Source organism: Oribacterium asaccharolyticum ACB7, assembly GCF_000238075.1.
GTDB classification, from domain to species: domain Bacteria; phylum Bacillota; class Clostridia; order Lachnospirales; family Lachnospiraceae; genus Oribacterium; species Oribacterium asaccharolyticum.
Genome location: NZ_JH414505.1, coordinates 332,534 through 390,204, shown reverse-complemented (window position 1 = coordinate 390,204; position 57,671 = coordinate 332,534). Strand labels below are relative to the sequence as shown.

The following is a 57,671-nucleotide window of genomic DNA, read 5'->3' as shown; positions in this document are numbered from 1 at the left end:
TTCCCGGTGGAACCGTTATGGCTTCCTTGGGACTGATCACCGGTGTGCTTGGCTTTGATGAGACCGGAACCGCTTTGATGCTGACCATCTTCGCATTGCAGGATTCCTTCGGAACCGCTTGTAACGTAACCGGAGATGGTGCATTGGCACTGATTCTTACCGGATATGCAGAGAAGCACGGGATTCATCCCCAGAAGTTGGAGTCTGTACTGTAAGGGCTCTGTACTTTGGATGCGTGTTTGAGGCAAGAAAAAGTATCTAAAGAATCCTATGAACCATGATAGAAAATAAAAAATCTATCTATGGATATGGGGAAAATGCTAGAAAGTATGATGTAATAGTGATAGCGAAGTATATGGAAAAGAGACAGTTTAGGCTGTCTCTTTTTGCTATTCGGAGATAAACTTTTAGTAATTAGAAAGTTTTTCCGTATAGATAAGTAAATAATCTATAATTTATGGAAGTTTTTCCATGTGCCTGTGATATAATACGAAATGATAGAATAAAGGAAAATGATAGAAAAACCCAAGTTGAAAGAATTGCATAGGAATAGTTTAGAAAAAGTATGGGTAAATAAAGTAAACAAAGGAGTTAAGGATAGTATGGAAAAACAAAATAGAATTGAACGCCCTCAATATTTACAGGAGCTGGGCAAATATCGAGATACTCCCTTGGTAAAGATTTTGGCAGGAATTCGGCGTTGTGGGAAATCCACCATCTTAGAAATGCTAAAGGAAGAGCTTCTGGAAAGTGGAATTTCGACAGATCATATCCTTAGCTTTCGCTATACTTCGGAAGCACTGGAAGAGAATATGAGCAGTAAGGAAATGTACCTAGGAATCAAAATGCAGATGAAAGATAATGAACGTTATTATCTTCTGCTGGATGAGGTGCAGGAAGTGAGCGGATGGGAAAAGGCTATAAACAGCCTTTTGGAGGAGGAGAATACAGATATTTATGTTACCGGCTCAAATTCAAAACTGATGTCCGGCGAAATTTCCAGCTATTTAACAGGACGTTATATTATGATTCCTGTATACACCCTGTCTTTTTCTGAATATTTGCGTTTTAAGCAGGGAGACTCCCATTCTAAAAAAGATCTTTTATTAGAGTATATTCGCATGGGCGGTTTTCCGATTGTTGCTCGAAGCAACTTTGACGAAAGTTCTGCATATCAGATTGTTGAAGGCATATATAACTCCGTGGTTAATAGTGATATTACAAGAAGATACAATATTCAAAACCTGGATTTGTTTCATCGTGTTGTCAAATTTGTGGTGGAAAATGTGGGGAAAACCTTTTCCGCCAACGCCATCGCAAAGTTTTTAAAAAGTGAAGGGCGCTCCTTATCCATTGAATCTATATATAACTACTTAAGCTATTTGGAAAAAGCCTTCGTGATCTACCGTTGTCCAAGATATGACTTACAGGGAAAGTCTGTGCTAAAAACACAGGAAAAGTTTTATCTGGCAGATCCTTCTCTCAAATACTCTATTATGGGCTTCAATCCTAAGTCTATTGCTTCCATGTTGGAAAACTTAGTATATTTTGAGCTTAGAAGAAGAGGATATGATGTCTATATAGGAAAAAAAGAGACAAAGGAGATAGACTTTGTAGCAGTTCGTCGAGATGAGCAAATGTATGTGCAGGTTTGTCGCAACTTGCCGGAGGATTCGGATCGAGAACTGGCCAATCTTTTGGAACTTAAGGACCATTACCCCAAGTACATAGTGACTCTGGATGACTTGGCAGGGGGAAATGTTAATGGGGTTAAGATTGTTCATATGGCGGATTTTTTGCTGAGTGAGGAATACTAAATAAAGAATATAGCGAATGGTAAAGAAAAAAATCAAGGAGGATTATCCATGAATTGCAAGAAAAATAATATAAAATATCTTCGGCCCCTTATTGTTGCTATAGTAGCTATTCCTATCTTAGGTGTAATATTTGACATCGGGATTAGGTTCAAACTGCCTATACTCATTAAAATGGAGAACATTAGCGAATTTTCTTTAGCATTAATACAAATACAAGCTACCATCGCCACATTAATGCTCAGCATTATTGGTATTCTTTCAGGTGTCTTGTCAGATCAGTATATGGGGGTTTCGGTTAGCTATTATTTTTTAGAGATAAAACCACGTCCTTTAACTCATAAAAACATAATTTATGCAGAGTTTATATTATTGGTACTTAGCCTCATAGGCTATGTGTTTTTGTTATATAATTTTTTATTTTCTATATTTATATCTTCTTTGATTCTTATAGTTGTTTCTATAGAAGAGATATATGAAGTTTTTAAAGGGAAAGAATATGTTGAAGACAATATTAAAGAGTATATTAATAGTGAATTTAAAATTATAGAAGATACAAAGGTTAAAGAAGAGAAAGAAGTTAAAGAAAACATAGAAGATACAGAAGAAATAAAAAAAGGTGTAGAGATTGCTGGACAGTTTGTAGAACATTGGAAATCTATTGCATCATCACAAACAACAAAGGAATTTGAACAGTGTTCTATGATTTTTTGGAAAATTTTTACATTTCTTCTCCATAATAAAAAAATTGATAAGATTAATTCCTATACTGAGAGTATGGCATTATCTTTACTACAAGGTGAATCTCAATCTTGCAAATTAAGAGGATTATTGTTTGTGAATGATGTTTATAGAAAAGCAAGAGAATGGATTGAGAAGAAAGTAGAAGAAGAAAAGAAAGAATATATAAATCAACCAATAGATTTAATTGATAAAGTTTATGATTCTTGGTACTTTGCCTTGTGTTCAATAGATGCTGAAATCACAAAACAAACATTTATAGAGAGTTTTGGGGAATACGCTCATGATAAATATAATCCGCCTAAGTATCGTACTTTAAAGAAAAATAACTTGAATGTTAATTTTTATCATTGGTTTGATTTTTTCTCTAGAAATGTTTTATATATAAATTTATTCGTAAAACATAGGCATGATATTTTGCAGGAAAGAATCAATTTTCTAGCAAAAATATTGGGAAACTATGTAACAGAGCAAAGTCGAAAGCTATACTATTTTGATTTTGAATATTGGCAGAAATTAATTACTGATAATTTAAATATATATGGAGATGAATTATTTTATAAAATGAAAATTAATGTCTCAGAGGAAAAAAAAGACTCTTATTACGATTCTATAGTAGAAAGAAATTTTTATATTTGTGTTGGATATATTTTAAATGGCCTAACTAAATTAGTAATACAAGGATGGTTTCCAGAGGAAAAAATAGATAAAGTTTGTCGATATAATTTATTACATTGTATGTCCATTCATTTTTTTATGTATTATATAATTAAAAATCGTATTAATGAAGCTGAAATAGAGCAAATTGACGGGGTTATTACAGAAAAAAATTCATCAAAAGTCTCATTAACTTTTATGATGTTCATACTTGTATTGGTTTGGAGAATAAACTTTTGTTGGATATACAAATGGAAAAGGAGCTAGAAAAGATACCATATAGATTTTCTGAACTTTATCCTACAGTCGAAGATGAAGATAAGTTAATTGTTTGGAGCTATTTTTTATATGTTGCTGTAACAATTGATATGAAACAACACAATTCTAAAAATATATTAGCGGATTTGACTCAAACTCATGATTTTAAGAATATAAATAAAAAATTAAATAAAAAATTAAATAAAAAATTAAATGAAGAAATATATTTAAAACAAGAATTTACTCATCTTCACAAATACTTATCTGAAAATGAATTAAGCGATAGTGAAGCTCAGGACTTAACTAATAGGATGATCGCATATTTAGATGCTGCTAAAAAATCCAAAGAAAAATAATGTAGGCAAAGTTTTCAGAAAACCCCTTGACAAAAAGCTGGACATGATGTTTGATGGTGGCGTAATTCGAACTAATTCCCACGAATAAATCACGAGAGAAAGTGTATCTAGGGTTCCGGTCAAGCTGGTCCGAGCGATACACATACTGCACGGCAGTATGACACCTTAGGGATAAAAGCCCCGGAGGCAGGTTTCACTTGAAGCCTGCTTCCGAGGCTTCATTTATTTCTGGAGAACCATTTCAGTGAGTTTAAGGAGGAATTTATGCAGAAGATTTACACCGGAAAAACGAAAGATGTTTTTAAACTGGAAGACGGGAATCTGGTTTTAAAGTTTAAAGACGATGTCACCGGAGAGAACGGCGTTTTTGATCCGGGGGCAAATGCCGTTGCCCTGACCATCGAGGGGGTTGGAAAAGAGGATTTAAAGTGCAGTAAGTACTTTTTTGAGCTCTTAAGAAAGAACGGCGTGAAGACACATTATGTGGATGCAAACGTAGCGGAAAATACCATGACCGTGCTGCCCTGTGAGGTCTTTGGAAAGGGGCTGGAAGTGATTGCCCGCTTTATTGCAACAGGCTCTTTCATCCGCAGGTACGGGGCATACATTCAGGACAAAACCGTGCTTCCCGGGACTTTCGTAGAAGTCACCTTAAAGGATGATCAAAGAAACGACCCGCCGATTTCTGAGGATGCTTTGGATATGCTCGGGATTCTTACGAAGGAAGAATACAAAGAGCTGAAAGAAAAGACCAAAGAGATTACCGGAATCATTAAAGAGGATCTGGCAAAGAAGGGGCTGACGCTCTACGACATTAAGCTGGAATTCGGACGGCATAATGGAGAAGTGATTTTAATCGATGAACTATCCGGCGGAAATATGCGTGTTTTTGACGGAGACAGCTATGTAGAGCCCTTAAAGATATATTCGTATTTAGATAAAGGAACTGTATAAAAGAGGAAATGAAGGAACAGTTTTCCCCTGTACAGGTCAATATCGGGAGTCCTTCCCGAGAAGGCCTGTACAAAGGACTGTCCTAGCCCTCTTTTTACAGTTCTTTTCTTGTTTCTAAAGAGTATTATTCCTGATGAGTTTAGCCGGCAAGGCGCGGGGGAGCTCGCTCTGAACCGGTGCTGTATGCGAATCTGTAGATATCTTATTTATGAAAGTGATCGTGTAATTGTGTTCGCTAATCCCTTTTGAAAGGAGAAGTATGAAAGTTGCTTTGATTATGGGAAGTATTTCCGATGAGGAAATTGTAAAAAAGTCTGCCGCTGTTTTGAAGGATTTTTCCGTGGAATATGACTGCCGTGTGATTTCAGCCCATCGTTCTTTGAATCTTGTTTTGGATTACGTAGAGAGCATGGAGCAGAATAAGATTGATATTATCATTGCCTTTGCCGGAAAGGCGGCACACCTTGCCGGCGTACTGGCCGGACTATCTATCAAACCGGTAATCGGGGTACCTGTGCAGTCCTCCTGCCTGGACGGTATGGATGCGTTACTTAGTACGGTACAGATGCCGAAAGGCGTTCCGGTTGCCACCGTTGCCATCAATGGGGCGGAAAATGCAGCCATTCTTGCTATAGAGATGCTGGCGTTGTCCAATCCGGATTTAAAAGAGAAGCTTAGACAATACAAGGAAAAAATGAAGCAGTCCGTTCAGGAGATGAATGAGCGGATCTCTCTCTAGGAGGTGCGATGTGAGCGGACTGTGCGGCATTTTTTCTTTTGATAAAAAGAACGATATTACCGACCTTCTGGAGGTGGGACTCTATGCATTGCAGCATAGGGGACAGGAGGGGTTCGGCATCACTACCATGGAGGGGCAAAGAGTCTGTGAATTAAAGCGGAAGGGCATGCTTTCAGAAGTACTAAACCAACAGATTATCGAGGATATCTGCGGATCGGCCGGTATCGGTTTTGTGAAATATCTTTTTTCCCACAATACCAAATATGAGCCGATGATGCCCTTCGTTTACCAGACAGACCATGGCAACTCCATGATTGCCCTGGACGGCACCATCTTAAATCGAAATTTTAATTTCTGCGAGCTTGTGAATAAGATAAACGGCCCCTTAGAGAGCTTTCAGGACTATATGGAAAGCTTAAAGGGAACCTATAATCTCATTTACATTGATGAGGGGAAAATGCTGATTGCCAGAGATCCTTACGGCATAAAACCGATGTGTTTCGGGAAGTTACAGGATACCTTTATTGCCGTTTCCGAAAGCTGTGCCTTGGATGCGATGAATGGGGAGTTTCTACAGGATGTAGAACCGGGAACAATAGTTCTTGTAGAAAATGGGGATTATTCCGTTCATCATTTTTCTAAGAAGCCCCACCATCTCTGCCTCTTTGAGATGATTTATATTGCACGCCATGATTCCATTATCGACGGGGTGAGCGTTTATCAGGCGCGCTATAAGACGGGAGAGCGGCTCTATGAGGAGTGCCCCACAGAGGCGGATATCGTCATCGGCTCTCCCGATTCCGGTTTGATTGCCGCGAAAGGCTATGCGAAGGCATCAGGCATTCCCTTCGTGGACGGAATTTTGAAGAATCGATACATTCAAAGAACCTTCATAAAACCCACACAGGAAGAAAGAGTCAGCAGTGTCAATATCAAGTTAAATGCGATTAAAGAAAACCTGCAGGATAAACGGGTGATTCTGGTAGATGATTCCATCGTCCGGGGGACGACCATGAAGAGAATCATTAAGATTTTAAAGGATGCCGGGGCAAAGGAAGTCCATATCCGGGTTGCCAGCCCCAAGGTGGTTTCCAACGATATCTATGCGATTGATATTCCGAAAAACGAGCAGCTGATTGGCTACAACAAGACGGTAGAAGAGGTTCGGGACTATATCGGCTGTGACAGCCTCTATTATCTGAGTCTGGAGGGACTGGAAGATTGCTGCGGTAACAAGGGCTATTATGAAAAATATTTTACAGGAGTGGATATTTTCCAAGAGGAGGCGGTATGGCACTAAGCTATAAGGAGGCGGGAGTCGACAAAGAGCAGGGTTATAAAGAGGTGGGACTGATTAAGAAGTTTATCAAAGAGACCTATACTCCCGGTGTTTTATCGGATTTGGGGGGCTTTTCAGGTCTGTTTTCCTTGGAAGAGGAGAAGCTTTCCCATCCTGTTCTGGTATCCGGTACAGACGGTGTGGGAACAAAAGTGGTACTGGCGCAGAAGCTGGATAGACACAAGACCATCGGCATTGACTGTGTGGCAATGTGCGTGAACGACATTCTCTGTCAGGGAGCAAAACCCTTATTTTTCTTAGATTATATTGCCTGCGGAAAACTCCACGCAGAGAAGATGGCAGGGATTGTGGAAGGGGTTGCGGAAGGTTGTAAAAGAGCAGGAGCGGCGTTAATCGGAGGAGAGACCGCGGAGATGCCTGGGGTGTATCGGGAGGAGGACTATGACCTTGCCGGATTTGCTGTGGGGATTGTTGACCGGGAGAAGATTATTGACGGCAAGCAGAAAGTGAAGGAAGGGGATCTTATCCTGGCACTTCCCTCTTCCGGAATCCACAGCAACGGTTTTTCTCTGGTTCGGAAAATCATTTTTGACAAGATGCACTTGGATTTGGAAAAGGAGCAGATTTCCGGAAAAAGCCTGGCAGATATTTTATTGGAACCGACTCGCATCTATGTTCGGGAAGTGCTTCCGGTGCTCAATACGGTAGATGTACACGCCATGGCCCACATTACCGGAGGAGGATTCCCGGAGAATCTGCCCCGGGTTTTACCGGAAGGACTTTCGGTGCTAATCGACGAAAGCGCTTTGCCCCGTCTTCCTATTTTCAGCAAATTGCAGGAGTGGGGAGAATTAAGTCGGGAGGAAATGTTTGGCACCTTCAATATGGGGGTAGGCTTTACCCTTTTTGTAAGGAAAGAGGACGAGAAGAAAGTTTTATCCATGCTCCCGGAGGCAAGGCGAATCGGAGAAGTTGTTCGGGGAAAGGGAGAAGTGACCATTCAGTAGCCGCCGTAGAAGTGAGCATTTAGTAGCCGCAGGAAAAGTGAACATTCGGTAGGCACCGAAGAAGTGACAATTGAATAGACGCCGGAGGATTTCCGGTAATTAATATGTGGGAAAAGGTGGACTATGGATAAACGTATTTTTGTGCGAAAGAGAGAGCAGTACCGGCAGGAAGAGGAAAAACTGGTAGAGGAATTGTTCCGCAGCCTTTCTATCCCTGTGAAAAGCGCAGCCATTTATCAGATTTATGACGTGTATTCTATTGAAGAAGAAGTATTGAAACGGGCGGAGCAGTCCGTGTTTTCCGAGGTAATGGTGAACGAAGTTTTCGAAGAGCTGCCGCTTCAGGAAGGCTTTTATTTTGCTTATGAAACCTTGCCGGCACAATTTGACCAGCGGGCAGACAGTGCGATGCAGTGTATTCGACTCCTGGATGCGGAAAGTAAGGCATTTGTGCGCTCCGGAACCTTGCTTGTTTTTGACCGGGTTCTTAATCCCTCGGAATTGGAGAAGATTTCTAAATATCTGGTGAATCCCATTGAGTCCCAAGAGAAGGACATGTCCCTTCTTTCTTTCTCGCCGGATGCAGAGAGAAAAGAAATGCGGGATATGAGCGGTTTCCGTAGGCTCGGAAGAGAAGAACTTGCTGCTTTAAAGACAGAGATGAATCTTTCCCTTTTGATGGAAGACCTTCTCTTTATTCAGGAATTTTTCAGGGTAGAAGAAAGAGACCCAAGCGAAACGGAGCTTTACGTATTGGATTGCTACTGGAGTGACCACTGTCGGCATACTACCTTTGAGACGGAGCTGGATAAGATTTCCGTGGAGTCTAAGCATTTTCAGAAGGAAATGGAAGAGGCCATGCAGGAATACCTGAGCCTTCGAAAGGAACTGGGGACGGAGAAACCGATTACTCTTATGGATATGGCGACCATTGTGGGAAAGTATCATCGGCTCATTCTAAAGGATCAGACCGTGGAAGTCAGTTCCGAGAACAATGCCTGTTCCTTCTTTACGACCGTAGAGCATGATGGGAAGGAAGAGCAGTGGCTCATTCAGTTTAAAAATGAAACCCACAATCATCCGACGGAAATTGAGCCCTTCGGGGGAGCCAGTACCTGTATCGGCGGAGCGATTCGAGACCCCTTATCCGGACGGAGCTTCGTTTATCAGGCGATGCGGATCAGCGGAGCGGGAAATGTGCTGGAAGGGCGGGAAAAGACCCTTTCCAATAAGCTTCCTCAGGCGGAGATTTCGAAGAAAGCCATGCAGGGCTATTCCTCTTACGGAAATCAAATCGGCCTGGCCACGAGTTTCGTCCGGGAATTGTACGATGATTCCTATGTGGCAAAGCACATGGAGGTGGGCGCGGTAGTGGGGGCAAGTCCGGTTGAAAATGTGCGAAGAGAGCTTCCCGCGCCGGGGGATATTGTGGTTTTAATCGGCGGTCGAACCGGTCGGGACGGCATCCAGGGTGCATCCGGCTCCAGTGTGGTGCATACCAGTGCCTCTCTTCACACCATGGCTTCCCAGGTACAGAAGGGAAATGCGCCGGAAGAGCGGAAGATACAAAGACTTTTCCGTCGTCCGGAAGTCTCCCGCCTGATTAAAAAATGTAATGATTTCGGTGCCGGCGGGGTTGCCGTTGCTATTGGAGAAATCAGTCCCGGAATGGAGATTCATCTGGACAAGGTGCTTCTCAAGTATCAGGGCTTAAATGCCACGGAAATTGCCATTAGTGAATCCCAGGAAAGAATGGCGGTGGTGGTTTCGGAAAAGGACTACACTTCTTTCGTAAAAGCCTGTGAAGAGGAAAATATCGAATATGCCCATGTGGCGACGGTAACCGATCGAAATCGACTGGAAATGTTTATGGGAAAGGAAAAGGTGGTGGATTTAAAGGCCTCTTTCCTGGAGACCTCCGGGGTACGGCAGCATAGAGAGGCTGTTTTAATAGATCACCCTGAGGAGAATCCATTCCTCCATCATGGCTTTCATAAAGACGACGCTGTAAAAGAACTTTCAGAGAAAAATGTGGCGTCTCAGAAGGGGCTTGCTACGAACTTTGACAGCAGTATCGGGGCAACAACGGTGCTGATGCCCTTTACGGGAAAGGAAGAATTAACGCCGGTGCAGGCTTCCGTACAGGCGCTTCCCACTCTTGGATTTGATAGTGATGTGGCGACCGTTTTAACTTACGGCTTTATTCCGAAGATTTCCCACTATTCTCCCTTTTTATCCGCGCTTTATTCGGTTCTTCTCTCCGTGGCAAAGGTCTATGCGGTAGGAGGAGACAGAAAGACCCTCTATCTTTCCTGTCAGGAGTACTTCGAGAAGCTGGGAACAGATAGCAAGAAGTGGGGCATGGCGACGGAAGCGTTACTGGGCGCATTGCACGCCGAGAGAGCCTTGGGAATCTCCGCTATCGGGGGAAAGGACAGTATGTCCGGTACCTTTAATGATCTCCATGTGGTAGAAACTTTGATTTCCTTTGCTTGCAGTACGGTGAAAATAGAAGAGGTGCTTACACCGGAGCTGAAAAACTGCGGAAACACCCTTTATTTCTTGCCGCTCGTTAAGGACGAGAGAGGCTTTCCGAATATAGCGGAGACGGTAGCGCAGTATGATCTCCTGCACCGCTACATTACAGAAAAGAAGGTCTGCTCCGTCTATGTTTTAGAGGAAGGTTCCGCCTTTTCCGCCCTTTACAAGATGGCAGTAGGAAATGATTTAGGTTTTCACGTCACGATGGAAGACCTTGCAGACTTTCAGCCGGGCTCCATGGTTATTGAGGCGAGTGCTTCCGACCTGCCTTTCCGTAAGATCGGAACGGTGGAAGAGGACATTCTTGCGAATGGTGAGCCATTGGATAAGAAGACTTTGCGGAGAGCCTATACCGGCACCTTTGAAAAGCTTTATCCGGAGTATGTGAATTTGGAGAAGGGAAATTGTGAGAACCTGTCCAAAGAGACGGAAAGAGAGTTTTTCTCTCCGGAAAAGGTGGAGCAGGTGAAAGTCCTGATTCCTGTCTTTCCGGGAACGAATTGCGAGTATGACAGCGCCCGCGCCTTCCAAAAGGAGGGAGCAGAGGTGGAGACGGTCATTATCCGGAATAAAAGAGAGCAGGATTTAAAGGAAAGCATGGAAGAGTTTGTGGAGAAGCTGGATAGCGCTCATATCCTGATGCTTGTGGGCGGCTTTTCCAGCGGAGATGAGCCGGACGGCTCTGCCAAGTTTATTGTGAATTTCCTGAGAAATGAGAAGGTGAAAGAGGCGGTTCATAGCCATTTAAAGAAAAAGCGCCTCATTCTTGGAATCTGTAACGGCTTCCAGGCCCTCTTAAAATCCGGCTTACTTCCCTATGGAGAGATTCGGGATCTCAGTGAGGAGGATTTAACGCTGTACCATAATGATTGCATGCACCATGTATCCACTACCGCCTTTACCAGGGTGTCCAATACGAACAGTGCGTGGACACGGCATTTCCGTATAGGAGAGATGCATGACGTGGTCTTTTCTCATGGCGAAGGGAAGCTTGTAGGAAAATCCATTGAGAAGTGGAAGCATCTTGCGGCGTTCCAGTATGCGGACTTTGACGGAAATGCAAGTCTGAACGGAAAGTTCAACCCGAACGGCTCTTTGTACGGTATCGAGGGCATGGTTTCGGAAGACGGCTTGATCCTCGGGAAAATGGGACACAGCGAACGCTATGGCGAGGGACTGTATCGGAATCGTCGAATTCCGAATCCCCAGAATCTGTTTTACAGCGGAGTACAGTATTTTAAGGGAGCAAAATGAAGAAAATAGCAGTATTTATTTCGGGAGGAGGAACGGATCTACAGTCCCTTATCGATTCGGTGCATGAAAAGAGCGGCATAATCCGCCTTGTGGTTTCCAGTCGGGGGGATGCCTATGGACTGGAAAGAGCGAAGAGGAAGGGGATAGAGACTATGGTGCTTCCGAAAGGGGACTATGACAGCGCGCTTTTGGAAGAGTTGAAAAAGAGAGAAGTGGAGTGGATTGTGCTCGCCGGCTTTTTAAAGATTCTATCTCCGGAGCTAATCCGCCATTTTCCCCGGCATATTGTAAATATTCATCCTTCTCTGATTCCTGCCTTCTCCGGCCCCGGGTTTTACGGGATGCGGGTGCATGAGGCGGTGTATCGCGCCGGAGTGAAATGGACCGGTGCGACGGTGCATTTTGTCAGTGAGGTAGTGGACGGCGGGGCAATCCTACTACAGGAGGTGGTTCCCGTTTTGGAAGCAGAGGGTCCGGAAGAGATTGCCGGAAAGGTCTTGGAAGTGGAGCATCGCATTCTACCGTCTGCTGTGAGAGCGTGTTTGGAAGATCGGGTGTTTTGGCAGGGAGAACGTGCCTTTATTCGGGAGGAAAAAGTATGAAAACTGCATTAATCAGTGTGTTTGACAAGAGTGGCATTGTGGAATTTTGTAAAGGCTTAAAGGATCTGGGCTTTCAGCTGATTTCCACGGGGGGAACCTATCAATTATTGAAAAAAGAAGTGGAAGTGAAAGAGGTTTCCGAACTGACCGGTTTTCCGGAAATTTTGGATGGGAGGGTGAAGACGCTGCATCCCCGCATCCATGCCGGAATCCTGTATCGAAGAGAAAGCGCATTGCATCAAAAAACCGTGGAAGAACTGGGAATCGACTCCATTGACCTTGTGGTAAACAATCTTTATCCCTTTGAAAAGGTACTTAAGAGGGAAGGGGTAAGTGAGGAAGAGCAGGTGGAAAATATCGATATCGGCGGACCTTCCATGATTCGCGCCGCGGCAAAGAACTTTCGGGATGTTCTTGTGGTGACCGATGCAGGAGATTATGAAGAGGTGCTTCTTCGCCTTCGGGAGGGAAAAAATGACCTCTCTTATCGGGAGCAAATGGCGGCAAAGGCCTTCCGTTATACCGCCTATTATGATGCTTTGATTGCAGAGTACTTTAATAATCGGCTTTCTGTATCCGCTCCGGAGTACCTGAGCATGAGCTATCGCTTGGGCACAAGCCTAAGATATGGGGAGAATCCCCACCAGAATGCCGCATTTTACGAGAAGGTATACGAGGAGAATCCGGCAGAGTGGAAGCAGCTTCACGGAAAGGAGCTGTCCTACAATAATTATACGGATATGTATAATGCGGTTCGCTTTGTAAAGGAATTTTCCGAGCCGGCAGTGGTGGGCACCAAGCATAACAATCCTGCCGGAATAGGAATCGGGGAAACGATTGATGAAGCCTTCGATAAGGCCTATGCCTGTGATGCAACTTCTCTCTTCGGAGGAATTTTCGCCTTGAATCGACCGGTGACCAAGCATATTGCAGAAGTCTTACATTCCTTCTTTATGGAAATTGTGATTGCACCGGCTTATGAGGAAGAGGCCCTTGCCATTTTGGAAGAAAAGAAAAATCTTCGGGTGATTGTGATGCCGAACTTGTCCACCTTCTCCCTTCCAAAGAAGACAGTGAAAGAAGTGCTGGGAGGCATTCTGGTACAGGATTATGACAATGCGGATCTTTCGGAAGAAATGGAAGTGGTCAGTGCGCGGAAGCCCACAGAAGAGGAAATGCGGGATTTGCTTTTTGGATTTAAGGCGGTAAAAATGGTTGCTTCCAATGGTGCGGTACTGGTGAAAGACGGCGCGACTCTCGGAATCGGTCAGGGCCAGGTACGACGCACCTGGGCAGTGGAGGATGCCCTTTCCCATGGAGAAGGCAAACACTCCGGGGCGGTTCTTGCCTCCGACGGCTTCTTCTTTGCCGATACGGTGGAGCTTTTGCAGAAACACGGCATCCGTGCGGCAATCCAGCCAGGAGGCTCCGTGAAGGATCCGGAAGTGATTGCACTCTGCGATCAGTACGGGATTGCTTTGGTGATGACTCATATTCGGCATTTCAGACACTAAGAGAAAAGAAGAATTGGAGGAATGTGGATTCCATGGGATTCTGATGTCAAGGAACGCAGATTTCAAGGGAATAAGTTTTGAGGTATTCAGGTTTTCAGGAATCAAGATTCCATGACTTAACAATGGGAGGTAGACCATGCGCGTATTGGTTGTGGGAAATGGCGGTCGGGAGGATGCGCTCTGTAAAAAGTTGCAGGAAAGTCCGCTCTGCGAAAAGCTGTATTGCTGTCCGGGAAATGCGGGGACAGCCCGCTATGCAGAGAATCTTTCCCTTGGGAACAACGAGGAAATAGTAAGATTTGCAAAGGAGCACGTGGACTTTGTTGTTGTCGGCCCGGAAAAGCCCTTGTGCGAAGGCCTTGTGGATGAACTGGAAGGGGTAGGCGTAAAAGCATTCGGCCCGAAAAAAAAGGCTGCGCAATTGGAGGGAAGCAAAGATTTTACGAAGCGTTTCCTGGAGAAATATGACTTACCCACTGCCCGGTACAAAACGGTATTTTCTTATGAAGAAGCGGTGGAGGCGTTGCAGGACTTTTCCTATCCCCTTGTGATTAAGGCGGACGGCCTCTGCGCCGGAAAGGGTGTGGGGATTTTTCAGGAGCTAGCGCAAGCAAGGCAGTATTTAGAGGATCTTTTTGTGAAAAAGATTTTCGGAGAAGAAGCGAAGAAGGTGGTCATAGAGGAATTTCTGGATGGAAAAGAGGCATCCCTTCTTTGCGTGGTATCCGGAAATCAGCTATTTCCTTTGGAATCGGCGAGGGACTATAAACGAATCTATGACGGAGACCTGGGGGACAATACCGGCGGGGTAGGCTGTTATTCTCCCAACGAGCTGTTTAATGCGGAATTAAAGGAGAAGATTGGAAAGGTTCTTAAGAAGATATCCTATGGACTGGAGCAGGAGGGGCTTCAGTACAGCGGCATTCTTTTTATCGGATTTATGATAATGGGGGGAGAGCCGAAGATTCTGGAATTTAACGTCCGTTTTGGAGATCCGGAGACAGAGGTAATCTTGCCAAGGCTCAAGAGTGATTTACTGCTTCTTATGGATAAGGTGATTTCCGGTAGTCTCCGTAGGGAAGACTTTCAGTGGTCGGAGGAAGCTTGTATGACGGTGGTGATGACCTCCAAGGGCTATCCTCACGCCTATGAAAAGCATAAGCAGATTACGGGAGAAATTACCGAGCCGACTATCTTTGTTTACCATAACAATACTGTCCTGGAAGAGGGTGCAGCCTATTCCGACGGAGGAAGAGTGCTCTCCGTCACCACCATGGGAGACAGCCTTTCCGCCTGCCGGGAGAAGATTTATGCCCATATCGGAGAAATCCATTTCGAAGGAGCAACATACAGAAAGGATATCGGGATTCCGGTGGAATAGGACAAGGACAAAGGGCTGTAAAAAAATTAAAATAATGAAGAGAATTTCAGACCTATATTGCTTAGAAACTCTTTTGATTTTTTACAGTCCCTACTCTTTTCCTTCTTTGGCTTTACATCTTAAAAAGGATATGATAATTTTTATTCGGAAGTAACCGAATCGGAGGTGACCGAATAAAATGAAATTTATCGGAAGAGAGGAAGAAGTACGGAAAATCAAAGGCTTGTATCAGTCTCCCGGCCTGGAAGTTCTTCTGTTATACGGAAGAAGGCGCATTGGAAAAAGCGAGCTGATGAAACATTCCATGCAGTTCTTTGAGGGGAAAAGGATTTATTACGAGTGTAAGCAGACTTCGGAAATGAACAATGTAGAAAGCTTGGCGACTTTACTTTCGGAAGAGTTTGGCTATCCTAGAATTTCCTTTTCCGGCCTGGAGGAAGTGCTGGATTTTCTTTTAAAAAAAGCGACGGAAGAGAATATTCTTTTGATTTTGGATGAATATTCTTATCTTAGTGATGTGCTGAAGGGCATGGACAGTGTTTTGCAGGCACTGATTGATAAATATCGAAACCGGAGTAAATTGAAATTGGCCTTGTGCGGTTCCTTTGTGGACACCATGCAGAAACTGATAGAAAAAGAGAATCCCTTATTTGGGCGTTTTGATTTGGTTTTAAAGTTAAAGCCCATGGATTACTATGATTCAGCACAGTTTTATCCCCATTTTTCCGACGAGGATAAGGTGAGGCTTTATAGCGTTTTTGGCGGAATTCCCTATTATAATCGTTTGATTCAGGAAGACAGGTCTGTAAAGGAGAATATTATAGAGTTGATTGCTTCTCCCGGTGCAAGACTGGAAAATGAAGTACTGATGTACCTTAAGTCGGAAATTGCGAAAATTGTGAATGCCAATGAAGTCTTTGAGGCTATGGCAAAGGGATTTTCTCGTTTTAACGATATCCTGTCTCAGTCCCATGTTTCCAGCGGTCCTACTTTGGTGGATGTGCTGGATAAGCTGATTCGTATGGAGCTTGTGGAGAAGGCGGCGCCCATCAATGATGAAAATAACCGAAAGAAGTCCGGATATTATATCAGTGACCCCATGTCCTTGTTTTATTATCAATATATTTTCCGTTACAGCTCTCAGTTAAACGTGATGAATTCGGATATTTTCTATCAGCGATATATTCAGGAGGACTTTGAAAATGCCTATGTGCCGAAGCGTTTTGAGACGATAGGAAAACAATATTTAATTCGGCAGAATCGGGCAGGACTTATGGAGGAGCCCTTTGAAAAAATAGGCAGGTACTACTACGACATTCCGAAAGAACGGCGAAACGGGGAGTTCGACATTGTCACCTACGATCCTAAGGGTTATATTTTTTATGAAGTAAAGTTTCAAGATAAGCCTCTTAGCAAGGCGGAAATAGAAAAAGAGATAGCACAGGTGCAGGAATGCGGCTTGCAATGCTATCGTTACGGCTTCCTTTCCAAAAGCGGATTTGAAGCAATTTCCCGGGATGACGTGGCTTTGATTTCCTTAGAAAGCCTGTATGCGTAATTTTCCATGGCCGGTTTTAGGATAAAAATATTTCCTTCTCAAATCAGAGAAAATCACTTCGGAGGCTTTTTTAGCCTCCTTTTTTACGTTATGCTAGTCCCCCCTTTTTAGACCTATATTTGCATATAATCAACTTATTCTCTTGCTATTTAGAGCCCCTTTCCCTATATCATATCGGAAGCCTTCGATAGTCCTTTGTAGGGATATGAGGTGAAATGGAAATTACAAAGTGGTGTGAAATAAGCCATGTGAATTATCTTGTGGATAAAAATTATTTTTGATAAAATGTAAACAGTTTTTTTAGGTGGAACTTGACCTGTGATAGAGTGGGGTGTCTCTTCTTTTGGAGGGAAAGATATGAAATATACCGAAGTAATTCAGCAAATGACTTTGACGGAGAAATGCGCCATTTTAAGCGGAAAGGACGAGTGGAGCACAAGAGAGGTAAAGCGGCTCAATATTCCGTCCATGACCTGTTCGGATGGCCCCCACGGTATTCGTAGACAGGCAGGAGCGGGAGATCATTTGGGATTAAACGCCTCTCTTCCGGCAACCTGTTTTCCCACAGCGGCATCTATCGCCAACAGCTGGGACGTGAATTTGGGAGAAGCGGTCGGAAAGGCTCTTGGGGAAGAAGCCAAGGTGCAGGACGTAAATGTGCTTCTTGGCCCGGGCTTAAATATCAAGAGAAGTCCTCTTTGCGGAAGAAATTTTGAGTATTTTTCGGAAGACCCTTACCTTGCCGGAAAGATGGCGGCTTCCTATGCCAGAGGAATCCAGAGTGAGGGAGTCTATTCCTGCGTGAAGCACTTTGCCGTGAACAGCCAGGAGACCAGAAGAATGGCCATGAGCGCGGTTTTGGATGAGCGAACCCTTCGGGAAATCTATCTCACCGGCTTTGAGATTGCGGTAAAAGAGGGAAAAGCCAAGGCGATTATGACCAGCTATAATCGGGTGAACGGCATTTATGCCAATGAAAACGAACATCTCTTAAAGGACATTTTAAGGGGAGATTGGGAATTTCCGGGCATCGTGATTACGGACTGGGGCGGATCCAACGATCACACCGCGGGAGTAAAGGCCGGATCCAATCTGGAAATGCCGAATCCCGGACTGGACTCTGCAAGAATCCTTCTTCGTGCCGTGAAGGAGGGAGAAAGCACGGAAGCGGAGATTGATGAGAGGGTAGACGAACTGCTTTCCGCAATTTTTGAGACTCAAGAGTCTGCAAAGGATAAGAAGGCGGAATTTGATATCGAAGCACATCATAGCCTGGCCAGAAAGGCGGCTTTGGAAACGGCAGTGCTTTTAAAGAATGAAGAAAATACCCTTCCCTTGAAAAAAGGAGCTAAGGTCGCCATTATCGGAGACTTTGCCTTTACCCCAAGATACCAAGGGGCAGGATCCTCCGTGGTGAATACCACAAAGCTTGAGATTGCTGCTGAACTGCATGCAGAATATCCGGAAATTGAGGTGGTAGGCATGGCCAAGGGCTTCCTCCGCCATGGGGGCGAGGACCTTGCGCTGGAAAAAGAAGCTCTGGAGCTTGCGAAAAATGCTGAACTTGTCTTGTTCTTCTTCGGCTTGGATGAAATGAGCGAATCGGAGGGCTTAGACAGAGAGCACATGGAAATCAACAATAACCAGATTGCTCTTCTTTCCCGTTTGCAGACCGTGAACCCCAATATTGTGGGAATTTTAAGTGCCGGTGCCGCCGTAACCATGGGACACAGCGTCCATTTGAAGGCATTGTTGCATAGTTACTTAGGGGGACAGGCAGGAGCAGGTGCTATTTTTGACCTTTTAACAGGAAGGGAAAACCCCTCCGGAAAGCTTGCAGAAACCTATCCGATTCGGGGAGAAGACGGGCCGGAATATCGTTATTATCCGGCAAAGGAGAAAGCTTCCGAATATCGGGAAGGCATCTTTGTGGGCTATCGCTATTACGATACCACGGATACCAAGGTGCATTTCCCCTTCGGCTATGGACTTTCCTATACGGAATTTCAGTACAGTGACCTGGAAGTAACGGAAGATGGGGTTCGTTTTCAGATTAAGAATACCGGAGAGCGGGACGGAGCGGAAATCGCACAGCTTTATATCGGCCTTCCGGATTCCAAGATTTTCCGGGCAAAAAAGGAGTTAAAGGGCTTTAGCAAGGTTTTCCTGAAAGCCGGAGAGACGAAGGCGGTGGAGATTCCCTTTGATGATAAGAGCTTCCGCTACTGGAACAATGTAACGAAGCGCTTTGAAGTAGAGGGGGGAGTATACCGGATTATGGTAGGGGCCTCTCTTACGGATATCCGTTTGGAAGGAAGTATCGAAAAGGCAGCCACTACGGACAAGCTTCCCTATCAGGAAGGGGGCTTGGAGCCCTACTTTAGCGGAAAAGTCACCGAGATTTCCGATGCATGTTTCGAAAAGCTCTTGGGATATCCGATTCCGGACAGCAGCTGGAGCGGAGAATTGGATGAAAATGATGCCATTTGCCAGATGTATTATGCAAAGAGCGGATTGGCAAGGCTCTTGTTTAAATTTTTAGAGGGAAAAAAGAAAGAGGCGGAGCGTAAAGGCAAGCCGGATTTAAATATTCTTTTCATTTACAATATGCCCTTCCGTGCCATTGCCAAAATGAGCGCCGGAAATGTCAGCATGGAGATGGCAAGGGCAATGCTTAAGGTGGTAAACGGCCATTTCTTTAAAGGAATCGGCGGACTTATCGGCGGATGGTTTAGAAACCGCAAGGAGAATAAGGCCTATGAACAAGCCTTGGAAGGAGGAAAAGAATGGACGCCATAAAAAAATGGATTGCGGCACATCCGAATCTTTGGGAATTTATCCTCTTTAACCTGCTTTCCAACTGCGCTACCGTGACCAATTTCATCATGATGTGGCTGTGCACGGGGGTGATTTTTACAGCTTGGAAGACGACGCCCTTTCGCTTTCTCGTCTTCGATTACACCAGCCCGGAGAGCTTGATGCTTTGCGGATTTTTAAGCTTTCTCTTGGCAACGGCATTGGCCCAGACGGTAAACTTCTTCGTGCAGAAGAATCTGGTCTTTAAGTCCGATGCAGCCTTCGAAAAGGCCATCCCGAAGTATGTGATTTTTGCTGTTTTCCTTGTGCTGGTTTCTGCGGCACTGCCGGGTTACAGCCAAAGCCTTTTCATCAAGATGGGGATTTCGGCTGCCCTTGCGCCGACTTTAGCCAATATCGTGAATATTGTTGTGCAGGTACTTTTAAGTTATCCTACGATGAAGTTCTGGATTATGCCAAAAGGAAAATGAGAATCGTAGCCGATAGAATCAAAAGAAATCTAAACTATCTTACGTGCAGACTTTGTTTTGAAGATGCAATTCGTCAGATAGTGAAAGATAGTATCTCTTATGCTGGACTTCTGCATAAGTTAAAGGGTAGAAAGGAGTATGAATGGTTGATTTTCTCTTAAAAACAGTAGGGCCGTTTTTCTTCGGTCTGGGGGTCAGCGAGGCGGATTTAAAGTCTTACATTACCACCCTGCAGGGCTATATCTTAGCGGTTTTGATTGCCCTTATTTTAATGCTTGTAATATTGATTTTTGCAAGCATCATCAAAAAACAGCATAAGCGTTTTGTGCGTTTTCAGGCAGTGTTGAATTTCTTCCTGGTGCTGGTGTTCGTGGGGAATCTTATTGCCTATGGTCCGATGCACAGCAATGTCTCCGGATTTTTAAATGCCTCCAAGGTGACGATTCCGGAAGAAACAAGGAATCACAGTAAAGAAGTGGTAAAGAAGGTGGGAGAAGAGGGATTTGTGCTTCTGAAAAATGATGACTCCCTGCTTCCTCTCCAAGACGAAAAGAAGTTAAATGTCTTCGGCTGGGCATCCACCGCACCGATTTACGGCGGAACAGGTTCCGGTTCTTCCGATACCACGAACAATGAAGGAATCTTGGATTCTCTTAAGAATGCAGGCTATGAATTAAATTCCGACCTTACGGAGATGTATAAGAAGTATCAGGACGGCAGAGTTTCTAAGGGTCTGAACATGAAAGAGCAGGATTGGAGTCTTCCCGAACCGACAGCGGATTACTATACGGATGATCTGATGAATAAGGCGAAGAGCTTTTCCGATGTGGCCGTTGTAGTATTGGGCAGATCCGGCGGAGAGGGTGCAGACCTTCCCATGGATATGCGTGCCATTATTGACGGTAAGTACAATATTGCGAAGGAAGTATCGGTAAATCCGGATAAGTACGGTTACTTCGGTGCCTCCTATAAGAACAACGGTTCCACACCGGACTTTGAGGAAGGACAGTCCTATCTGGAGCTTTCCAAGCCGGAAAAGGATATGCTGGATACGGTTTGTAAAAATTTCGATAAGGTAGTTTTAATTGTCAATGCCAATAACCCCATGGAGCTTGGCTTTGCGGATGATTATAAGCAGATTAAGTCCATGATTTGGGCTCCCGGTGCGGGGGTAACAGGATTTTCCGCTCTGGGTGAGATTTTGAAGGGAGAGGTAAACCCTTCCGGAAGAACTGTGGATACCTTTGTGAAGGATTTGCAGCAGACTCCCTACATTAATAACATCGGAAACCATGCTTATTCCAATGTGGACGATTTAAAGAAGGCGATTGTGGCGGCAGACGAATCTGCGGAAGGAAACATTTCCTTCGTAAACTATGCGGAAGGCATTTACACCGGTTACAAGTTCTATGAAACTGCAGCAGAAGAAGGTTTCCTGAATTACGAAGATACTGTGCAGTACCCCTTCGGCTACGGTCTTTCCTACACGAGCTTTACCCAGTCCATGGAGAACTTTAAGGATAACGGAAATCAGCTGAGCTTTGATGTAGAGGTGAAAAATACCGGTAAGGTAGCCGGAAAAGATGTGGTAGAGGTTTATTTTACCCCTCCGTACTATAACGGCGGCATCGAGAAATCCACAGTCAATTTTATTGATTTCGGAAAAACGAAGCTGCTTAATCCCGGTGAGTCGGAAAAATTGTCCTTTACCATTAACAAAGAAGACCTTGCCTCCTATGATTCGGAGGGTATCAAGGTAAAGGGCGGCGGATATATTCTGGAAGCGGGAGACTATAAGATTTCTATTCGGGAAAATTCCCACAAGGAAATCGCATCGGAAAGCTTCACGGTAGCGGCGGATATCGACTACTCGAAAAATAAGAGAGAAAGCGACAAGGTAGCGGCAGTCAATCATTTTGAAGACTACACCAGAGGAAAGTTCACCGTTCTTTCCCGTAAGGATCATTTTGCCAATTACAAAGAGGCCTGCGGTCCTCTTTCCGAGGATGCCTATGTGATGGACGATGCTACCCGTAAGGCAGTGGAAGAGCAGTCCTTTGCTTACTATGATCCGACAAAGTATGACAATGCAACGGACACCATGCCGAATATGGAGCAAAAGAACGGCTTAAAGCTCTATGACCTTGTAGGCGCCTCCTACGATGACGAAAAGTGGGACAAGCTTTTGGATCAGATGAGCTTTGACGATATGGCTACCTTAATCAATGTGGGCGGCTGGCAGACTGCGGCCATTAAGTCCATCAGTAAGCCGGCAACGGTGGAGTGTGACGGTCCTGCAGGATTGAACAACTTCATTACCCAGGTTTACGGTACCTCCTTCCCGGGAGAAATCCTGATGGCGCAGAGCTTTAATAGAGAGCTTTTGGGCGAGATAGGAGAAGCCATTGCGGCAGAATTTAAGGCGGCAGGCTACTACGGCTGGTACGGCCCTGCGGCAAATACCCACAGAAGTGCCTTTGCCGGACGAAATTTTGAGTATTACTCCGAAGACGGCGTACTGTCCGGAAACCTTGCGGCAGCGGAAATGAACGGGGCGATTAAGTATAAGGTGTACCCGTATTTGAAGCATTTTGCCTTGAACGATCAGGAAACCAACCGTTGTGCTTTCCTTTTGACTTTCGCAACGGAGCAGACGATTCGTGAGAATTATCTGAAGGGCTTTGAAATCGGATTGAAGAAGTACGAAGGCAATATTCAGGCCATGATGTCCTCCTTCAACTTCATTGGAACCGTTGCATGCAGTGCGAACCCCAATCTTTTAAACGATGTGCTTCGTACAGAGTGGGGCTTCCAAGGTATGGTCATTACCGACTATGACGGTTCCTACGGCTATATGATTTCCGATAAGTCCGTACGAAACGGAAATGACCTGATGCTGGGCTTTGCTATGGCAGACTCCAACAAGTTTACAGACAAGAGCGCAACTGCCGCTCTTGCTATGAGAAAGGCATGTAAGAACATTCTTTATACGGTAGCCAACAGCGGCGTCTATGACAACGGAGATCCTACCGGCAAGATGAGTAATATGGATAAGATTTTCTTAAGTGTTGACATTCTTTTTGCGTTACTTTACCTCCTTTGCCAGTTCCTCCTCTTTAAAGGCTGGAAAAAGAAGAAGGAAGCGCTAAAGCTTGCAGCAGCAAATCCGGAAGGCGGTAAGCCGGAAGTCATCACCAGGGAAATTATCAGGACGGAAGTCATTAAAGAAGAAATCAAGCCGGATGAGCCGAAAGAATAAAGGCTTACACTAAAATATAAAACTGAGGCTGTAAAAATCAAAATAATTTTCTAAGCAATATAGGTCTGAATTAGGGGCACGCTCTCGCTAGCTTCGCCTCATAGCAGTACTAACTTCAAGCTTCGCTCTACTCGCTTTCAGTAAGTACTGATGGGCTCAGACTACCCCTGCATTCAGACCTATATTGCCGAAAATTGCTTTTATTTTGATTTACAGCCTCATTTTTTGTATGAGGAATAGAGCAGGGATTCACTACGTCCCTGATTCTTTCGGCAATATTGAATATAAAGTAAAAAAGGAGTAAAAAATAGAAATTTTTTATTGTTAAGAGGTAAAAACTTATGGAAACAAGAACATTTTTCTGCATTGTTGTGGTATAATATCAGTTAAAAGAAAGTCTTATAAGGAGCTGAGAACGGTATGGAAGAGCGGAATAGAATAGATCGTCCTGAATATTTGCAGACACTTAAGCAGTACAGGGATATGCCTTTGGTAAAAATTCTGGCGGGAATTCGGCGATGCGGAAAATCCACCATTTTGGAAATGTTCAAGGAAGAGCTGATTCGGAGCAGAATTTCGGAAGATCATATCATTAGCCTGCGTTATACCTCGGAAGAGTTGGAAGAGGGCATGAGCAGTAAGGAGATGTATCAGGGGATAAAGCGGTTAATGCGGGATAATGATCGCTATTATCTTCTGCTGGATGAGGTGCAGGAAGTGACGGGCTGGGAAAAGGCGATAAACAGTCTTTTGGAGGACGCAAACACCGACATTTATGTGACGGGCTCCAATTCCAAGCTGATGTCCGGAGAGATTTCCGACTATTTAACAGGGCGGTATATTTCTATTCCGGTTTACACCCTGTCTTTTTCCGAGTATTTACGTTTTAAGGAAGGAGATTCCCGTTCTAAAAAGGAGCTCTTGCAGGACTATATTCGTATGGGAGGCTTTCCCATCGTGGCCCGCAGCAATTTTGAAGAACACTCCGCCTATCAGATTGTAGAAGGAATCTATAACTCCGTCATTAACAGTGACATTACTAGGCGATACAAGATTGTAAACCTGGATTTATTTCAGCGTGTGGTTAAATTTGTGGTGGAAAATGTAGGAAAAACCTTTTCCGCCAATGCCATCGCCAAGTTTCTAAAAAGTGAGGGGCGTTCCCTTTCCATTGAATCCATTTACAACTACTTAAGCTATCTGGAAAAAGCCTTCGTGATTTACCGCTGTCCCCGATATGATTTACAGGGAAAATCTGTCCTGAAAACACAGGAAAAATTTTACCTGGCGGACTCTTCCTTAAAGTACTGTATGATGGGTTTTAATCCCAAGTCCGTTGATTCCATGCTGGAAAACCTGGTGTACTTTGAACTGAAACGAAGAGGCTATGAGGTTTATATCGGGAAAAATGAGACGAAGGAAATTGATTTTGTAGCGGTTCGGCGGGATGAGCGAATCTATGTACAGGTCTGCCGGAATCTGCCGGAGGATTCGGATCGGGAACTAACGAATCTTTTGGAACTTAAGGACCATTATCCGAAGTACGTGGTGACACTGGATGACTTGGCAGGGGGAAATGTGAATGGGGTAAAGATGGTTCACATGGCGGATTTTCTGCTGAGTCACGAGTATTAAGATGTCGCAAAACGTGAATGTTGAAGAAAATTTCACCTTCCGGTCTTTCCGGGTTTAAGAATATTGTTTTTCCAAAAAGCCTATGCTATAGTACTGAAAAAATATTTTTCTGTGGGTTCATCTGGCTAAAGAAAAGAGGCGAAATATGGCAAAAATCATTGGAGAAGGTATTACATTTGATGATGTACTTCTGGTTCCGCATTATTCCGATATTATTCCGAATGAGGTGGACTTAAGCACCAATTTGACCAAGAATATCCGATTGAATATTCCTTTTATCTCGGCGGGAATGGATACCGTAACAGAGCATCATATGGCGATTGCGATGGCCAGATGCGGAGGAATCGGAATCATCCATAAGAATATGTCTATTTCCGAACAGGCGGAAGAGGTAGATATGGTAAAGCGTTCGGAAAATGGCGTAATTACCGACCCCTTTTCCCTTACCAAGGATCACAGTCTGAAGGATGCCAATGATTTAATGGCAAAGTTTAGGATTTCCGGCGTTCCCATTACGGAAGGCAAGAAGTTGATCGGAATCATCACCAATCGTGATTTGGTGTTTGAAGAAGACTATAATCGTCCGATTTCCGCCTGCATGACCTCTGAAAATCTGGTTACGGCAAAGGAAGGCACAACCTTGGAGGAGGCAAAGTCCATACTGGCCCGTGCCAAGGTGGAAAAGCTCCCCATTGTGGATGAGGAAGGAAATTTAAAGGGCTTAATCACCATAAAAGATATTGAAAAGCAGATAAAATACCCCAATGCGGCAAAGGATAAGCAGGGAAGACTTCTCTGCGGCGCGGCTATCGGGATTACCATGGACGTCTTGGACAGAGCACAAGAGCTCATTAATGCGCATGTGGATGTTATTGTACTGGATTCGGCCCATGGCCATTCCAAAAATGTCATTACCTGCGTTCGCAGTTTGAAGGAAAAATTCCCGGATCTTCCGGTGATTGCCGGAAATGTGGCAACTAAAGAGGCAACCAAGGCATTGATTGAAGCCGGTGCGGATTGTATTAAAATCGGTATCGGACCGGGTTCCATCTGTACAACCAGAGTGGTTGCCGGCATCGGTGTACCGCAGATTTCCGCAGTAATGGACGCCTATGCCGTTGCCAAGGAATACGGAATTCCCATTATTGCAGATGGCGGAATTCAGTATTCCGGAGATGTGACGAAGGCCCTTGCTGCCGGAGGCTCCTCGGTTATGATGGGCTCTGTATTTGCAGGCTGCGATGAAGCACCCGGTGAGTTCGAACTTTTCCAAGGCAGAAAATATAAGGTTTACCGCGGAATGGGATCCATTGGCGCCATGAAGCAGAAAAACGGTTCTTCTGACCGTTACTTCCAGGCCGGAGCGAAGAAGCTGGTTCCGGAAGGCGTGGAAGGAAGAGTAGCCTATAAGGGCAAGGTGGAGGATACTATTTTCCAGTATGTCGGAGGACTACGCGCCGGTATGGGCTACTGCGGAGCAAAGGACATTCCGACCTTGCAGGAAACTTCCGAGTTTGTAAAGATTTCCTCCGCGTCCTTGAAGGAATCTCACCCGCACGATATTCATATCACGAAAGAGGCACCGAACTATTCTTCGGATTCCATCTAACTAAGGCGGAAACAAGAAGATATCTTTTCGCAAAAAAAGTAAGAACTTAAAAGTCAAGAGAAAAATACCGTTTTAGGAAAGAGAATAGGAAAACATGTTTTAGGAAAGAGAATAGGAAAACAGCTCTTGCGCCTTTCTCTTTTCTGTGGTATCGTATCTTGGCTAAAGCGGATTTTGCTTTATGAAAACCAAGTAATCCGATTGCGGATAGACGAATGCGCATGATTGGAAACCATGCAGAAAGAGGGAAAAAATGAGAGAAGACATTCATCCAAGCTACTACCAGGCAACCGTAACCTGCAACTGTGGAAACACCTTCGTGACAGGTTCCACAAAGCCGGAAATTCACGTGGAAATTTGTTCCAAGTGTCATCCGTTCTACACAGGAAACCAGAAGGCAGCAGCTGCTAAGGGTAGAATTGATAAGTTCAATAAGCGTTTTGGAATTCAGCAGTAAGATGAAAAGAGCAGAGCTTTGGCTCTGCTTTTTTTGTTCACTTCTTTTTCATAAAAGAGTTATAGTATTATTTTGACTCTATAGTAACTTTGCTTTCTTAAAATGCTTGTGCGGTATCGAATTTGCCCGCAAAAGGCACTATAATAATTGTCAGGAGATTAGTCATATCTAACCCAAGAATTAAGAACACAATCTCTCAAAACAAGGAGAGCACAATGCAGGAATTAAAATATTTGATAGATAAGGAAATAATAAGGCGAGAGGAAGCCTTCATTACGGACATCATTTATCCTATGAAGAACGGAAGGGCGGATATTCATTTGTATGATGTGTTTCCCGGTGTTCAACTGATGATAACAACTTTTGAAAGTGAAACCTGTTATCAGGATGGTATGGAGCAGGATGTCATCAGCATAAACCATTGCTTCAAAGGGCGGTTTGAATGTGTTTTTGACAACAGAAACTGTGCGTATATGGGTGAAGGCGATATTGCAATCAATAATGTTTTACATTCTCCCATTGCCTCATCCTTCCCTTTGAATTATTACTCCGGTTCCACCATAATTCTTTATCCACGGCTATGCAAAACAGTACCGGAATTGAACAGCTTCGGCATAGATACAGATATTTTGACCAGAAAATATTCCCTGGATACTCGTTGTATGGTGTTTCGACGTAATGAGAATGTGGAACATATATACAGAGAATTGTATCGCAGCCTTACTCAACCGGAGTTGCCATATTTGCGCCTGAAAATATTGGAGCTGCTGTATCATTTCCAGGCCAGGCAGACTGTTCTGGAAGAAAATCACGAATATATGGCGAAACCATTGACTGAAAAGATTAAACATGTCAGGAACCATCTGATTGAAGATTTGGAACATTCTGTCAGCCTCAAGGAGCTGGCGGCAGAGCATGAAATCAGCCTGACGCAACTGAAAACCAGCTTCAAACAGGTTTATGGCGAAACCCCTTATGTCTATTTGAAAAGATATAAGATGCACATAGCTGCAAAATTGCTGTTGGAAACAAAGCAGCGTGTAATCGAAATTGCGGCGGCAATGGGGTATCAGAATCCAAGTAAGTTTACAGAGGCGTTTTTCTCCGTCATGGGAAAGAGACCTTTGGAATATCGAAAACAGAATGAAGAACAATAGATTGGAGTGTCATGTATGGCACTCCATTTTCTTTGACCTTTTGGATTATTTTTGTATTGCTGCGACTGTTCGGGGTAGATGAAGCAGTCGTATCTCGTTTAAAATGTGTTGTGGTTAGGAGATGCTAACTGCATACTGCATACTACATAAAAATGAAATGGCTTGGAATCTCCTGCCATTTTCAAGAAAGCGAAGGTGTCGTTATGAAAATAAAACTTACTACAAAAGACTTAATTTCCGCAGGTGCATTCGGAGCAATCTACCTTGTCCTGCTCACTGTATTATCGTCAATGATACTGCCTATCGTTCCAATACTCTATCTGGCAACACCGCTGATTGCCGGCATTATATTAGGCTCGGTGTATATGCTGTATGCATTGAAAGTCCCCCGCACCGGCTCTATTTTTATTCTCGCTGTGCTTGTAGGACTGATTACCTCTATGGCTACATTTTATCCGCTGATTGCCGCTATCGTATGGGGCGTGATTGCAGAACTTATCGTAGCCGGAAAACGCCGCAATTCTGCCAAAGCTCTTATCGCAAGCTACTGTGTGTTTAACCTGACCTCGATGGGCCCGTTCTTTGCAATTTTGATTGCGAAAGATGCGTTTCTTTCCATCTGCACTACATATTATGGGGCTGAGTATGCTGCTACACTCGATTCTCTGACTCCGAATTGGATTATTGTAGTATTCATTGCACTGGCTCTGTTGGGCGGACTTCTGGGCGGTCTGTTCGGTAAGCGTATTCTGAGCAAGCATTTTGTGAAAGCCGGTATTGTTGCGTAATGACGCAGAAAAATTCAAGAACTGTGTTAGATCCGAGAAGCAAGCTGGCGGTATTTGTCGCTGCTTGCTTCTCGACTTTTTCAGGTATGACGTATATTCAGGAGATTGCCCTGCTTCTGTTTTGCGGTATTACAATGCTGATTTGTAAAAAGTGGCAGTGGGCGTTGAATGTTTCCATTACATTTGCAGTTATGTTCTTATGTGACTTGTTTGTGGTGGGAAGATTGTCCGGCCCGCCCCAATATGTAGCCCTGTTGTTGTGCCATGTGCTTCGGTTTTTGCTTCCTCTGTTTGGCGCCTTTTATATTGTCACGAAAACCTCAACCGTGGGACAATATATCAGCGCGTTTATGGCGATGCACCTGCCAAATGTGGTCATTATTCCCATAGCGGTCATGTTTCGTTTTGTGCCCACGCTGACAGAGGAATGGCAGGTCATCACACAGGCAATGCGTCTGCGTGGAATGGCTCTGTCCATAAAAAATGTACTGCGTCGCCCTCTGTATATGCTGGAAAATATGTTAGTGCCGTTTCTTTTGCAAAGTTCGGCGATTGTGGATGAAATGTCCGCAGCAGTTATGGCTCGTGGATTTGATAAAGACCATCCCCGAAGCAGTTTCCTTGAAGTGAAGATGAAGGCGCTGGATTGGATATTTGTTGCAGTTTCCGTCATTGTCCTTGTATGGAATCTGCTTTGGTGAGAGGGGAGGATTTTTATGGTAACATTTGAAAATGTATCATTTTCCTATCAGACGGGTATGGAAACGCCTGCTTCCTCTGTAGTATTAAAAGATGTGAATCTGCACATCAAAAAGGGCGAATGTATTGTCCTGTGCGGAAAAAGCGGCTGTGGAAAAACCACAATGCTGCGTCTTGTCAATGGGCTTGCACCACATTTTTACGCTGGAAACCTACAGGGAGCTGTAAGGGTACATGGCATGGACATCCCCTCGTCTGATCTGCCGAAAATCTCAAGATTTGTGGGAAGTGTTTTTCAAAATCCACGGACTCAGTTTTTTCACATGGATACCACAGGGGAAATGGCATTTAATCTGGAAAATCAAAATATGCCAAGGGAGAAAATGAAAAAGCGGCTTGAGGAAGTCGCTTATCATCTGCATTTGGAGGAACTGCTGGAACGGGACATTTTTGAACTGTCCGGCGGGGAAAAACAGCAGATTGCCTGTGGCTCTGTCTATGCGTCCTTGCCAGAGGTGGTGGTATTGGATGAGCCTTCGTCCAATCTGGACATGGAAAGCATACAAAAGCTGCAAAAGCTGATTCGCACCATGAAAGAGGACGGAAAGACAATTTTAATGTCCGAACATCGCCTATGGTATCTTAGCGGAATGACTGACCGATATATCTTAATGGATAACGGACGAATTATCAGGGAATACGAGCCGATAGAAATAAACGCACTGACACAGCAGGAAAGGACTGCTTTGGGGCTTCGTGCAGTCAATCCGCAGCAGCTTCATATCATGCCCGAAACCGCGAATCGAAATTTGAATCAGGAACCGGCAATCGAAATCCACGGTCTGACCTTTAACCGTGGGCAGCGCCAGGTATTGGATATTCGCCACCTGGCAATTCCAAAAGGAGCGATTGTTGCGGTCATTGGCGAGAACGGTGCAGGTAAGTCCACGCTGAGTTTATGCCTTGCGGGGCTTCTCAGGCATAACGGAACGATTATGATAGAAAGAAAAACAGTTCCGAACAAAAAACTGCCGGAAACAGCTTTCCTTGTCATGCAGGAGGCCGGACACCAGCTTTTTAGCGACAGTGTAATGGGTGAGCTTACGCTAAACAATCCTTCTTTAACAGAGGAACAGGCACAGGCGGTACTCCGTGAGTTAGGGTTGGCGGGATTGGAAAACAGACACCCCGGTTCTCTTTCCGGCGGACAGCAGCAGCGGCTTGCTCTTGCAACAGCGATCTGTAACCGACGTCCGGTCATGCTGTATGATGAGCCAACCAGCGGACAGGATGGGGACAATCTGCTTCGCACCGTAGAAATCATACGAAAAGCGAACGAGAATGCCGTATGCTCTCTTATCGTATCCCATGACCCGGAGCTGATTGCCCGCTGTGCCACACATATTTTACATATTCATGCAGGAGAAGTAAAAAAGCTCCTGCCATTAGATGAAAGGGGGAACATCTATATGTGGAAAGTATTTAGAGAAGATGCACAGATAAGAAAACCGCAAAAAACCGGTATTCCAAGATTGTTGGAATTTACGGCTCCATTTGGTTCCATGCTCTTTCTCTCCCAGCTTCTTGCCGGAGCGAGTGCATTATTGCTGTTAGCGCCGTTTCTTTGTGTTTATTTTGCCGCAAGGGAGCTTTTGGATTTCCTGCTTGGCGGCAGCATAGATGCGTCTGCGTTGGCGTATTGGGGGCTTTGGGCGCTTGGGTTTGAACTGGCAGGCTTGATTGTCAATTTTATTGCCCTGCTTTTGTCTCACAAAGCTGCTTTTCATACGGAACAGAATTTGAAAATGGCAGTATTGGAACATCTGTCAAGGCTGCCTCTGGGATATTTTGAAGAAAACAGTAGCGGAAAACTGCGGAAAATCATAGATGAAAACAGTAAACAGACAGAAAGCTATCTGGCACATCAGCTTCCTGACCTCGTAGGGGCACAGGTGTCTATGGTTGCTGCGGCGCTTCTCATGCTTGCGGTTGACTGGCGGATTGGACTTCCTGTGCTGGTGCTTATGATGATCGGTTTTGCGTTTCAAATGTCTATGATGGGTGAAGAAACCATGAATTTTATGAAACGCTATCAGGATGCGCAAGAGGACATGAGCCATGAAGCGGTGGAGTACGTCAGAGGAATTTCCGTCATTAAAATCTTTGGTCAGTCCGTTCATTCGCTGCGCCGTTTCAAAGAAGCCATCCATGCCTACCGGGATGACGCCTTAGCCTATACGATGGCCTGCAAGCCGGGGTATGTGGCGTTTAATACTGTGGTAAACTCTTCGTTTCTTGCCTTGATCCCGGCAGCCTTGATTGGTATGGCAGCCGCGGCAGATTTGGAAACATTTGCACAAAACTTTTTATTCTATTTGATTTTTGCACCTGCCTGTGCAGCTATGCTGAACAAATTGATGTATATGACCAACTACAAGATGCAGGCTGTGGAATCCATGCGGCGCATTGATGAAATCCTGCTGACAAGGGAGCAGGCAGAGCCAAGAGAGTTCAAACTGCCGCAGGGTAATGATGTAAGATTCGACCATGTGACCTTTACTTATCCTACAGGCGAGGGCCCTGCCATTTCCGATGTCAGCTTCCTTGCGAAAGGCGGAACCGTGACTGCTTTGGTGGGACATTCCGGCTCAGGCAAAAGTACCATAGGCTCTTTAATTCCACGGTTTTATGATATTCAGGAGGGGTGCATTTCCATCGGAGGCGTAGCACTTTCTTCCATGAACAGGAAGGCGTTGATGGAAAGAGTTGCCTTTGTATTTCAAAATCCAAAGCTGCTGAAAGCAAGCATTGAAGAAAATGTCCGGGGCGGGAAAAAGAACGCAGCCGCAGAGGATATTTTGAATGCTCTGCATTTAGCTGGATGTGATGATATTCTCGAAAAACTCCCCGATGGAATCCATACGATGATTGGAGGAAAAGGTGTATATCTTTCCGGTGGCGAAATACAGCGGCTCGCTATTGCGAGAGCAATATTGAAGGATGCCCCTATCATCGTTTTGGACGAGGCCACCGCTTTTGCAGACCCGGAAAATGAAGCACAGATTCAACAGGCATTGAAAGAACTGACAAAAAACAAAACGGTAATTATGATTGCGCACCGTCTCTCTACTATTACCGATGCAGACCAAATCATCGTGATGAAGGGCGGACAGATAGCGGAGTACGGCAGACATGAGGAATTAGCTGCAAGACAGGGCGAATATGCCCGTATGTGGACAGAATATCAGAAGTCAATTCGCTGGCAGATGGATAACGTAGGAAACACCGCAGGGGTGCACCATGATGCCCTGAAAAGCGGGCAGGAACAGGAGGCTGCATCATGCTGAAGAATTTACTCGGATTGAGCGATGACGGAGTGCGTGAACTGAAAAGGGGTATCGCTGCCACAGCGATTTCCAATTTAGCGATTATGGCTCCCGTTTCGCTTTTAATGATGGTAACGATGGCGCTTTTAGATAAAATATGTGGCGGCGAAGGTTTTACCCTCCGGTCAGATGTCATTTTGCTGATGGCAATAGGGCTTTGTGGAATTATCTTTTTAACACAATGGGTGCAGTACCATCTTACCTATACGGTTGCCTATCGGGAAAGCGCAAACCGGCGAATTACTCTGGCCGAAAAGCTGCGGCGGCTTCCGCTCTCTTTCTTTGGGCAGCGTGACCTTTCCGACCTGACGTCCACGATGATGGGTGACTGCTCAAAACTGGAACGGATATTCTCAAATGCAGTTCCGGGGCTGTTTGGAACAATCGTGATGTTCCTTGTGGTTTCCGCCTGCCTGCTCTGTGTCGATTGGCGTATGGGACTTTGCATTGTTCTTCCCGTTCCTGTTGCCGGTGTGATTGTATTTGCCGGAAGAAGGATGCAGCAGAATGCGGAGGAAAAGAATTACGATGCCTATCGTGCCGCTTATGACGGTGTGCAGGAGTATCTTGATGTAGTTTCTGAACTTCGTTCTTCTGGAACGGAGCAGGAATATTTAGCCGGAGTAAGAAAAAAACTGGACAATGTAATTGCGTGTGCATTTCGCAATGAGCTTGTTCCCGGTACAGTAGTTACGCTTGCACAGTTTGTCCTTCGCTTCGGCCTGGTGACGGTGTTGCTTGTAGGCGGGGTTTTAATGACACAGGGAAGCCTCTCTGTTAATATGTTCCTGCTTTATCTGCTGATAGCAGGCAGGATTTATGAGCCGTTTGGCTCCTGCTTCATGCTGATGGCTGAAATGTTCTCCGCACTGGTCAGTATCCGCCGGACAAAAGAAATGGAGGCTACTCCGGAACAGACCGGTGCGAATGTCTGCAATAATCAAGGCTTTGATATTGAATTTTCCAATGTGGAATTTTCCTATAAGGATACCCCTGTGTTGAAAGGCGTTTCCTTTGTAGCAAAGCAGGGGGAAATTACTGCGCTTGTAGGACATTCCGGCAGTGGAAAATCAACCGTATCCCGATTGGCAGCCCGCTTTTGGGATGCAGATAAGGGAAAGGTTCTGCTCGGCGGCGTGGATGTAACGACCATAGAGCCGGAGGTGTTGTATCGAAACTACTCCATTGTTTTTCAAGATGTTACCCTGTTTGACAATACCGTAATGGAAAATATCCGGCTTGGTCGGCAAAACGCCACGGATGAGGGAGTGATAAAAGCTGCCAAAGCAGCAAGGTGTGAGGAATTTGTCTCCCGCTTGCCGGAGGGGTATCAAAGCAGAATCGGAGAAAACGGCTGTACCCTTTCCGGTGGCGAACGCCAGCGAATTTCCATCGCCCGTGCGATTTTGAAGGATGCGCCGGTCATTATTCTGGATGAAGCTACCGCATCTATGGATGTAGAAAATGAAAGCATGGTGCAGGAGGCGTTATCTGAACTTCTGCGCGACAAAACTGTACTCGTGATTGCCCACCGTATGCGTACTGTGGCAGGGGCAGACAAAATCGTGGTGCTGGAAGATGGCAAGGTTGCAGAACAGGGTAGACCGGAAGAGTTGATGAAGCATGGTGGTATTTTCAGCAATATGGTAAGGCTGCAGGCGGGAAGCTAATAAGATCATCTGTCATATGTTATTGGTTAAAGGACAAGGCAGCACCCTTTTTGCGTGCACTGCCTTGTCCTTTACTATTGATTTTTGGGAGAAAACTTTTTATAGTTATGGATGCTTTTTCTGTAGGATATTTTTCACTTTTGGACAAGAAAAAATAGTAAACCTTTTTGATTTACTGTTTCTGTGTTAGTTTTTATTAAAAAATTGTTTTTTACAAAAGCTAGGATTTTTAGTTATCCCCAATGTGGAATAATCAATTGAAATATAAATGCAACTATAACGGATATTCCTAATTCTAAAACAAATTCTTTTGGCTTTCTATACAAGATTAGAACACCTATTATCCATGTTATAACCTCCATAAGGTCATACATATAAAAGCCTTGTAGGGGATTAAGATTGAAAGCCTGAGCAAATAACACTCCAATAATTGTTCCAGAAAGAACAGTTGCAAAAACCCCTTTTCCTTTTGCATACCAGCACATGTATGCCATAAAAAAGGATACACAAGCAATCACTACCCATATCATCATATAAGTTTTCGGCAGAAAACCTAAAACATAATTGCAATATAAATAATACCCCATCAGCATACTAATCAAGAACGAAAATATGTTAATAGATGCTCTCAAAGGAGATTTAGAATAAACTGATATTATTGTTCCAAGCAAAATCCATATAGATAATCTGCCAAAATAATTTACAACATTAAGTTGTTGAAAAATCATTGGGAAATAATTGCTTGCTGTACCATCAATCCATTTCTGAAATACTCCAAGTGCAAACCCAAATAACATGAACCCTACCGTTGCCAATATATATTTTGAAGTAACACCTTTTTGAGGTATTCTTATTTTTTCAAGAAATACTTTCATTTTCTATTCTCCGCCAAATTCAAATTTTGTTTATATTAAATCTTTATAGCATTTTTTCACTTAGTATTATAGTTCTAACTCGTTTTTCTTTACTGTGATAGTCGCTTTTCTTGTTGCAGTAACTGCTCTATACAAGTCTTAACTTTTTCTGCTTATTCTACTTCTTCTCGTATCTCTAATATTTGATTGTATAAGCTCTTTTTCTCTTTCTTCAAATTGGCAACTTCTGATTTCCATTTACTGATGGCTAATGTCTTGCTTTCCCCTAATTGCTCTTTCAGATATTTCTTGGCACTTTCAAATAAAATAAGTTCTGCTGTATGCTCGTTATAAAAATCTTCCTGTTCACGTTTCTTTAATTTTGTATAGGCTTTGTAGATGTCCTTGTACTTCAAATATTTTTCTGATTGATCTACAAGTTGTGTTCTATCATCAATCTTCTTCTCGGTATCTTTTAAGGCTCTTGTAGTCTTATAATTCTTATCTCGTAAATCGGTAATGCTCTCTTTTAATTGATTGATACTTGTAATGTTTTTCTCTTTGAGTAGCTGATAACTTTCAATATATTTCTCTAAGTCTGCATTATTCTTATCTGCGTTTTTACGGATAAGATTTTCCAAAACTGATAACAGATTTTCTTTGGTTGGGAGTGTAGACTTTATATTTTCATTTTCTACTTTTTCTTCTTTTCCTATTCCTCTTATCCAATTTAACAAGGCTTTTATTCTTCTTGAGATTTCTCTTAAAATCATATTTTGATGTTTGATTTCTCGGTTGATATTCCCTTTATCTGTAGCTATGCCTTTCTTCTCCATTTGGGTTGCTGACACTCCTAAATGAATGGTCGGTATTTGTTCTATGCCTTGTCTTTGATAAGAACGATGATCCACTTTGTCCTGTATGCTGTTTTCTTCAAGATATTTGTTTGTAATGTCTGCCTATGCTTTTCGCCACTCTTCCGCTTTGTCTTACTCGTTCCAGTCTGTTGTATTTATTTTTCTTGTTTTGTAATTACCATTTTTGAGTTTTACCTTTTCTCCGTTTTTATCAAGGATATATTCCTTTTTTGATTTTGCTCTCCATGTTGTATCTTCGTTTAGTGGTCGCATAGTAAGTAAGATATGGCAATGTGGGTTTCCATCATTTTTATCATGTAGAGCAATATCAGCACACATTGGAAATTCGTGTGACAGAACTTAAAGCTCTGATTGCTACCGAAAAGGAAAGCAGTAATGTGGACGGCTTTAAGATACAGCGCATCCGGATAGTGTGGAACTGCATTGGAGAGGTTGTACTTCCCCATAAGGAAAAATCCCTTAGTAGCACCGGCTTTGGCTCTGCTTTTTTTGTTCGATTTTTTCTTGCGTCGATTCTTTCTTTGTTCACTTCTTTTTCATAAAATAGAGATAGTATGGCTTGACTCTATTGTATGAAGGAAGAAGTATCATTAGAATGATAGGAACAGATAGAACCAAATGCATAAGAATTTGTACAGCATACCCGTTGCTTACAGAGTATAGGTAGAACTATAAAGTAAATAGATTTATAAAAGTGTAAGTAGAACAGGAAAGAGGAAAAGATTGAGTAAACAGGTATATAGCGGAATAGGCGGTCAGGCTGTAATAGAAGGAATCATGATGAAAAACGGAGAGAAATACTCCGTTGCGGTTCGGAAGCCAAGCGGAGAAATCGACGTTATGGAAAGCGAGTACCTTTCCCTTACGGACAAATATCCTTTTTTGAAGCTCCCCTTTTTAAGAGGAATCATTTCTTTTTACGACTCCATGGCTTTGGGAATGAAATGCTTAAGTCACAGTGCAAGTTTTTATGAGGATGATGAAGGCTCTGAGCCGGGAGCTATTGAAAAAGCAATGGGTAAAATCTTTGGCGATAAGCTTGAGCAGGTCTTATCGGCTCTTGTGATGGTCTTCTCCTTTGCTGCTGCAATTTTTATTTTTGTAGCACTCCCGACCATATTGCTGAATTTCTTAAAGACAATCCTCCCGATTGCACCGATGCTCGCCTTTTTGGAGGGACTGCTTCGTATCCTCATATTTATTATTTATATCAAGTTGATTTCTCGGGCGAAGGATATCCGAAGGACCTTTGAGTATCACGGGGCGGAGCACAAGTGTATAAACTGTGTGGAGCATGGTCTTGATTTAACCGTGGAAAATGTTCTTCTTTCCTCCAAAGAGCATAAACGTTGTGGAACGAGTTTCATCGTTTATGTGATGATGATTTCCATTTTTCTCTTTATGTTCTTGCAATTTGACAGTCTGTGGATGAAGGTTTTGGCGCGTCTTCTTCTTATTCCCGTGATTGCCGGCATCAGCTATGAAGTACTTCGCCTTGTGGGTATGGTGGACAATGCCTTAACTCGCATTCTCTTTATCCCCGGTATGTGGATGCAGGGCCTGACGACGAAAGAGCCTGATGCCGAAGAGGTGGAAGTAGCCATTGCTGCTGTGGAAAAGGTCTTTGATTGGAGGGCATTTCAGAGGGAACATTTTTCGGAAAAGCCATAAAGGAAATACAAGTTTTTGATGATAAAAGTGGATGAAACTTGATAAAAGTAGGTGAAAAATATAGGGCTTGGGCAATACTCGATACAGAAATTGCCGGAGAGAAGGACAGGGTTTGAGAGAAGACGGGAAAGAAAAAAAGATGGCAAATAGTCTGAAAGAAGAGTTTTTAAGGAGTCAAGATGAGAAAGGGAAAAGCACTGCCTTTTCTTTTCTTGATTTGGAAAGATATGCTCTTCCGCTCCTGAAAGAAGCCGGTGTAGAAGAGGCAGAGTTGGACTTAAGACTTCTTTTACAGGAAGCCTTTTCTTTGGATACAAAGGACTATCTTTTTGGAAAAAGAGAGGCGGTTTTTACCCTATATAGGAAAAGAGCAGAAGAGAAGCCGGCACTTTCGTCTTCGCGAGTTACCGGAGATTTAGCGCTTTCTTCTTCTGCTGATGAAGAGCCGGATTCTGCTCTTAACCGTTTTTTCTCTTTTCTCGAAAAGCGACTTCATCGTATTCCGCTCTCTCAAATTCTCGGTAGACAAGAGTTCTTCGGCCTTTCTTTCTTGGTCAACGAAAATGTGCTTAGCCCAAGGCAAGATACGGAGTGCATTGTGGAGCGCATTTTGGAGGAAGAAGAAAAATGGAAAAGTCTCGGAGCGCAAGATAAGAGAAGCGGTAAGAAAATAGAATTAATAGACGAAAGTGTAGGAGTTGCCGGATGCGAAGCACTTAGTATCCTGGACCTCTGCACCGGCTCGGGCTGTATCGGCCTCACTCTGGCAAAAAATCTGCACTGCAAAACTGTGCTGCTTCTCGATAAGTCGGATAAAGCGCTGGAAGTCGCAAAAGAAAACTACAGGAGGCTTTTTTTAGAACAGGAAAGTGCCAAAGAAGAATGGAAATGCTCCATGCTTTCTAGCGGAAGAGAACCGGATCCTAATCGAATAAGAGAGCAAGGGCTTAATCCTTCCCTGCATTTTCTGGAATCGGACCTTTTTGATGCGCTTCCATCTTTTATGGAAGAAAAAGGTATTTCCGCTTTTGACATTTTGGTTTCCAATCCACCCTATATAAGGAGTGATGTAATAGAAACACTCGATGCGGAAGTTGCTCTTCATGAGCCTGTTTTAGCTCTGGACGGAGGGGGGGACGGCCTTGATTTTTATCGTAGAATTGCGAAGGAGGGGAAGCGTTTTCTACTTCCGGGAGGAAGGGTCTATCTGGAAATCGGCTATGACCAAGGGACTAGCGTGAAAGACATTTTCCAAAAAGAAGGTTATCGGGAAGTGGAGGTTTTTCAGGATTATGAAGGTCGAGACAGAGGGCTTTATGCCGTCAGTCCAACTTGACACAAATAAGACAATCCATTACTATTAGGAAGGTTATTTTATGCTGTAGAGGAAGTGTTTCTCTAAGGCATAGAGACAGGCTTTTTAAGGTGTAAGTACCTTAAAATAAAAGGACAATGTGTTTTATGCAAAGGATTTGCATAAGAAAGAGAGGGTATAATGAGCTACTTAGAGATTGAAAAGGTCCTTGGAAGAGAAATTATTGACTCCAGAGGAAATCCGACTGTTGAGGCAGAAGTAATTTTGTCCGATGGAACAGTGGGAAGAGGAACAGCACCTTCCGGCGCATCCACAGGAGAATTTGAAGCATTAGAGTTAAGAGATGGGGACAAGTCTCGCTACGGCGGAAAGGGCGTTTCCCAGGCTGTTGAAAATATTAACACCGTAATCAATGACATTTTAATCGGTATGGATCCGATGGATATCTATGCAGTGGATCGCGCTATGATCGAGGCTGACGGAACGAAGGATAAGTCCAAGCTCGGTGCCAACGCAATCCTTGCTGTTTCCATTGCTACCTGCAAAGCTGCAGCAAATGCCTTAGATATCCCTCTTTATCGTTTCCTCGGCGGGGTAAACGGAAATCGTCTTCCGGTTCCGATGATGAACATCTTAAACGGCGGTGCACACGCTACGAACTCTGTAGATACACAGGAGTTTATGATTATGCCTGCCGGCGCTCCTTCCTTCCGCGAGGGTCTTCGCTGGTGTACTGAGGTATTCCATGCACTCCAGAAGATTTTAAAGGATGAAGGCAATACTACTGCAGTAGGAGATGAGGGCGGTTTCGCACCGAACTTGGCTTCCGATGAGGATACCATTGAGCACATCTTAAAGGCGATCAAGGCAGCAGGGTATGAGCCGGGTAAGGACTTTGTTCTGGCTATGGATGCCGCTTCCTCCGAGTGGAAGAGCGAAAAAGGAAAGGGCTTCTATCATCAGCCGAAGTCCGGTAAGGACTTTACTTCCGATGAGCTTATTGCACACTGGAAGTCTCTGATTGAGAAGTATCCGATTTACTCTATCGAGGATGGACTCGATGAGGAAGACTGGGAAGGCTGGGAGAAGATGACCAAGGAGCTTGGCGACAAAGTGCAGCTCGTTGGGGATGACCTCTTCGTAACCAACACTGAGCGTCTTTCCAAGGGAATCAAGCTGGGATGCGGAAATTCCATTCTTATTAAGTTAAACCAGATCGGTTCCGTTTCCGAGACCTTAGAGGCAATCAAGATGGCGCACAAGGCCGGTTATACCGCAATCGCATCCCACCGTTCCGGTGAGACGGAGGATACCACCATTGCCGACCTGGCTGTCGCTTTAAATACCTGCCAGATTAAGACCGGCGCTCCTTCCCGTTCCGAGAGAGTGGCAAAGTACAACCAGCTTCTTCGTATCGAGGAAGAGCTTGGCGAGGCGGCTTACTATCCGGGATTTGGCGCATTCAACAGAAAGTAGTTTGCCTGAGTGTGCTTTGGAAGGAACTGTCCTTGGATATTTGCTTTCAGAGCGCCATATGAAAGGGAAATGAAAAAGATAGAAAAGCCTGCATGGAGTTTGAGAGAACTCTGTGCAGACTTTTTTCATTCTTGACGAGATATTGCTCGCAGAGCGTGTGATGTCTCGTTATGAACAAGTGACACAGGCGAAGCCTGAGACATCTCGTTAATGAAGGTTTTCCCAAAGCCCAAAGAGAGGACGAATAGTTCAGATAGGTGTTCGGATTAAAAATATTTCATTAAATATTTAATATTTCTACATGGACTTAATAGAAATATAGCGTAAAATACAAAGATGGATTTAAATACTTCGAGAAAGTATTTTACAGGCTTGCAGGAGGTGCAGATGAAAAGAAGCAGAATGGTATTTGCGGCATGTATGGGACTTGTGCTCTCTTTCTTGGCAGGGAGGATGAGCGCTTATGCGGGAGAAGAAGGTACGGAACTTCAAACCAGTTCTTCCAATATTGTGTCAACGCACGGAACTCAATTTTTTTCTGCCGGAGCGGCCTATGGATATGGTGCGAATCGGCAGACGGAGCAGATTATCATTGATCAGATTGCGCTTCGTGAGCCTTTAAAAGATGTAATTCTTAATGTTCCAAGAGATAGGATGAGGGTGCAGGAAGTTGACCTTAGAGGGAAGAATCCAAAACTGAAGATACATCGGAGAGGGGATGCTCCGGACAAGTTCATCAATGTAGACGATATCTATATTTCTTCTCCTATTTATTATAGGAAACCTGATGGGACGGGAGAGTCTCCGAAGTACATGGAGAGAGAATTCACTCCCGGAGATTATCATTACGGATTAGAGCTGACCACGACAAATCCAAATTACTATTTTGAGGCTTCTTTAGTGAATTCTTTTACCTTGGAAATGAGTAATAGGGAAACCCCAAAGAGCCGAACTACATCGACTTATCATTTTCTCATTGTGGGAGAAAATGAAGAAGGAAATAACTTTGTTTTGCATCTTTCTGAGAAAAATAGTTATCATGTAGAAGAAGACTATCCGTTTAAAGAAATCAGGATGTTTCTTCCGGAGAAAGATTTACAGTATGGAAAATTGGGAGACGAGGTACCCCATACCACATGGAGTAAAATGGGGGATGGACTGCTTGATAGAAATGGAGAGGAAGCATGGCTGGAGGTGTCCATTCCGCATAAGGGTGAAAATAAAGTAAACTGTGAGTATGCGTTAGAGGATGTTTCGAGGGGCGGATACTACGAAAGCGGATCGAAAATCACAAGGCCGGGTACCTATCGCCGTGTGCTTCGCAACTTTACACTGAAGATGAATTCAATCAGTCATTATCGACTCACCTTCGGCGGTTTGGATGGCAGTCTTGTAACCAAGTTTTACATCAATGATAAAGAATGGCGGATCGATCCGAGGACAAGTTCTTTGGATTCGATTGATCCGGTGACAGGGAGTCTGAAAGTCACCTTGTATGACCCGGACTACATCACTTTAACGGGCGCAGGTGGAAGTACCGGCGGCTCCTCTCATAGCGGCGGTTCCGGCAGCTCCTCCGGCGGTAGCGGTGGTAGCGGCAGTTCCTCGGGCGGCGGCTCATATAGTGGCGGCGGCAGTTCCTCAGGTGGAGGGGCATTCAGTAGCGGCTCAGGCGGAGGCTCTTCTGCAATCTTAAGCGGAAATCCTGCCGGACAGGTTTTAGGTGCGGATCGTTCTCTTTCCAATGGGGAATGGGTGAAAGATGAAAAAGGCTGGTGGTATAAGAGACAGGACGGAAGCTATCCGAAGAGTACCTGGGGATATGAAGCCTACAATGGAAAGTCCTATTGGTATTATTTCTTAGATAGCGGCTATATGGCAACAGGCTGGGTAGACTTGAATGGCAGTAAGTACTATCTCTTCCCGGGCTCCGACGGTTGGATGGGAAGAATGCTGACCGGATGGCAGTGGATTGACGGTTATTGCTATTACTTCGGAACGGACAGCGGAAACAACGAGGGGCATCTCTATCGAAATGAAAAGACGCCGGATGGCTATCAAGTGGACAATGAAGGCAGATGGATAGAGAACAGTGTGGTACAAGTAAAGAAATAGAATTGTGTTTGCCTTGTAAAAATGATAAAATGAGAAAAATAATGTAAAAGGAGGCGGATTATGGGATTTTTTGATGAACTGGGAAAGAAGATTTCAGACGCAAGTCAGGATGTTATGCAGAAGGGGAAGGAAATGGCAGATACTGCCAAGTTCAACTCCATGATTCATGATGAAGAGAAGAAAATCACAGCGGTTTACAGTAAAATCGGTAAGAAGTACTTTGAAGATTTTAAGAACGCGCCTGCTGAGGGTTTTAAGGAATTTGTGGATGAAATTCATGCCGCTCAGGCTAAGATTGCAGAAATTCAGGAGAAGTTGAATGCCTTAAAGAATGAAGGCAAGGCTGCCGCTGAAGCTGTGGCTACAGAAGCAAAAGAAGCTGTAAGCAATGCTGCCAATACTGCTGCAAACGTTGCGGAAGGCGCTGCCGATGCTGCCGCTAAGGCGGTAAACAATGTACAAAATGCTGCGGAAGGCGCTGCTGATGCTACTGCTCAGGCGGTAAACAAAGCGGAAACTGCGGTAGAAAATGCAGTAAATGAGAATCAGTCCACAGGACAGTAAGACAGCTTGGTAAGGGGGAATGAAAAGATGAAAACAAAATTAGGAGTATCTGCCGTTTTAGTTGCTGCAGGAGTTTATATTCTTGCGATAGTGGGAAACTATACCGCAATATTGTTGGCGGCCGGTTATATTTTTCTTGTGGAAGACAATGATTGGCTTAAGAAGTCTGCATTGAAGGCTGTAGCAACCATGCTGTTTTTCAGCTTCCTGCTGAGCGTGCTCGGTCTGGTTCCGGATGTTGTAAAATGGATAGGAACTTGCTTTACCGTAATCAGCCTTGATGTGAGCACCTATGCGTTTACTTCATTTTGGTCTTTGATTACCCAGGCTATAGAAATTTTCAGAACCTGTCTTTTCCTTGCTCTGGCATTTAAGGCATTGAATCAGGCAAGCATAACGGTTCCGTTTGTGGACGAGTTAATTAATAAGCATTTTACGGAATAAGCTTGGCTTTTCCGAAAAAATGAAATAAGGGAAGAGTTTTGCAGAGAGTGGTGTTTCTATAAGGAAACATCACTTTTTGCATCCGTACAACTTGTTGACTAGTTAAAAATCTATGCTAGACTAGAAACGTTCTTAATAATTTGTCGGGATGCTTAGTTCGTAAAGGAGAGTCCATGGAAAGAAAACCATATTATATTACCACGGCGATTGCCTATGCTTCAGGGAAGCCTCATATCGGGAATACTTATGAAATTATTCTTGCAGATGCGATGGCTCGTTTTAAGCGCTATGAGGGATATGATGTATTCTTTATGACCGGAACCGACGAGCACGGGCAGAAGATAGAGGGGAAGGCGAAGGATGCCGGAAAGACTCCGAAGGAGTTTGTAGACGAGGTAGTGGGAGAGATTCGAAGTATTTTTGACTTAATGGATACTTCCTATGATAAGTTCATGCGTACAACGGAGCCCTATCATGAGAAGCAGGTTCAGAAAATGTTCCGAAAGATGTATGAAAAAGGGGACATTTATAAAGGGAAATATGAGGGCTGGTATTGCACGCCCTGTGAGTCTTTCTGGACAGATTCGCAACTTGTGGACGGAAAGTGTCCGGACTGCGGACGTCCTGTGGAGAAGGCCAGTGAGGACGCATACTTTTTCAAGATGTCCAAGTATGCCGACCGTTTAATGGAGCATATTGAGTCCCATCCCGAGTTCATTCAGCCTGTTTCCCGTAAAAACGAGATGGTGAACAACTTCTTAAAGCCGGGTCTGCAGGATCTTTGCGTTTCTCGTTCTTCTTTTACCTGGGGCATTCCTGTAGATTTTGATGAGAAGAATGTGGTTTATGTATGGCTTGATGCGCTTACCAACTATATTACCGGTATTGGCTATGATGTGGACGGAGAGCATGGCGAGAATTATCGAAAATATTGGCCGGCGGATCTTCATTTAATCGGAAAGGATATCGTTCGTTTCCATACGATTTACTGGCCCATTTTCCTGATGAGCTTGGATATTCCGCTTCCGAAACAGGTATTCGGACATCCCTGGCTTCTTACTGCGGTAGGAAAGGCTGATGAGGGCACGAAGATGTCCAAGTCCAGAGGAAATGTAATCTATGCGGATGATTTGGTTCGCCTCTTCGGAGTCGATGCGGTTCGCTTCTTCGTTCTGCATGAAATGCCCTTTGAAAATGACGGTGTCATTTCCTGGGAACTGATGGTGGAGCGCTATAATTCTCAGCTTGCAAATATCTTAGGAAATCTGGTAAAGCGTACCATTGCGATGAGCAATAAGTATTTCGAGGGAATTGTGGAGAAAACCGATGCAGTAGAGCCCGTAGATGCGGATTTAAAGAATACGGTGCTTTCCCAGGCGAAGCTTGCGATTGAGAAAATGGAAGAACACAGGGTTGCCGATGCACTGACCGCTATTTTTGAGATATTCAGACGTTCCAACAAATACATTGACGAGACGGAGCCATGGGTTTTGGCAAGAGAAGAGGAGCTTGCGCCACGCTTAAAGACCGTCCTTTACAACTTAACGGAATCCATCGTAATCGGAGCTTCTCTTTTGGAAAGCTTTATGCCGAATACGGCGAAGACGATTTTGGAGGAACTTTCCACAGAAAAAAGAGCCTTTACACAGCTGGATCAGTTTGGTCTGTACCCGTCCGGAACCAAGGTTTCCGAGAATCCTTCTACCTTATTTGACAGAAAAGACTGGAAAGAAATTGAGAAGGAAGTAGAAAAGATAACGGAAGAGCAGATTCGCAAGGCCTCCTTGGAAGAAGAAAAGTCGGAGAAGAAAGACGGAAATAAGGATGCTGCAGATGAATCCCCGGTAGAAGGAGATGCACCTAGGGACAGGAATCCTGTAGTGCTTCCTTATAAAGACGAGGTAAGCTATGAGGACTTTGAAAAGCTGGATTTTCGTATCGGAAAGATTCTTCATGCGGAGGAAGTAAAGAAGTCCAAGAAGCTTTTGCTCTTTAAAGTACAAATTGGAGAAGAAGTTCGTCAGATTCTTTCCGGCATCAAGTCGGCCTATAAACCGGAAGATCTAGTGGGAAAGAAGGTTATGGTACTCGTGAACTTAAAGCCCAGAATGATTGCCGGCTATGAGTCTCAGGGTATGCTTCTGTCTGCGGCTTTTGAGCAGGACGGAGAAGAGATTTTATCACTTATGACTTCTTTGCGGGATATGCCTGCAGGAGCGGACATCGCATAATATGACCGGGTTAAATGCACTGGATACAAAAAAGAAAGGGGGAGGAGTTTCAGCGGATTTGCTGAAGCTTCTTGCCCTTGTTTCCATGACGATAGACCACTATGCCGCGATTGTAATTTACAATGGCAACTTATACGGCTTTGATTCGGAATACTACCAAATGGCTATAGCAACGGAAAAAGGCATGCAACTGATGCGGATCTATCATATTTTCCGTACCATTGGAAGATTGGCTTTTCCGATTTTTGCCTTTCTGCTAACAGAGGGCTTTATACACACGAAGGACAGAAAAAAATATTTTCTTCGAGTTCTGTTTATGGGGCTTTGTGCGGAGATTCCTTTTGACTTGTGCCTTTTCAATCAATGGTTCGACTTTTCGGCACAAAATATAGGCTTTACCCTGGCGCTTGGCATTGCAACCATGTTCCTGATGAAAAAATATCGTAGAAAGCCCTTCCTGAAATGGACTTCGGTACTGGGCTGTGCCGCTCTTTCTGAACTTTTACACTTTGATTACGGAGCATTGGGCATTCTTTTGATTGCCGTTCTGTATAATTTTCGTAAGGAAAAGGCACTTCGAATCGCTTCGGGAGCCTTCCTTTCCGTGCTGTTGTCTCTTGGGAACTTCGGTGCGGCTGCATGCAGCTTTCTTCCTATTTTCTTCTATAATGGAGAGAAGGGAAGACTTCCGCTGGGGAGAGTTTTATACTTTTATTATCCCTTGCATTTGATAGTTTTCTATTTGCTGATTTATTTGGGAGCGAAAATCACGGCTTAAAGGGGGAAGAAGATGATATTTGATACACATTGTCATTACAATGATGAAAGCTTTGATCAAGATAGAGAAGAACTCTTACATAGTCTTCCGGGAAGGGGAGTAGACCGAATTTGTGAAATCGGATATACCCCGGAAAGCTCGGAAGAAGCTGTTCGGCTTGCGAAAGCTTACGTGGACAGTTCTCTTTCCATTCATAGCGTAGTCGGTATTCATCCCGAACATGCTGCAGTATGGAGTCCCGAAGCGACGGCAAAAATAGAAGCGTTAAGCAAGGAAAAGGAAGTCGTTGCCATCGGAGAAATCGGTTTGGATTATTTTCGCCTCGATAAACGTTCTAAAGTACAAAAAGAGCGGGATGAGGAAAAGAAGAGGAGAGGGGAAGAGGTCCAGGAATGTTTTAATCCGGAACCGACAGTGCAAAAAAGCTGTTTCATCGAGATGCTGGATCTCGCAAAGAGAAGAGACCTCCCTGTCGTGATTCATTCCCGGGATGCGGCATTAGATACTTTCCGAATCATTCGGGATCAGAAGGGTTTCGTAAACGGAGGGATTGTACACTGCTTTTCTTATCCGCTTGAAGTGGCGAAGGACTTTGTTTCCCTTGGAATGATGCTGGGTATCGGCGGCGTTTTAACTTTTACGAATGCAAAAAAATTAAAGCAGGTAGCCGTGGAAATTCCTTTGGAGCACATAGTTCTGGAGACAGACTGTCCCTATATGGCGCCGGTTCCTGTTCGGGGAACGAGAAATCATTCCGGAAATTTGCAGTATGTGGCAAAATTGTTAGCGGAATTGAAGGGAATCTCCGTGGAAGACGTGATTCGGAAGACGGCGGAAAACGGAAAGCGGGTATACAGAATAAAATAAGATATTGAGGCTTTTCCCGTGTGATGAGCAAAGGCCATCGGGAAGAGCTTTCCATACTTGTTGGCAATAAAAAACTTCGGAGACTCCACCCAGGATTACCCACGGCACATGAAAGGTTTACCTTAGTGCTGCTATGTTCCCATCCTGACACGGTTCGGTATCTTCCATTGCGTGGGGCCCAAGCTTCATTGCCCCCGAAGCAGTAGAAGTATAACGGATTTTAGGAGGCTTTGCAAGTTTTTATATGAAGCTTGCGGATCCGAGGCAGCGCCGCTAAGACATAAGAGAGATGAGACAAAGTAGTTAAGACATGAGACAAAGTACTAAGATATAAGACGAAGTACTAAGACATAAGATAGAGTAGCTAAGACATAAGACAGAGTAAGAGGGAAGTATGCAATTTTCGGAAATGATATTTGTCGGGGGATTTCTTCCGCTGTTCCTTATCTTTTCGTTTTTAAGAAGGGATATAAAGGGAAAGAATATGGTCTTTCTCTTTTTTTCTCTTCTCTTTCTTTTGTTTCAGGGCCTCATTTCTCTGTCTATTCTTGCGTTACTTAGCTATTACAGCTTTTTTATCGGAAAGCGAATGGAGAAGGAGAGCCGGACGTTCTTCGCCTTTTCCATTTTTGTCCTGCTCCTGCCGCTCCTTTTCTTTAAGTATAGTATCTATTTGTCGGCTTTACCTCTTTGGCTAAAAGGGTTTATGCCTTTTGGAATCTCCTTTTATACTTTTCGACTGATTACCTATCTTGCGGATTGCAGAAAGGGAGAAAAGGCGGAGGAGAATTTCTTCCATTTTGCGATGTATGCCTTTGCCTTTCCGGTTCTTTCGCAGGGACCTATCCTTCGCTATAAGGAAATGCGGGAGGAGATAGAAGACAGAGAATGGGATTTTGACAAACTTTCTCGCGGTTTATATCGCTTTTCCTTCGGGCTTTGGAAGAAGCTTCTTCTGGCAGATTCTATGGGGAAACTTTCCAATTCTTTTCTTCCCTTGGAACTTGCAAAAGCTTTATCAGGCAGTGGAAATACCCTGCCGTCTTTTATGGCGGCTTTTTTGTCCTCTCTTTCCTTTATGTTACAGATTTACTTGGATTTTTCCGCTTATACGGATATGGCAATAGGAATCGGAGAAATGGTAGGCTTCACTATTCCGGAAAACTTTCACTATCCTTATGAAGCAAAAAGCGTTCGGGATTTCTGGAGACGTTGGCACATTTCCTTATCTCTTTTTTTCAGAGATTATATTTATATCCCGTTGGGCGGAAACCGACTTTCCTTTCCGAGAAGAGTGCTGAATCTTTTCTTGATTTGGATTTTAACGGGAATGTGGCATGGAGCAAGTTTCAATTTTATTCTCTGGGGACTGTATTTCTTTGTCTTAATCGTGTTGGAACTTATGGGAAGAAAAGCCCTGCATCGTTTGGAAACCTTACGTCCGGAGTGGAAGGAGAAAATGACTTCCTCTCGTTTAAAAGTTTTGAAAGAGCCGGTCTTACACCTCTATACTCTCTTTGCAGTTTATCTTTCCTGGATTATTTTCCGATATCAGGATTTTCAGGCATTAAAAAATGTTCTTAAGGCACATCTTTTTCTAAATACGGAAGCATTTACCGATGAAAAGACTTTGCTTTTACTGCGAAATCACATCTTTCTGTTTATCCTGGCCATCTTTTTCTCCACAAGTTTCTTTAAGAAAATGGATGAAGCCTGGGCTGATCTTATGATGCGCGGAAGACTTCGAAAAGAACGGAAAGTTAAGCGGGAAAGGGAAGGCTTTTACGGTATGGAGGATAATGACGACGCAGAAGAAGAGGGTGAGATTGTGTGTGAAGCGAGTGGATCTGCATTCTGCGAGCCTGCGACCGGGGAAGCGGAGTACTTAGCCGATACGGAACGGACAGTGGATACGGAACGAACAGTGGATACGGAACGAACAGTCGATACGGAACGAACAGTCGATACGGAACATACAACTGATACGGAAACAGTTTTTGTGCGGACGGAAAAGCCGGAAACGGAAATTGCGGAAGGGGTAAAGCCGGAGGAAACAGAAATTGCGGAAGAGGTCCTGTCGGAGGAAGCGCATAGGCGTCACCTTCTGGCTCTAAGAAAGATTCAAATCAAAACAAAATGGAAAATCTTTCTTTTGGATTATGGTGAGATGATTTATTATTTTGTAAAGCTTGCACTGGCACTATCGGCACTGGCACTTTCCTTTGCGGCTATGGCGGGGCAAAGCTATACGCCGTTTTTGTATAATCAATTTTGATGGTGAAGAAAAGAACGTGAATCGGAAAAATCTTTTCTTTTGAAATGCGGAAGGCGAAAGAATGGATAAAATTAGAGATGAAAGCTAGTGATTTAAGCTGGTGATTTAAGTTAGAGATTCAAGTCAATCATTCAATAGAGAAAGTCGGGGAAGAGGAGTTATGAAGTGGAATAAAAAGAAAGGAAGTTTATATGAGGCTGCATCGGCAGCTGTCCTGTTTCTCTTTCTTTTTGTGTTGTGCATCATCGGCATGCTGCTCCCCTTACGGAAGCGGTATTCTAATGAGGAAAAACGAGAGCTAAAAACCTTTCCGAAATTTTCTTTAGGAGCAGTGTTGAAAGGAAGTTATTTTCAGGATATTTCTGAATGGTACCAGGACAGTTATCCCGGAAAAGAAGGATGGCTCAGCCTGGAAGCCAAGGTAGAGGGACTCTACGGCTTTCAGGGAGAAGCATTGTATGGTGAGGGGAAAAATGTAAAAGAGAGCATTCCGACAGAAGGGGAACTTGCAGAAACATTTTCGTTAGAAAAGGATGAGGAAAAGAGTTCTAAGGAGAAAGTTCCTGTTGAAGAGACACTTTCTGCTGCGGATTCCGAGAATCAGAATGCAGAAACGAAAAAAACGGTAAAAACGGGAGAGGAGAGCGAAGAATCCGAAAAAAATCAAAATTTTGAGACGGATGCAGAAGGAAATCTGGAAATCAAGAAGGCGGATGCCAATGTGGAATTACAGGGAGAGACTGCGGGAAGTATCTATCTGAGCGGAAAAGAAGCCTTTGAACTGTATTATTTCAGTGAAAAGGGAGTACGAAGCTATGCATCCCTTTTGAATACTGTGAACAGTCTTTATCCCAATTTGGAAATTACTGCCATGATGGTGCCGAATTCGTTCGGTGTTCTCTTGGATCCCAAAACGCAGGAGAAGCTGGCTTCCTCGGGGATGGATCAGGCGATTTCCTACACCTACAGCCTGATGGACAAGCGCATCCATACGATAGATGCATTTTCTTCTCTTTATCGTCATAGGTCGGAATACATTTATTTCAGGACGGATCACCATTGGACACAGCTTGGTGCGTATTATGCTTACGCGGAATATTGTAAGGTAAGGGGAATCAAAGCCTTAGCTCTGGAGAGTTTTTCGAAGGCGGAATATGACGGCTTTTATGGTACGTTTTATTTCTATATGAACCGTCCGGAGGCTTTGAAGGCGAATCCGGACAGTGTAATCGCCTATACCGGAGCCGTAAATGATATGCATTTTCAAAGTGCGGACGGAAAAGAAGGTGATGCTAAACTGATCAATGATGCATCCAATATGCTGCCGGGGAATAAATATAATTGTTTCATGTTGGGGGATCATCCTTATGTCGAAGTGCATAATGAAAAGGGAAACGGAAATCTTCTGGTGATTAAAGATTCCTATGCCAATGCTTTTGTTCCCTTTTTGGCACAAGATTACCGGAATGTTTATGTGGTTGACTACCGTCATTATGAGAAAAAACTTCCGGAGCTTATACGGGATAAGGAAATCGGAGAAATTGTTTTTGTCAATAACGTAATGGGGATTGGAGAAAGCCAGTCCAAGAAAATGCTCTCTTTATTTCAAGGCTAGACAATTGTTGACACAAGTTTTCGGATACCTTAGAATAAATACGTTAAAATGATGAATATGGAATCTGAAATTTCGCAAGAAAATAATTGCTTCGCATATTTGTACATTAACAAACGAATATTAAGGGAGGTATAAACAGTGGACCCATTAGGAATAGCCCTTGTGGTTATTGTGGCGCTTATCGTGGGGGTCATCATGTTTATCCTTGGACAAAATAAACAGCGGTCTATCTATGCCAAAACGGTGGGAAGTGCTGAGCAAAAGTCCAGAGAAATTATTGATGATGCCATCCGAACAGCAGAAAACAAGAAGAGAGAATCCTTATTGGAAGCGAAAGAAGAGGCTTTAAAGGCCAAAAATGAGCTGGATAAGGAGATGAAAGACAGAAGAAAAGAAGTTAATGAGCTGGAAAGAAGAATTTTAAAGAGAGAGGAGAGCTCGGAGAAGAAGGCGGCGAGCTTAGAGCGAAAGGAAGCGGAACTCCTGCACAAGGAAGAAGTTTTACAGGAAAAAGAGGGAGAGGTTGAGCAGCTGCAGGCACAGAAGCTTGTTGAATTGGAACGGGTATCAGGGCTGACCAAAGAGCAGGCAAGGCAGGAACTGCTTCATTCCGTGGAAGACAGTATTAAGCACGACACCGCTTTAATTATCAGAGAGTATGACGCAAGAGCCAAGGAAGAGGCGGAGCGGACAGCCAGGGAATATATTGTTGAGGCGATTCAGCGTTGTGCGGCGGATCAGGTAACAGAGTCTACCGTATCCGTTGTTCAGCTTCCCAATGATGAAATGAAGGGAAGAATCATCGGACGCGAGGGTAGAAACATTCGGACTTTAGAGCAACTTACGGGAGTGGAACTCATTATTGACGATACGCCGGAAGCGGTGGTGCTTTCCGGGTTTGATCCTATTCGAAGAGAAGTAGCCAGAATTGCTTTGGAAAAGCTGATTGTGGATGGACGGATTCATCCTGCGAGAATTGAAGAAGTGGTTGAAAAGAGCAGGAAAGAAGTAAATGATACCATTAAGGAAGAAGGAGAGTCGGCGACTTTAGAGCTGGGGATTCACGGCATTCATCCGGAGCTCGTTATGCTTTTGGGAAGAATGAAATTTCGTACTTCCTTTGGGCAGAATGCATTACAGCATTCCATGGAAGTGGCTCAGATATCCGGTCTTTTGGCGCAGGAGTTGGGCTTGGATACCCGTATGGCCAAGCGTGCCGGCTTGTTACATGATATCGGAAAAGCCATCGATCATGAGGTGGAAGGAAGTCACGTCGATTTGGGAATCGAACTTTGCCAGAAATATCATGAGCCGGAAGTGGTCATCAATGCGGTCGCATCTCACCACGGAGGTACGGAACCGACTTCCCTGATTTCCTTTATAGTAGCGGCGGCGGATGCCATTTCCGCAGCAAGACCGGGGGCGAGAAGAAAGTCCTTGGAGACCTACACCAATCGTTTGAAGGAACTGGAAGAAATTGCCAATTCCTATAAGGGCGTAGAGAAGTCCTTTGCTGTGCAGGCGGGTAGAGAAGTTCGTATTATGGTTGTTCCGGATGAAGTCAGCGATGACGATATGACCATTATGGCCAGAAACATCTCCCAGCAGATTCAAGACCAGATGCAATATCCGGGCGTAATCAAGGTAAATATTATTCGAGAGTCCAGAGCAGTGGACTATGCAAAGTAGGAAGGTCTTTATGTCCGGACTTTTAGCATGAGAGTATCGGTATCGGCGCAAGGCCCATGGGGGCTTTGTGCCGTATTTTATAAGGGGTAATGCATGAGAGAAGAGAATGGAAGGGATAGAGGTAGAGGAAAAAGAAAGCGGAAGTCGATTTTACGCTTCTTTGGAAAAGTTTTCTTGTTTTTAACAGGGCTGTTAGCCCTCATGACCCTTTTGGGATTCTTTATTTTTATTCGTCCGGAATTGAACAGACTGCGAACCATTGCCTATGACAAATTGGCGAGCGGAAATCTGAAAGACTTGACCAAGCGTTCGGACACCGTAGTCTTGGATTATGCGGGAAATACCCTGGGAACCGTTAATGCCGGGCATTTCGTTTATGTGACGATAGATCAGATTTCTCCCAACCTGCAAAATGCCTATATTGCACAGGAAGACCGCAAGTTCAGAAGCCACCACGGAGTAGACTACATGGCGACGCTACGTGCTGTTGTGCAATTGGTTAAAAATAGGGGGAAAATCAAACAGGGCGGTTCTACCATTACCCAACAGGTGGTCAAGAATACCTATCTCAGTTCGGAGAGAACCTATACCAGAAAAATTGTGGAAATGATTTTGGCGCAAGAACTGGAAAAAAGATATACCAAAGCGGATATCATGGAGATTTACTGTAATACGAATTTCTATGGAAATAACTGCTACGGTGTTGAGGCGGCAAGCCAATTCTATTTTGATAAAGCGGCAAAGGATTTAACTGTGGAAGAAGCAGCTACTCTGGCAGGAATCTCCAATGCGCCTTCCCGTTATGAACCGGTTCGTCACCCGGATCTTGCGTTAAAGAAGAGAAATCAGGTCTTAAAATCCATGGAGACGGTTGGGTATCTTACGGAAGAGGATTATGAAGCTGCAGTTGCATCGCCCTTAACCATTTCCGGAAACAGTCAAAAGGGAACAGACGAAGATTACTTAAATTCGTATGCACTTTATGCGGCAACACTTCGTATGATGGAAGTGAATCAATTTCCTTTTACCTATCATTTTTCCACTAGGGAGGAAAAAGAAAATTATCAGGAACAATATGAGGAAAGCTATGCCTATTACAATAGAGAACTTCGGGCAGGCGGATACACCATTTATACTTCTTTGAACCCGGAAATTCAGACAAAGGCGCAGGCACTCTTGGATGAGGGACTTGCCAAGTTTAAAGAAGTGCAGGAGAACGGCAAGTTTTCCATGCAGGGTGCCGCAGTTATTATAGATAATAAGACGGGTTACGTTGTGGCTACAATCGGGGGAAGAGGTGCGGAGGATAAGTATAACCGTGCTTATTTGAGTTATCGTCAACCCGGTTCTTCCATTAAACCCTTACTGGATTATGCGCCTGCCTTGGATATGGGAATTTACAATGCAGCAAGTCTTGTGGATGATCACAAGTGGGAGGATGGACCCTCCAATTCCGGAGGAAATTATTTCGGAGAAGTGACATTGAGAGAGGCTTTGAACCGTTCTTTAAACACGGTTGCGTGGCAGGTTCTGGACAGTGTCGGAATCTCCGACGGATTAGAGTATCTGGAAAAAATGCATTTTCTGGGAATCAGTATAAAGGATTATACAGCTCCTGCGGTATCCATCGGAGGGTTTACAAACGGTCTACGCATTGTCGATATGGCACGAGGCTATTCAACATTGGCCAATGGAGGGGTTTACGAGGATAAGACCTGTATCGTGAAGATTACATCGGAAAAGGACGGTGTGGTTGCAGATGAAAACAGCTTAAAAAAGACGCAGGTATATAGTGAAGATACAGCCTTTATTATGACGGATATTCTGAAAGGGACCATGACTACGGAATATGGGACCGGAAGAGGACTGAAGTTAAAAAATAAGATGCCGGCAGCGGGAAAAACGGGAACCAGTAACGGTTCCAAAGACACCTGGTTTTGCGGTTACACGAAATACTACAGCATGGCTGTTTGGGTAGGACATGACATTCCCGTAGAAATGCCGGGCATTTATGGGGCGACTTATGCGGGTAAGATTTGGAAAAATGTTATGGACAGTTTACATGAAGGTTTGGAACCCGAGGATTGGGAGGTTCCGTCTACTGTTGAGAAAGAAACAGACAAAGACTCGGGAATTACAGACTATGTTTCTCGTACTGCAATGCGAAAAGGAGAAGAGGAACGCAAGAAGCGGGCGGAAAAAGAGAACAAGCAAACCGTGATTCGGCAATTGGAAGAGTATAAGAATCTGCATGTTGATAAGGTAGAAGATATTTTTACTGCAAGGAATCTTTTTGAAGAGACTCGTGACCTTTTAAATGATATTCCGGATGAAAAATTCAAAAAAGAATACCAGGAAAAACTCTTTGCCAGACAGAAGGATTTTTTGAAGATTGAAGAACAATGGAAAGCGGAAATAGAAGCATATCTTCAGAAAAAAGAAGAAGAATCCCGGCTTGCCGAGTCTCTGGAGGAAAGTAAAGCAAAGGAGGAAGAGGAAAAGAACAGTGCGAACAGAGAGGCTTTTCTATCCTATCTAAGTTCTTTACAAAGTTTGGAATATCGGGATGGAGACACGGAAGCCTTAATTGCAGATGCAACAGACAGTCTGCATGAATTGGCCGGGGCTGAGGACTATGCTTCCCTTAGCCAACAGCTGGAGAAAGCGATTACAAGAGTGCGGAAACTCCCGTTGAAAGAAGAGGATAGCGGTGGCCCCGGAGGAAGCAGCAACTTCTATGACGGCCCCGGAGCAGGCAATTATTTAGGGGAAAGGGATAGTGAAAACGGTCCTGGAGTCAGCCCCTAGAAAGAATGGAGGAGGAAAATCTAAGGATGGGTATATATTTGATGGAGGCCGCTACGAAAGACTATCTTTGGGGAGGAGAGCGCCTGCGGGAAGAGTATCATGTAAGCAGTGAAAAAAGTCCTTTGGCGGAGGCGTGGCTTTTGTCATGTCATAAGGATGGGGAGAGCAAGATTTTGCTCTCCAATTCTGCCAAGCTTCCTCTTTCTTCTTTCTTGCAAGAGAATCCGAAAAGCGTAGGAGATATGGGAACGGAATTTCCCGTATTTCCTATGCTTATTAAATTGATTGATGCAAAGCTGCCTCTCTCAGTCCAAGTTCATCCGGACGATAAGTATGCGGCTTTAGAGGAAAGAAGCCTTGGCAAGACGGAGCTCTGGGTGGTTTTAGAGAGAGAAGAAGGGGCATTCCTATATTACGGATTTAAGAGTGAATACAGTAAGGATGAAATACGAAAAGCAATAGAGGGGCATTTCCTGACGGAATACTTGAATAAGATTCCCGTAGAGAAAGGGGATGTTTTCTTTATTCCGGCAGGCACTGTTCATGCAATCGGGGCCGGGATTTGTATTGCGGAGATTCAAGAGAACTCAAATTTAACCTACCGGGTTTATGATTATGGAAGAAAAGATAAGGATGGAAGGGAAAGGGAATTACATATAGAAAAGGCCCTTTCCGTTATGAACTGTAAAAAAACGGAAATCAGGGACTTAACTTCTTCCGGACCCGTCCTTCCGGAAAACGGTGCAGAGCGTCTTGCCTCCTGCCCCTATTTTACGGTAGAGCGTTGTTCTCTGAAAGAAGGAGAAATCCATAAGAGAGTGGTGGGAAAAGAAAGCTTTCTTTCCGCGATTCTAATAGACGGAAAAGGGAAAATTGTCCAAAAAACAGTGAGGAAGAGAACAGAGGAAGAAGGAGCCTCTTTGGAGGAGAGCAGACAGGAGATGATTGCAGAGAAGGGAAATAGCTTCTTTATTCCGGCAGGAAGCGGAGAAGTGGAGTTTTCCGGAGCGGGAAATTGGCTGTTTAGTTTTTTGGAAAAGTAATGAATTAGGGATTAAAAGGATAAGGCTATGAGAAAATTAAAAATACAAGAACTTGTTTTGGCGGCACTTATGACGGCTGTTTTAGCAATATTATCTCCTATTTCGATACCCATCGGACCGGTGCCGATTTCTTTGGGAACCTTTGCAGTCTGTCTTTCGGTAACGATTCTCGGCAAGAATTTAGGGACAGTTTCGTACTTGACCTATCTTTTACTGGGATTAGCAGGTCTGCCTGTATTTTCTAATTATGAAGGTGGTCTTGCTAAGTTAATGGGGCCAACGGGAGGCTATCTCATCGGAATGCTTTTCTTAAGTCTCTTGGGCGGTTTTGGGGTGGATCGTTTTGCAAAGAAGCCGATACTGCAGTACCTGTTCTTTCTTCTGGGGATTCTTCTTTGTTATATCATGGGAACGTTGTGGCTTTC

Annotated in this window: 41 protein-coding genes, 1 other RNA gene and 1 pseudogene (2 of these 43 running past the window's edge); 40 read left to right on the top strand and 3 right to left on the bottom strand. The window is 44.1% G+C overall.

Annotated elements, in window-relative coordinates:
* From HMPREF9624_RS06650 to HMPREF9624_RS06535, 24 genes are all read left to right on the top strand, one after another.
* Positions 1-215: the 3' end of a dicarboxylate/amino acid:cation symporter gene (locus HMPREF9624_RS06650; protein ID WP_009537093.1), read on the top strand. The gene continues 1,006 nt to the left of window position 1, outside the view; only the last 215 of its 1,221 coding nucleotides appear in the window; its start codon lies beyond the left edge, outside the window; its stop codon occupies positions 213-215.
* A gap of 387 nt (positions 216-602) precedes the next feature.
* Positions 603-1,817 (top strand): ATP-binding protein, encoded by a 1,215-nt coding sequence (locus tag HMPREF9624_RS06645; RefSeq protein WP_009537092.1) that lies wholly within the window; start codon positions 603-605, stop codon positions 1,815-1,817.
* Positions 1,818-1,865: 48 nt separating this feature from the next.
* On the top strand, positions 1,866-3,479 hold the full coding sequence (locus HMPREF9624_RS06640) for a hypothetical protein (RefSeq protein ID WP_009537091.1): 1,614 nt from the start codon (positions 1,866-1,868) through the stop codon (positions 3,477-3,479).
* The gene (locus tag HMPREF9624_RS06635) at positions 3,464-3,826 is read left to right on the top strand and encodes a hypothetical protein (RefSeq protein WP_009537090.1); all 363 of its coding nucleotides are present in this window, start codon (positions 3,464-3,466) and stop codon (positions 3,824-3,826) included. The genes HMPREF9624_RS06640 and HMPREF9624_RS06635 overlap by 16 nt, the downstream gene beginning before the upstream one ends.
* Positions 3,827-4,090: 264 nt before the next feature.
* The gene (locus HMPREF9624_RS06630; protein ID WP_009537089.1) at positions 4,091-4,780 is read left to right on the top strand and encodes a phosphoribosylaminoimidazolesuccinocarboxamide synthase; all 690 of its coding nucleotides are present in this window, start codon (positions 4,091-4,093) and stop codon (positions 4,778-4,780) included.
* Positions 4,781-5,039: 259 nt separating this feature from the next.
* Positions 5,040-5,519, top strand: a complete 480-nt coding sequence (purE, locus tag HMPREF9624_RS06625) for a 5-(carboxyamino)imidazole ribonucleotide mutase (RefSeq protein ID WP_009537088.1) — start codon at positions 5,040-5,042, stop codon at positions 5,517-5,519.
* Between the two features lie 10 nt (positions 5,520-5,529).
* Positions 5,530-6,819 carry an amidophosphoribosyltransferase gene (locus tag HMPREF9624_RS06620; RefSeq protein ID WP_036594897.1) on the top strand — a complete coding sequence of 430 codons (1,290 nt, stop codon included), beginning with the start codon at positions 5,530-5,532 and terminating at the stop codon, positions 6,817-6,819.
* Positions 6,810-7,826 carry a phosphoribosylformylglycinamidine cyclo-ligase gene (gene purM / locus HMPREF9624_RS06615; RefSeq protein ID WP_009537086.1) on the top strand — a complete coding sequence of 339 codons (1,017 nt, stop codon included), beginning with the start codon at positions 6,810-6,812 and terminating at the stop codon, positions 7,824-7,826. Before HMPREF9624_RS06620 ends, purM begins: the two co-directional genes overlap by 10 nt.
* Positions 7,827-7,949: 123 nt before the next feature.
* On the top strand, positions 7,950-11,621 hold the full coding sequence (locus HMPREF9624_RS06610; RefSeq protein ID WP_009537085.1) for a phosphoribosylformylglycinamidine synthase: 3,672 nt from the start codon (positions 7,950-7,952) through the stop codon (positions 11,619-11,621).
* Entirely contained in the window at positions 11,618-12,223 is a 606-nt protein-coding gene (purN, locus tag HMPREF9624_RS06605) for a phosphoribosylglycinamide formyltransferase (protein ID WP_009537084.1), read from the top strand. Before HMPREF9624_RS06610 ends, purN begins: the two co-directional genes overlap by 4 nt.
* The gene (purH, locus tag HMPREF9624_RS06600) at positions 12,220-13,737 is read left to right on the top strand and encodes a bifunctional phosphoribosylaminoimidazolecarboxamide formyltransferase/IMP cyclohydrolase (protein WP_009537083.1); all 1,518 of its coding nucleotides are present in this window, start codon (positions 12,220-12,222) and stop codon (positions 13,735-13,737) included. Before purN ends, purH begins: the two co-directional genes overlap by 4 nt.
* A 136-nt stretch (positions 13,738-13,873) precedes the next feature.
* Entirely contained in the window at positions 13,874-15,118 is a 1,245-nt protein-coding gene (purD, locus tag HMPREF9624_RS06595) for a phosphoribosylamine--glycine ligase (protein WP_009537082.1), read from the top strand.
* Positions 15,119-15,296: 178 nt separating this feature from the next.
* Positions 15,297-16,676: an ATP-binding protein gene (locus HMPREF9624_RS06590; protein WP_009537081.1), complete on the top strand. Its 1,380-nt coding sequence runs from the start codon at positions 15,297-15,299 to the stop codon at positions 16,674-16,676.
* Between the two features lie 357 nt (positions 16,677-17,033).
* Complete coding sequence (locus HMPREF9624_RS06585; protein WP_009537080.1) at positions 17,034-19,475, top strand: beta-glucosidase family protein; 2,442 nt, start codon at positions 17,034-17,036, stop codon at positions 19,473-19,475.
* Positions 19,463-19,963: a polysaccharide biosynthesis protein GtrA gene (locus tag HMPREF9624_RS06580; RefSeq protein WP_009537079.1), complete on the top strand. Its 501-nt coding sequence runs from the start codon at positions 19,463-19,465 to the stop codon at positions 19,961-19,963. The genes HMPREF9624_RS06585 and HMPREF9624_RS06580 overlap by 13 nt, the downstream gene beginning before the upstream one ends.
* A gap of 142 nt (positions 19,964-20,105) precedes the next feature.
* On the top strand, positions 20,106-23,222 hold the full coding sequence (locus tag HMPREF9624_RS06575) for a glycoside hydrolase family 3 C-terminal domain-containing protein (protein WP_009537077.1): 3,117 nt from the start codon (positions 20,106-20,108) through the stop codon (positions 23,220-23,222).
* Positions 23,223-23,642: 420 nt separating this feature from the next.
* A complete protein-coding gene (locus HMPREF9624_RS06570; protein WP_009537076.1) occupies positions 23,643-24,857 on the top strand; it encodes an ATP-binding protein in 1,215 nt (404 codons plus the stop codon).
* Positions 24,858-25,002: 145 nt separating this feature from the next.
* Positions 25,003-26,466: an IMP dehydrogenase gene (gene guaB, locus HMPREF9624_RS06565; protein WP_009537075.1), complete on the top strand. Its 1,464-nt coding sequence runs from the start codon at positions 25,003-25,005 to the stop codon at positions 26,464-26,466.
* A 253-nt stretch (positions 26,467-26,719) separates the two neighbouring features.
* Positions 26,720-26,923, top strand: coding sequence for a 50S ribosomal protein L31 (gene rpmE, locus HMPREF9624_RS06560; RefSeq protein WP_009428743.1), 204 nt, complete (start codon positions 26,720-26,722; stop codon positions 26,921-26,923).
* 215 nt (positions 26,924-27,138) lie between these two features.
* Entirely contained in the window at positions 27,139-28,080 is a 942-nt protein-coding gene (locus HMPREF9624_RS06555; RefSeq protein WP_009535680.1) for a helix-turn-helix domain-containing protein, read from the top strand.
* Positions 28,081-28,283: 203 nt separating this feature from the next.
* Positions 28,284-28,868, top strand: coding sequence for an MptD family putative ECF transporter S component (locus tag HMPREF9624_RS06550; protein ID WP_009537074.1), 585 nt, complete (start codon positions 28,284-28,286; stop codon positions 28,866-28,868).
* Complete coding sequence (locus tag HMPREF9624_RS06545; protein WP_009537073.1) at positions 28,868-29,569, top strand: energy-coupling factor transporter transmembrane component T; 702 nt, start codon at positions 28,868-28,870, stop codon at positions 29,567-29,569. The genes HMPREF9624_RS06550 and HMPREF9624_RS06545 overlap by 1 nt, the downstream gene beginning before the upstream one ends.
* A gap of 15 nt (positions 29,570-29,584) precedes the next feature.
* Entirely contained in the window at positions 29,585-32,914 is a 3,330-nt protein-coding gene (locus HMPREF9624_RS06540) for an energy-coupling factor transporter ATPase (RefSeq protein ID WP_009537072.1), read from the top strand.
* On the top strand, positions 32,908-34,623 hold the full coding sequence (locus HMPREF9624_RS06535) for an ABC transporter ATP-binding protein (RefSeq protein ID WP_009537071.1): 1,716 nt from the start codon (positions 32,908-32,910) through the stop codon (positions 34,621-34,623). The genes HMPREF9624_RS06540 and HMPREF9624_RS06535 overlap by 7 nt, the downstream gene beginning before the upstream one ends.
* Positions 34,624-34,856: 233 nt before the next feature.
* Here the strand turns inward: HMPREF9624_RS06535 and HMPREF9624_RS06530 are convergent, their stop codons facing one another.
* Both HMPREF9624_RS06530 and HMPREF9624_RS06525 read right to left on the bottom strand, forming a co-directional pair.
* Positions 34,857-35,498 (bottom strand): hypothetical protein, encoded by a 642-nt coding sequence (locus HMPREF9624_RS06530; protein WP_009537070.1) that lies wholly within the window; start codon positions 35,496-35,498, stop codon positions 34,857-34,859.
* 66 nt (positions 35,499-35,564) lie between these two features.
* Positions 35,565-36,673 (bottom strand): annotated as a pseudogene (locus tag HMPREF9624_RS06525) (MobA/MobL family protein); the annotation flags it as partial.
* An 11-nt stretch (positions 36,674-36,684) separates the two neighbouring features.
* Between HMPREF9624_RS06525 and HMPREF9624_RS06520 the strand changes: the two are divergent.
* The 10 genes from HMPREF9624_RS06520 (at position 36,685) to HMPREF9624_RS06475 (ending at position 47,816) form a co-directional block, all read left to right on the top strand.
* A complete protein-coding gene (locus HMPREF9624_RS06520) occupies positions 36,685-36,897 on the top strand; it encodes a hypothetical protein (RefSeq protein WP_036594894.1) in 213 nt (70 codons plus the stop codon).
* A 181-nt stretch (positions 36,898-37,078) separates the two neighbouring features.
* Positions 37,079-38,026, top strand: coding sequence for a DUF1385 domain-containing protein (locus HMPREF9624_RS06515; RefSeq protein ID WP_009537068.1), 948 nt, complete (start codon positions 37,079-37,081; stop codon positions 38,024-38,026).
* 139 nt (positions 38,027-38,165) lie between these two features.
* Positions 38,166-39,362 carry a N5-glutamine methyltransferase family protein gene (locus tag HMPREF9624_RS06510; RefSeq protein WP_242822629.1) on the top strand — a complete coding sequence of 399 codons (1,197 nt, stop codon included), beginning with the start codon at positions 38,166-38,168 and terminating at the stop codon, positions 39,360-39,362.
* Between the two features lie 159 nt (positions 39,363-39,521).
* On the top strand, positions 39,522-40,817 hold the full coding sequence (gene eno / locus HMPREF9624_RS06505; protein WP_009537066.1) for a phosphopyruvate hydratase: 1,296 nt from the start codon (positions 39,522-39,524) through the stop codon (positions 40,815-40,817).
* Positions 40,818-41,204: 387 nt separating this feature from the next.
* Positions 41,205-42,932 carry an N-acetylmuramoyl-L-alanine amidase family protein gene (locus HMPREF9624_RS06500; RefSeq protein ID WP_009537065.1) on the top strand — a complete coding sequence of 576 codons (1,728 nt, stop codon included), beginning with the start codon at positions 41,205-41,207 and terminating at the stop codon, positions 42,930-42,932.
* Between the two features lie 60 nt (positions 42,933-42,992).
* On the top strand, positions 42,993-43,496 hold the full coding sequence (locus HMPREF9624_RS06495) for a hypothetical protein (protein ID WP_009537064.1): 504 nt from the start codon (positions 42,993-42,995) through the stop codon (positions 43,494-43,496).
* A gap of 27 nt (positions 43,497-43,523) precedes the next feature.
* Complete coding sequence (locus tag HMPREF9624_RS06490) at positions 43,524-43,940, top strand: hypothetical protein (protein ID WP_009537063.1); 417 nt, start codon at positions 43,524-43,526, stop codon at positions 43,938-43,940.
* 173 nt (positions 43,941-44,113) lie between these two features.
* Positions 44,114-46,171 carry a methionine--tRNA ligase gene (gene metG, locus HMPREF9624_RS06485; RefSeq protein WP_009537062.1) on the top strand — a complete coding sequence of 686 codons (2,058 nt, stop codon included), beginning with the start codon at positions 44,114-44,116 and terminating at the stop codon, positions 46,169-46,171.
* A gap of 1 nt (position 46,172) precedes the next feature.
* Positions 46,173-46,949 carry a TraX family protein gene (locus HMPREF9624_RS06480; protein WP_009537061.1) on the top strand — a complete coding sequence of 259 codons (777 nt, stop codon included), beginning with the start codon at positions 46,173-46,175 and terminating at the stop codon, positions 46,947-46,949.
* Positions 46,950-46,961: 12 nt separating this feature from the next.
* Complete coding sequence (locus tag HMPREF9624_RS06475) at positions 46,962-47,816, top strand: TatD family hydrolase (protein WP_009537060.1); 855 nt, start codon at positions 46,962-46,964, stop codon at positions 47,814-47,816.
* Positions 47,817-47,900: 84 nt separating this feature from the next.
* On the opposite strand, the gene ffs is transcribed toward HMPREF9624_RS06475, so the two are convergent.
* Positions 47,901-48,000, bottom strand: an RNA gene (gene ffs, locus HMPREF9624_RS11545) — signal recognition particle sRNA small type.
* A 210-nt stretch (positions 48,001-48,210) separates the two neighbouring features.
* On the opposite strand from ffs, the gene HMPREF9624_RS06470 reads away from it, so the two are divergent.
* The 6 genes from HMPREF9624_RS06470 to HMPREF9624_RS06445 form a co-directional block, all read left to right on the top strand.
* Complete coding sequence (locus HMPREF9624_RS06470) at positions 48,211-50,091, top strand: MBOAT family O-acyltransferase (protein ID WP_009537059.1); 1,881 nt, start codon at positions 48,211-48,213, stop codon at positions 50,089-50,091.
* Between the two features lie 160 nt (positions 50,092-50,251).
* The gene (locus HMPREF9624_RS06465; protein ID WP_009537058.1) at positions 50,252-51,706 is read left to right on the top strand and encodes a DHHW family protein; all 1,455 of its coding nucleotides are present in this window, start codon (positions 50,252-50,254) and stop codon (positions 51,704-51,706) included.
* Positions 51,707-51,844: 138 nt separating this feature from the next.
* Complete coding sequence (gene rny, locus HMPREF9624_RS06460) at positions 51,845-53,395, top strand: ribonuclease Y (RefSeq protein WP_009537057.1); 1,551 nt, start codon at positions 51,845-51,847, stop codon at positions 53,393-53,395.
* Between the two features lie 93 nt (positions 53,396-53,488).
* Entirely contained in the window at positions 53,489-56,203 is a 2,715-nt protein-coding gene (locus HMPREF9624_RS06455; protein WP_009537056.1) for a transglycosylase domain-containing protein, read from the top strand.
* A gap of 26 nt (positions 56,204-56,229) precedes the next feature.
* Positions 56,230-57,246 (top strand): type I phosphomannose isomerase catalytic subunit, encoded by a 1,017-nt coding sequence (locus tag HMPREF9624_RS06450; protein ID WP_009537055.1) that lies wholly within the window; start codon positions 56,230-56,232, stop codon positions 57,244-57,246.
* 27 nt (positions 57,247-57,273) lie between these two features.
* Positions 57,274-57,671: the 5' portion of a biotin transporter BioY gene (locus HMPREF9624_RS06445; RefSeq protein ID WP_009537054.1), read on the top strand. 145 nt of this gene lie beyond the right edge of the window; the window shows 398 of its 543 coding nt (coding positions 1-398); it begins with the start codon at positions 57,274-57,276; the stop codon falls past the right edge of the window.

What these genes read in the sequence shown, in the direction of transcription:
- HMPREF9624_RS06645 (WP_009537092.1), top strand. Translation starts at nt 603, where the DNA reads ATGGAAAAACAAAATAGAATTGAACGCCCTCAATATTTACAGGAGCTG.
- HMPREF9624_RS06640 (WP_009537091.1), top strand. Translation starts at nt 1,866, where the DNA reads ATGAATTGCAAGAAAAATAATATAAAATATCTTCGGCCCCTTATTGTT.
- HMPREF9624_RS06635 (WP_009537090.1), top strand. Translation starts at nt 3,464, where the DNA reads ATGGAAAAGGAGCTAGAAAAGATACCATATAGATTTTCTGAACTTTAT.
- HMPREF9624_RS06630 (WP_009537089.1), top strand. Translation starts at nt 4,091, where the DNA reads ATGCAGAAGATTTACACCGGAAAAACGAAAGATGTTTTTAAACTGGAA.
- purE (WP_009537088.1), top strand. Translation starts at nt 5,040, where the DNA reads ATGAAAGTTGCTTTGATTATGGGAAGTATTTCCGATGAGGAAATTGTA.
- purM (WP_009537086.1), top strand. Translation starts at nt 6,810, where the DNA reads ATGGCACTAAGCTATAAGGAGGCGGGAGTCGACAAAGAGCAGGGTTAT.
- HMPREF9624_RS06610 (WP_009537085.1), top strand. Translation starts at nt 7,950, where the DNA reads ATGGATAAACGTATTTTTGTGCGAAAGAGAGAGCAGTACCGGCAGGAA.
- purN (WP_009537084.1), top strand. Translation starts at nt 11,618, where the DNA reads ATGAAGAAAATAGCAGTATTTATTTCGGGAGGAGGAACGGATCTACAG.
- purH (WP_009537083.1), top strand. Translation starts at nt 12,220, where the DNA reads ATGAAAACTGCATTAATCAGTGTGTTTGACAAGAGTGGCATTGTGGAA.
- purD (WP_009537082.1), top strand. Translation starts at nt 13,874, where the DNA reads ATGCGCGTATTGGTTGTGGGAAATGGCGGTCGGGAGGATGCGCTCTGT.
- HMPREF9624_RS06590 (WP_009537081.1), top strand. Translation starts at nt 15,297, where the DNA reads ATGAAATTTATCGGAAGAGAGGAAGAAGTACGGAAAATCAAAGGCTTG.
- HMPREF9624_RS06585 (WP_009537080.1), top strand. Translation starts at nt 17,034, where the DNA reads ATGAAATATACCGAAGTAATTCAGCAAATGACTTTGACGGAGAAATGC.
- HMPREF9624_RS06580 (WP_009537079.1), top strand. Translation starts at nt 19,463, where the DNA reads ATGGACGCCATAAAAAAATGGATTGCGGCACATCCGAATCTTTGGGAA.
- HMPREF9624_RS06575 (WP_009537077.1), top strand. Translation starts at nt 20,106, where the DNA reads ATGGTTGATTTTCTCTTAAAAACAGTAGGGCCGTTTTTCTTCGGTCTG.
- HMPREF9624_RS06570 (WP_009537076.1), top strand. Translation starts at nt 23,643, where the DNA reads ATGGAAGAGCGGAATAGAATAGATCGTCCTGAATATTTGCAGACACTT.
- guaB (WP_009537075.1), top strand. Translation starts at nt 25,003, where the DNA reads ATGGCAAAAATCATTGGAGAAGGTATTACATTTGATGATGTACTTCTG.
- rpmE (WP_009428743.1), top strand. Translation starts at nt 26,720, where the DNA reads ATGAGAGAAGACATTCATCCAAGCTACTACCAGGCAACCGTAACCTGC.
- HMPREF9624_RS06555 (WP_009535680.1), top strand. Translation starts at nt 27,139, where the DNA reads ATGCAGGAATTAAAATATTTGATAGATAAGGAAATAATAAGGCGAGAG.
- HMPREF9624_RS06550 (WP_009537074.1), top strand. Translation starts at nt 28,284, where the DNA reads ATGAAAATAAAACTTACTACAAAAGACTTAATTTCCGCAGGTGCATTC.
- HMPREF9624_RS06545 (WP_009537073.1), top strand. Translation starts at nt 28,868, where the DNA reads ATGACGCAGAAAAATTCAAGAACTGTGTTAGATCCGAGAAGCAAGCTG.
- HMPREF9624_RS06540 (WP_009537072.1), top strand. Translation starts at nt 29,585, where the DNA reads ATGGTAACATTTGAAAATGTATCATTTTCCTATCAGACGGGTATGGAA.
- HMPREF9624_RS06535 (WP_009537071.1), top strand. Translation starts at nt 32,908, where the DNA reads ATGCTGAAGAATTTACTCGGATTGAGCGATGACGGAGTGCGTGAACTG.
- HMPREF9624_RS06530 (WP_009537070.1), bottom strand. Translation starts at nt 35,498, where the DNA reads ATGAAAGTATTTCTTGAAAAAATAAGAATACCTCAAAAAGGTGTTACT.
- HMPREF9624_RS06510 (WP_242822629.1), top strand. Translation starts at nt 38,166, where the DNA reads ATGGCAAATAGTCTGAAAGAAGAGTTTTTAAGGAGTCAAGATGAGAAA.
- eno (WP_009537066.1), top strand. Translation starts at nt 39,522, where the DNA reads ATGAGCTACTTAGAGATTGAAAAGGTCCTTGGAAGAGAAATTATTGAC.
- HMPREF9624_RS06500 (WP_009537065.1), top strand. Translation starts at nt 41,205, where the DNA reads ATGAAAAGAAGCAGAATGGTATTTGCGGCATGTATGGGACTTGTGCTC.
- HMPREF9624_RS06495 (WP_009537064.1), top strand. Translation starts at nt 42,993, where the DNA reads ATGGGATTTTTTGATGAACTGGGAAAGAAGATTTCAGACGCAAGTCAG.
- HMPREF9624_RS06490 (WP_009537063.1), top strand. Translation starts at nt 43,524, where the DNA reads ATGAAAACAAAATTAGGAGTATCTGCCGTTTTAGTTGCTGCAGGAGTT.
- metG (WP_009537062.1), top strand. Translation starts at nt 44,114, where the DNA reads ATGGAAAGAAAACCATATTATATTACCACGGCGATTGCCTATGCTTCA.
- HMPREF9624_RS06480 (WP_009537061.1), top strand. Translation starts at nt 46,173, where the DNA reads ATGACCGGGTTAAATGCACTGGATACAAAAAAGAAAGGGGGAGGAGTT.
- HMPREF9624_RS06475 (WP_009537060.1), top strand. Translation starts at nt 46,962, where the DNA reads ATGATATTTGATACACATTGTCATTACAATGATGAAAGCTTTGATCAA.
- HMPREF9624_RS06470 (WP_009537059.1), top strand. Translation starts at nt 48,211, where the DNA reads ATGCAATTTTCGGAAATGATATTTGTCGGGGGATTTCTTCCGCTGTTC.
- HMPREF9624_RS06465 (WP_009537058.1), top strand. Translation starts at nt 50,252, where the DNA reads ATGAAGTGGAATAAAAAGAAAGGAAGTTTATATGAGGCTGCATCGGCA.
- HMPREF9624_RS06455 (WP_009537056.1), top strand. Translation starts at nt 53,489, where the DNA reads ATGAGAGAAGAGAATGGAAGGGATAGAGGTAGAGGAAAAAGAAAGCGG.
- HMPREF9624_RS06450 (WP_009537055.1), top strand. Translation starts at nt 56,230, where the DNA reads ATGGGTATATATTTGATGGAGGCCGCTACGAAAGACTATCTTTGGGGA.